General features: G+C 53.5%; 55 protein-coding genes and 2 pseudogenes (2 of these 57 only partly in view). 32 read left to right on the plus strand and 25 right to left on the minus strand.

Going from position 1 to position 56,344, the window contains the following annotated elements:
* From AWJ19_RS28085 to AWJ19_RS28105, 4 genes are all read left to right on the plus strand, one after another.
* Nucleotides 1-11 carry the final stretch of a class I SAM-dependent methyltransferase gene (locus tag AWJ19_RS28085; RefSeq protein WP_068728493.1) on the plus strand. Its footprint begins 796 nt before the window's first position, so the window shows 11 of its 807 coding nt (coding positions 797-807); the start codon falls outside the window, past its left edge; it ends in the stop codon at nt 9-11.
* Nucleotides 12-179: 168 nt separating this feature from the next.
* The gene (locus AWJ19_RS28090; RefSeq protein WP_068728494.1) at nt 180-383 is read left to right on the plus strand and encodes a hypothetical protein; all 204 of its coding nucleotides are present in this window, start codon (nt 180-182) and stop codon (nt 381-383) included.
* A gap of 74 nt (nt 384-457) precedes the next feature.
* On the plus strand, nt 458-1,162 hold the full coding sequence (locus tag AWJ19_RS28095) for an SseB family protein (RefSeq protein ID WP_068728495.1): 705 nt from the start codon (nt 458-460) through the stop codon (nt 1,160-1,162).
* 883 nt (nt 1,163-2,045) lie between these two features.
* Complete coding sequence (locus AWJ19_RS28105; RefSeq protein WP_068728497.1) at nt 2,046-2,624, plus strand: Crp/Fnr family transcriptional regulator; 579 nt, start codon at nt 2,046-2,048, stop codon at nt 2,622-2,624.
* A gap of 3 nt (nt 2,625-2,627) precedes the next feature.
* Here the strand turns inward: AWJ19_RS28105 and AWJ19_RS28110 are convergent, their stop codons facing one another.
* Genes AWJ19_RS28110 through AWJ19_RS28120 form a run of 3 tightly spaced genes read right to left on the minus strand, consistent with a single transcriptional unit; the run spans nt 2,628 to nt 6,768 of the window.
* Nucleotides 2,628-3,350 carry a DUF4386 domain-containing protein gene (locus tag AWJ19_RS28110; protein WP_068728498.1) on the minus strand — a complete coding sequence of 241 codons (723 nt, stop codon included), beginning with the start codon at nt 3,348-3,350 and terminating at the stop codon, nt 2,628-2,630.
* Nucleotides 3,351-3,406: 56 nt separating this feature from the next.
* Nucleotides 3,407-5,029, minus strand: coding sequence for a helix-turn-helix domain-containing protein (locus AWJ19_RS28115; RefSeq protein WP_068728499.1), 1,623 nt, complete (start codon nt 5,027-5,029; stop codon nt 3,407-3,409).
* Entirely contained in the window at nt 5,026-6,768 is a 1,743-nt protein-coding gene (locus AWJ19_RS28120; protein ID WP_068728500.1) for a histidine kinase, read from the minus strand. The genes AWJ19_RS28115 and AWJ19_RS28120 overlap by 4 nt, the downstream gene beginning before the upstream one ends.
* 324 nt (nt 6,769-7,092) lie before the next feature.
* On the opposite strand from AWJ19_RS28120, the gene AWJ19_RS28125 reads away from it, so the two are divergent.
* The 9 genes from AWJ19_RS28125 (at nt 7,093) to AWJ19_RS28165 (ending at nt 18,641) form a co-directional block, all read left to right on the plus strand.
* A complete protein-coding gene (locus tag AWJ19_RS28125) occupies nt 7,093-8,700 on the plus strand; it encodes an extracellular solute-binding protein (protein ID WP_068728501.1) in 1,608 nt (535 codons plus the stop codon).
* A 189-nt stretch (nt 8,701-8,889) separates the two neighbouring features.
* Entirely contained in the window at nt 8,890-9,837 is a 948-nt protein-coding gene (locus tag AWJ19_RS28130) for a LacI family DNA-binding transcriptional regulator (RefSeq protein WP_068728502.1), read from the plus strand.
* A gap of 527 nt (nt 9,838-10,364) precedes the next feature.
* Nucleotides 10,365-11,654, plus strand: a complete 1,290-nt coding sequence (locus AWJ19_RS28135; RefSeq protein ID WP_068728503.1) for an alpha-amylase family glycosyl hydrolase — start codon at nt 10,365-10,367, stop codon at nt 11,652-11,654.
* A 301-nt stretch (nt 11,655-11,955) separates the two neighbouring features.
* On the plus strand, nt 11,956-12,879 hold the full coding sequence (locus tag AWJ19_RS28140; protein WP_068728504.1) for an ABC transporter permease subunit: 924 nt from the start codon (nt 11,956-11,958) through the stop codon (nt 12,877-12,879).
* A 15-nt stretch (nt 12,880-12,894) separates the two neighbouring features.
* Nucleotides 12,895-13,818 carry a carbohydrate ABC transporter permease gene (locus AWJ19_RS28145; RefSeq protein ID WP_068728505.1) on the plus strand — a complete coding sequence of 308 codons (924 nt, stop codon included), beginning with the start codon at nt 12,895-12,897 and terminating at the stop codon, nt 13,816-13,818.
* A gap of 46 nt (nt 13,819-13,864) precedes the next feature.
* Nucleotides 13,865-16,402, plus strand: a complete 2,538-nt coding sequence (locus AWJ19_RS28150; RefSeq protein ID WP_241781923.1) for a TIM-barrel domain-containing protein — start codon at nt 13,865-13,867, stop codon at nt 16,400-16,402.
* Between the two features lie 241 nt (nt 16,403-16,643).
* Nucleotides 16,644-17,090 carry a GNAT family N-acetyltransferase gene (locus AWJ19_RS28155; RefSeq protein WP_082708174.1) on the plus strand — a complete coding sequence of 149 codons (447 nt, stop codon included), beginning with the start codon at nt 16,644-16,646 and terminating at the stop codon, nt 17,088-17,090.
* Nucleotides 17,091-17,218: 128 nt separating this feature from the next.
* Nucleotides 17,219-17,620 carry an RrF2 family transcriptional regulator gene (locus AWJ19_RS28160; RefSeq protein WP_039875398.1) on the plus strand — a complete coding sequence of 134 codons (402 nt, stop codon included), beginning with the start codon at nt 17,219-17,221 and terminating at the stop codon, nt 17,618-17,620.
* A 118-nt stretch (nt 17,621-17,738) separates the two neighbouring features.
* Nucleotides 17,739-18,641 (plus strand): class I SAM-dependent methyltransferase, encoded by a 903-nt coding sequence (locus AWJ19_RS28165; protein ID WP_068728506.1) that lies wholly within the window; start codon nt 17,739-17,741, stop codon nt 18,639-18,641.
* A gap of 103 nt (nt 18,642-18,744) precedes the next feature.
* On the opposite strand, the gene AWJ19_RS28170 is transcribed toward AWJ19_RS28165, so the two are convergent.
* A complete protein-coding gene (locus AWJ19_RS28170; protein WP_068728507.1) occupies nt 18,745-19,284 on the minus strand; it encodes a cupin domain-containing protein in 540 nt (179 codons plus the stop codon).
* Between AWJ19_RS28170 and AWJ19_RS35445 the strand changes: the two genes are divergently transcribed.
* Nucleotides 19,283-19,438: a hypothetical protein gene (locus tag AWJ19_RS35445; RefSeq protein WP_157890105.1), complete on the plus strand. Its 156-nt coding sequence runs from the start codon at nt 19,283-19,285 to the stop codon at nt 19,436-19,438. The genes AWJ19_RS28170 and AWJ19_RS35445 overlap by 2 nt on opposite strands.
* Nucleotides 19,439-19,476: 38 nt before the next feature.
* Here AWJ19_RS35445 and AWJ19_RS28175 read toward each other — a convergent pair whose 3' ends face one another.
* The 12 genes from AWJ19_RS28175 to AWJ19_RS28220 form a co-directional block, all read right to left on the minus strand.
* Nucleotides 19,477-21,099, minus strand: a complete 1,623-nt coding sequence (locus AWJ19_RS28175) for a DHA2 family efflux MFS transporter permease subunit (protein WP_068728508.1) — start codon at nt 21,097-21,099, stop codon at nt 19,477-19,479.
* Between the two features lie 23 nt (nt 21,100-21,122).
* Entirely contained in the window at nt 21,123-21,284 is a 162-nt protein-coding gene (locus tag AWJ19_RS35450) for a hypothetical protein (protein ID WP_157890106.1), read from the minus strand.
* Nucleotides 21,269-21,556 carry a MarR family transcriptional regulator gene (locus AWJ19_RS28180; RefSeq protein ID WP_082708175.1) on the minus strand — a complete coding sequence of 96 codons (288 nt, stop codon included), beginning with the start codon at nt 21,554-21,556 and terminating at the stop codon, nt 21,269-21,271. Before AWJ19_RS28180 ends, AWJ19_RS35450 begins: the two co-directional genes overlap by 16 nt.
* 245 nt (nt 21,557-21,801) lie before the next feature.
* Nucleotides 21,802-22,584 carry a hypothetical protein gene (locus AWJ19_RS37445; RefSeq protein ID WP_277815846.1) on the minus strand — a complete coding sequence of 261 codons (783 nt, stop codon included), beginning with the start codon at nt 22,582-22,584 and terminating at the stop codon, nt 21,802-21,804.
* Nucleotides 22,572-23,738: a nitrilase-related carbon-nitrogen hydrolase gene (locus tag AWJ19_RS37450; RefSeq protein ID WP_277815847.1), complete on the minus strand. Its 1,167-nt coding sequence runs from the start codon at nt 23,736-23,738 to the stop codon at nt 22,572-22,574. Before AWJ19_RS37450 ends, AWJ19_RS37445 begins: the two co-directional genes overlap by 13 nt.
* Before the next feature lie 207 nt (nt 23,739-23,945).
* Nucleotides 23,946-24,788 carry a sugar phosphate isomerase/epimerase gene (locus tag AWJ19_RS28190; protein WP_068728509.1) on the minus strand — a complete coding sequence of 281 codons (843 nt, stop codon included), beginning with the start codon at nt 24,786-24,788 and terminating at the stop codon, nt 23,946-23,948.
* Nucleotides 24,788-25,486, minus strand: coding sequence for a rhamnogalacturonan acetylesterase (locus AWJ19_RS36995; RefSeq protein WP_068728510.1), 699 nt, complete (start codon nt 25,484-25,486; stop codon nt 24,788-24,790). Before AWJ19_RS36995 ends, AWJ19_RS28190 begins: the two co-directional genes overlap by 1 nt.
* Before the next feature lies 1 nt (nt 25,487).
* Nucleotides 25,488-26,255, minus strand: a complete 768-nt coding sequence (locus AWJ19_RS37000) for an alpha/beta hydrolase (protein WP_068728511.1) — start codon at nt 26,253-26,255, stop codon at nt 25,488-25,490.
* A 17-nt stretch (nt 26,256-26,272) separates the two neighbouring features.
* Nucleotides 26,273-27,673, minus strand: coding sequence for a glucuronate isomerase (uxaC, locus tag AWJ19_RS28205; RefSeq protein WP_068728512.1), 1,401 nt, complete (start codon nt 27,671-27,673; stop codon nt 26,273-26,275).
* Between the two features lie 37 nt (nt 27,674-27,710).
* Entirely contained in the window at nt 27,711-29,198 is a 1,488-nt protein-coding gene (locus AWJ19_RS28210) for an altronate dehydratase family protein (protein WP_068728513.1), read from the minus strand.
* Nucleotides 29,199-29,542: 344 nt separating this feature from the next.
* The gene (locus tag AWJ19_RS28215; RefSeq protein ID WP_068728514.1) at nt 29,543-30,955 is read right to left on the minus strand and encodes a tagaturonate reductase; all 1,413 of its coding nucleotides are present in this window, start codon (nt 30,953-30,955) and stop codon (nt 29,543-29,545) included.
* Nucleotides 30,956-31,104: 149 nt separating this feature from the next.
* Nucleotides 31,105-32,100, minus strand: coding sequence for a LacI family DNA-binding transcriptional regulator (locus AWJ19_RS28220; RefSeq protein WP_068728515.1), 996 nt, complete (start codon nt 32,098-32,100; stop codon nt 31,105-31,107).
* A gap of 196 nt (nt 32,101-32,296) precedes the next feature.
* On the opposite strand from AWJ19_RS28220, the gene AWJ19_RS28225 reads away from it, so the two are divergent.
* Together AWJ19_RS28225 and AWJ19_RS37455 are read left to right on the plus strand one after the other, a co-directional pair.
* Nucleotides 32,297-33,250 (plus strand): pectinesterase family protein, encoded by a 954-nt coding sequence (locus AWJ19_RS28225; RefSeq protein WP_068728516.1) that lies wholly within the window; start codon nt 32,297-32,299, stop codon nt 33,248-33,250.
* Between the two features lie 376 nt (nt 33,251-33,626).
* Nucleotides 33,627-33,755: a hypothetical protein gene (locus AWJ19_RS37455; protein WP_277815848.1), complete on the plus strand. Its 129-nt coding sequence runs from the start codon at nt 33,627-33,629 to the stop codon at nt 33,753-33,755.
* Here AWJ19_RS37455 and AWJ19_RS28230 read toward each other — a convergent pair.
* The 3 genes from AWJ19_RS28230 to AWJ19_RS28235 are packed head-to-tail and all read right to left on the minus strand — an operon-like array spanning nt 33,752 to nt 37,171.
* Complete coding sequence (locus tag AWJ19_RS28230; RefSeq protein ID WP_082708176.1) at nt 33,752-34,810, minus strand: helix-turn-helix domain-containing protein; 1,059 nt, start codon at nt 34,808-34,810, stop codon at nt 33,752-33,754. The two genes, AWJ19_RS37455 and AWJ19_RS28230, sit on opposite strands and share 4 nt — an antisense overlap.
* Nucleotides 34,811-34,854: 44 nt before the next feature.
* The gene (locus AWJ19_RS34380; RefSeq protein WP_082708177.1) at nt 34,855-35,358 is read right to left on the minus strand and encodes a response regulator; all 504 of its coding nucleotides are present in this window, start codon (nt 35,356-35,358) and stop codon (nt 34,855-34,857) included.
* The gene (locus AWJ19_RS28235) at nt 35,336-37,171 is read right to left on the minus strand and encodes a sensor histidine kinase (protein WP_068728517.1); all 1,836 of its coding nucleotides are present in this window, start codon (nt 37,169-37,171) and stop codon (nt 35,336-35,338) included. Before AWJ19_RS28235 ends, AWJ19_RS34380 begins: the two co-directional genes overlap by 23 nt.
* Nucleotides 37,172-37,379: 208 nt before the next feature.
* On the opposite strand from AWJ19_RS28235, the gene AWJ19_RS28240 reads away from it, so the two are divergent.
* The 5 genes from AWJ19_RS28240 (at nt 37,380) to AWJ19_RS28260 (ending at nt 43,252) form a co-directional block, all read left to right on the plus strand.
* Nucleotides 37,380-38,648, plus strand: a complete 1,269-nt coding sequence (locus AWJ19_RS28240; RefSeq protein WP_068728518.1) for an extracellular solute-binding protein — start codon at nt 37,380-37,382, stop codon at nt 38,646-38,648.
* Between the two features lie 122 nt (nt 38,649-38,770).
* Nucleotides 38,771-39,646 (plus strand): sugar ABC transporter permease, encoded by an 876-nt coding sequence (locus AWJ19_RS28245; protein WP_068728519.1) that lies wholly within the window; start codon nt 38,771-38,773, stop codon nt 39,644-39,646.
* Nucleotides 39,647-39,659: 13 nt separating this feature from the next.
* Nucleotides 39,660-40,505: a carbohydrate ABC transporter permease gene (locus tag AWJ19_RS28250; protein ID WP_068728520.1), complete on the plus strand. Its 846-nt coding sequence runs from the start codon at nt 39,660-39,662 to the stop codon at nt 40,503-40,505.
* A 214-nt stretch (nt 40,506-40,719) separates the two neighbouring features.
* Complete coding sequence (locus AWJ19_RS28255) at nt 40,720-41,718, plus strand: glycoside hydrolase family 172 protein (RefSeq protein WP_082708178.1); 999 nt, start codon at nt 40,720-40,722, stop codon at nt 41,716-41,718.
* Nucleotides 41,719-41,944: 226 nt separating this feature from the next.
* Entirely contained in the window at nt 41,945-43,252 is a 1,308-nt protein-coding gene (locus AWJ19_RS28260; protein ID WP_241781924.1) for an ABC transporter substrate-binding protein, read from the plus strand.
* A 259-nt stretch (nt 43,253-43,511) separates the two neighbouring features.
* Here the strand turns inward: AWJ19_RS28260 and AWJ19_RS28265 are convergent, their stop codons facing one another.
* Nucleotides 43,512-43,730, minus strand: a complete 219-nt coding sequence (locus AWJ19_RS28265; protein ID WP_068728521.1) for a hypothetical protein — start codon at nt 43,728-43,730, stop codon at nt 43,512-43,514.
* A 130-nt stretch (nt 43,731-43,860) separates the two neighbouring features.
* On the opposite strand from AWJ19_RS28265, the gene AWJ19_RS28270 reads away from it, so the two are divergent.
* The 5 genes and pseudogenes from AWJ19_RS28270 (at nt 43,861) to AWJ19_RS28290 (ending at nt 47,401) form a co-directional block, all read left to right on the plus strand.
* Complete coding sequence (locus AWJ19_RS28270; protein WP_068728522.1) at nt 43,861-44,373, plus strand: N-acetyltransferase; 513 nt, start codon at nt 43,861-43,863, stop codon at nt 44,371-44,373.
* Nucleotides 44,374-44,437: 64 nt separating this feature from the next.
* Nucleotides 44,438-45,166 (plus strand): hypothetical protein, encoded by a 729-nt coding sequence (locus tag AWJ19_RS28275; protein ID WP_068728523.1) that lies wholly within the window; start codon nt 44,438-44,440, stop codon nt 45,164-45,166.
* A gap of 118 nt (nt 45,167-45,284) precedes the next feature.
* A pseudogene (locus AWJ19_RS28280) lies at nt 45,285-46,414 on the plus strand (hypothetical protein).
* A 46-nt stretch (nt 46,415-46,460) separates the two neighbouring features.
* Nucleotides 46,461-46,748: a hypothetical protein gene (locus AWJ19_RS28285; protein WP_128083718.1), complete on the plus strand. Its 288-nt coding sequence runs from the start codon at nt 46,461-46,463 to the stop codon at nt 46,746-46,748.
* A 239-nt stretch (nt 46,749-46,987) separates the two neighbouring features.
* Nucleotides 46,988-47,401, plus strand: coding sequence for a hypothetical protein (locus AWJ19_RS28290; RefSeq protein WP_068728525.1), 414 nt, complete (start codon nt 46,988-46,990; stop codon nt 47,399-47,401).
* A 110-nt stretch (nt 47,402-47,511) separates the two neighbouring features.
* Here the strand turns inward: AWJ19_RS28290 and AWJ19_RS28295 are convergent.
* From AWJ19_RS28295 to AWJ19_RS28305, 3 genes and pseudogenes are all read right to left on the minus strand, one after another.
* A pseudogene (locus tag AWJ19_RS28295) lies at nt 47,512-48,413 on the minus strand (manganese catalase family protein).
* Nucleotides 48,414-48,489: 76 nt separating this feature from the next.
* Nucleotides 48,490-49,839: a metallophosphoesterase gene (locus tag AWJ19_RS28300; protein ID WP_068728526.1), complete on the minus strand. Its 1,350-nt coding sequence runs from the start codon at nt 49,837-49,839 to the stop codon at nt 48,490-48,492.
* A gap of 52 nt (nt 49,840-49,891) precedes the next feature.
* Nucleotides 49,892-50,434: a hypothetical protein gene (locus AWJ19_RS28305; protein ID WP_068728527.1), complete on the minus strand. Its 543-nt coding sequence runs from the start codon at nt 50,432-50,434 to the stop codon at nt 49,892-49,894.
* Between the two features lie 168 nt (nt 50,435-50,602).
* Here AWJ19_RS28305 and AWJ19_RS28310 point away from each other — a divergent pair, with 168 nt between their 5' ends.
* From AWJ19_RS28310 to AWJ19_RS28325, 4 genes are all read left to right on the plus strand, one after another.
* Nucleotides 50,603-51,190, plus strand: a complete 588-nt coding sequence (locus AWJ19_RS28310; RefSeq protein ID WP_068728528.1) for a TetR/AcrR family transcriptional regulator — start codon at nt 50,603-50,605, stop codon at nt 51,188-51,190.
* Nucleotides 51,191-51,334: 144 nt separating this feature from the next.
* The gene (locus AWJ19_RS28315) at nt 51,335-52,003 is read left to right on the plus strand and encodes a ribonuclease H family protein (RefSeq protein ID WP_068728529.1); all 669 of its coding nucleotides are present in this window, start codon (nt 51,335-51,337) and stop codon (nt 52,001-52,003) included.
* Nucleotides 52,004-52,055: 52 nt separating this feature from the next.
* Complete coding sequence (ung, locus tag AWJ19_RS28320) at nt 52,056-52,724, plus strand: uracil-DNA glycosylase (RefSeq protein WP_068728530.1); 669 nt, start codon at nt 52,056-52,058, stop codon at nt 52,722-52,724.
* Between the two features lie 31 nt (nt 52,725-52,755).
* Nucleotides 52,756-53,160 carry a hypothetical protein gene (locus AWJ19_RS28325; protein WP_068728531.1) on the plus strand — a complete coding sequence of 135 codons (405 nt, stop codon included), beginning with the start codon at nt 52,756-52,758 and terminating at the stop codon, nt 53,158-53,160.
* A gap of 144 nt (nt 53,161-53,304) precedes the next feature.
* Here AWJ19_RS28325 and AWJ19_RS28330 read toward each other — a convergent pair whose 3' ends face one another.
* Nucleotides 53,305-54,405: an AI-2E family transporter gene (locus AWJ19_RS28330; protein ID WP_068728532.1), complete on the minus strand. Its 1,101-nt coding sequence runs from the start codon at nt 54,403-54,405 to the stop codon at nt 53,305-53,307.
* Between the two features lie 160 nt (nt 54,406-54,565).
* Between AWJ19_RS28330 and AWJ19_RS28335 the strand changes: the two genes are divergently transcribed.
* Nucleotides 54,566-55,039, plus strand: a complete 474-nt coding sequence (locus AWJ19_RS28335) for a general stress protein (protein ID WP_068728533.1) — start codon at nt 54,566-54,568, stop codon at nt 55,037-55,039.
* An 8-nt stretch (nt 55,040-55,047) separates the two neighbouring features.
* Here the strand turns inward: AWJ19_RS28335 and AWJ19_RS28340 are convergent, their stop codons facing one another.
* Nucleotides 55,048-55,335 (minus strand): hypothetical protein, encoded by a 288-nt coding sequence (locus tag AWJ19_RS28340; RefSeq protein WP_068728534.1) that lies wholly within the window; start codon nt 55,333-55,335, stop codon nt 55,048-55,050.
* 285 nt (nt 55,336-55,620) lie between these two features.
* Here AWJ19_RS28340 and AWJ19_RS28345 point away from each other — a divergent pair, with 285 nt between their 5' ends.
* Nucleotides 55,621-56,344, plus strand: the 5' portion of a protein-coding gene (locus tag AWJ19_RS28345) for a DeoR/GlpR family DNA-binding transcription regulator (protein WP_241781925.1). It continues 41 nt past the right edge of the window; only the first 724 of its 765 coding nucleotides appear in the window; the start codon lies at nt 55,621-55,623; its stop codon lies off the right edge, out of view.

Genomic DNA, 56,344 nt, shown 5'->3' on the forward strand with positions numbered 1-56,344 from the left:
TAACGAAATAGACAACCCGCATGGCGGCGGCGCTAATGACACTAACCTGTCCTGGCGGCCGCTGTTTTATTTTTTCCAATGTAACAACAATGTGAATGCTGCGTAAGCAGACTTTAGGGAGTGTATTAATAATATGATAAGACATAACCATATCCTGTAAATGAAACGGAGACCTGAAGATGAACAATGAACGGAACAACGGCGGGCTGGAAGGTAGTATTCATTCTGTGTCTGCGATGTCGATGAAAGCTGCCGAAGGACTTACAATTCAGGACCTGATCGGTTTGCTTCAATCTGCCCGCCAGTCGGCGGACGGCAAGGTTCCAGGGGCGGAACATCTGGATGAACAGAGGCTTTTGAGGCGATTAAAAATGCTGTCCTGAATGCGGAGAATTTATATATCGCCTATGATGTCCACACGAATTATCCCTATATTGGAGCGAATGATCAGGTATGGGTGTTCTCGGAGGAGAGATTCGCAGCGGAGGCGGCGGATTATTATCTGCAGCAGCTGATCCAGCTCGAAATGAAAAAGGTCGTCAGGGAGGATATTGGTAGAATGCTTGCTGAGCTTCATCTTTTGGGAATTCGTAACCTCCTTGTCGATAACGGACAGCTTACGGTTGTAGTTGCCAGAGACGAGCTTTTGCCGCCGCCGGATTGGAGCGAAACGCCGGAGATCCAGATTCCTGTAAGCAACCCGGGACTTCAGCATGCGATGCTGACTTTCTTCCAGGCCATGTACTCCCGTCAGCACTATGCAGGCAAAAGCCAGATTCTGCGGGCAGCGGAAGCCCGGATGCTGGATGAGCTCGTTCAGGCAAAGTTTCTGGTGCCGATGCAGATTAAAGAGGAACAGCCGTCAGCCCCCGATGAGCAGGGAAAGAAGACATTACAGCAGGGAACGGTTATCCAGTTTGCTTCGCTCGGCGTAGAGGACGGGGAGCCGTGGCTGCCGGTATTCACAGACTGGTCCGAATTTGAAAAAGGCTACGATAAAACCGTCTGGGGCGGCAATGTCGCGACGTATGGGGATATTGTGGCACTGTCTGCGAGCATGGGCGGTGCTGTAATCAACTTCCGCGGTATCGGCTTCCGGCTGGATGAGAAGAACAAGCTGATGGTTGCGGAGTATGTGCGGGAGCGTGATGGCGGGAGGTAGGAGGATAAGCTGATGAAGGAGATAGGAATAGTCCTTTTTTAACTCCTAGAGGCAATCTATTTACTCCGCACAGTGTATACACTTACAGACGATACCATCATAGTCCAGTCTATGTTCACAAAAAGGCAGATCGCTATTCACCAAATAAATAAGGTAGACGTGACTGACCGGCATATCTGCCTTTATCTGAATGATCAAAAAAGAGTGGAGCTCGATCCGTTTATCAGCAATCTGTCTTTGTTTTGAAGTCTGGTCCGGGAGTTGGCTTTACCGCATGGTAAGGGGAGGATGTAGATGTTAGTTATCATACTAAGAATATTAACAGGCTTATTTCTTGTAACAGCGGGTTTCTTGATCCTCCGGCAGAAGAGGATGAAGGTAAACACAAAAACGTTTAGCACTGTAAAGTCTAAAGAGTACACACAAGGAGCCCCGTTCGTATTATTTAAAGCTGCAGGCGGGGTAGTTATCGTCCTTGGACTGCTTATTTGGGTATTTGGCTTTCCGGAGTTTTTTATAACTTGAGGTTATTAACTCGGGTGCATCTATTTGCTGAACAAACTAAGTGGATAAACGACACCTAATCCTGGTCAGAAAGCCTGTTTGAACAATCTAGTTGGAAAAAGGCAACTTAATTTTACGGTTTTCTTGCCAGGAGGGGGTTTGGAGCTGAATTAAGTGACGTATTTCCACCTAATTATTAGAATGTGAGAAAAATAGTGAAATTAAGTGGCGAAAATCCACCTAATCAAATTGCATGCTGTGCACCAGAAGCTTGCGCCCCAGCAATACAGCCTAAAGAACGAATAAACGTTGAAAGAGGGCTCTTTTCACCCTAAAATAGCGTTAAGCACTTATAAAATGTCCGAAGAGGAAGACGCATATGAAAAACAGCCTGCTCAAGTATATGACGGCTTTGACTTCCCTCAGCGAAGCAGAACAACAGGCAATCTTAGACGAGATCGTGATCGGAGAATTTAAAAAGGGAGCCGTGCTTTTTAGACAGGGCGAAGCCACCAGTAACTGCTATTTTATTCTGAAGGGCTGCGTAAGGCAGTATGCGGTGGATGAAGCAGGACGGGAGGTTACCTCAAATTTTTATACGGAAGAAGAGGCCATCGTCAATTTTAATTACCACAAGTTAGAGAAATCCTCCGATTATACCCTGGTGTGCGTTGAGGATTGTGTGATGGTGATTGGCAGTCTGGATACGGAGCAGCAAATGTATGCCAGGTACAGTCAATTGGAAACAATGACCCGCAGAATGGTTGAAGCCAACTTTAGCCGGGTACAAGCGGATTTCGCTGCATTTATCGCTTCATCACCTGAAGAACGCTTCAAGGCGTTATGTATGAAGCGCCCTTCTTTAGTTGGCCGGGTCCCGCAGCATCAGTTGGCGAGTTATCTCGGCATGAGTCCGGAGTCACTGAGCAGAATAAAGAAAAGAATATCTTCCGGCTAATGTTTAGCCGGTTTTCGCCTGTGCTTTTCCTCCTCTAAACAGCAGCCATAGAGCAAAACCGAGTTCCCCGGCTGACATAGGAAGCATAAAGACCTTCTCAACCATTTCTCCGATTCCCTCATAATCAGGAAGCAAGAGCTTGCTTACATGAGTAAGAATATATCCGGCGGAAGCAATCAGCAGCAAAACAGCTGCCCATCCGGGCACGTTAACCGCCTGAAGCGCCAATATTCCCAATATCAGCAGATGTCCGCCAAAAACAATTAAACCAACCGACCACATGGCGTCAAATGCTTTTAAATGGAGCATGATTTGTACGCCCAATTGGGCTGGGGTATAACCCTGCGAATACTCCGTGCTGCTCGTCAGCAGCTGCACAAATATTAAATTCATTACCGCTGTTCCCAGAATAGCCGTGTATACCAGCCTGAGCCATGCACCGAGCAGGGACAAAGGCTGATTTACAGGCTTCAGGAAAAGATAACACGACCAGGCGACGATAATATCGAGGATCAGAATGATGATCCAGCCGGCAAGCTCTGCGCGGAAGAGATTTTTATGCGTCATCAGGTTTTGTAATGTGGCATTTGCATCCCCTTGGGTAAGAAGGGCTGAATGGGCATAGCCGTATGAAAAAGCGGCAACGAAAGCCATGATTAATAATCCTGTCCCCGATATCAAAGCCGCCGCCCGCTGATTCGTTATTCCCCTCACTGCATTACTCATGAAAAATCCCCCTTGCATTGTGATGAGTTCATCTTACACGGGGGGGATGTATTTGTTCATTGACTTAAGTTAAGCGGATGAATGTGCTGCTCCTTCTTATACTCATTCGGCGACAAACCGACCTCCTGCTTGAACAGCTTGGAGAAGTAGGAGTAGTTGGAATAGCCGGTTTTACTGGCAATGGTGTAGACGGACAGGTTGGTTGTTTCCAGCAGATGTCTGGCAGCGGCGATGCGCACCTGAATGACGTAGCTGCCGAGGGAGATGCCGGTTTCGCGCTTGAACAGCCGGGCCAGATAGTCCGGATTGAGGTAGACGATTTCCGCCAGATCGTTGCGGGTGAGGTCGTCCCCGTAGTGCTCATGGATGTACTGCTTGATCTCCTCGGCAATCGATTTGGGCTGGTCGGCGAAGTCGCGGTACTCCATGGCCGTGTTGACCAGGTACTTCAGGTATTCTTCCATATCTTCTATCGAGTGCAGGGAGTGTAGCAGCAGCTTGTCATTGGTTTTGCCGGCGTACAGCTTGTGGGCCTGAATGCCTTTTTGCTTGAGAAAAGAGTACACCAGCTGCACCATGTCCAGCCGGAACAGGCCGAGCACCGAAGTGTCCAGCGACTTGTAGCTTAGCATGGAGCGCAGATAGCGGATCGCCTCCTCCAGAAAAGCGGCCAGCCTGTTCTGGTTCAGCAGCTCTTCAAGCTGGGCCAGATCCGGCGGAGTATACGTGGACTTCGGCTGGCGCAGATCGTTCTCCACGAGATAGGTCTGGTTCCGGCATCTCGTCAGCTCCTCGTCCATATTCAGCAGCTGCTTCAGGATGCTGCCGACCTGCTGCAGCTCATCCGTCAGGCCAATAGTGCAGCAGGCGTCGCATTTCAGATAAGGCACCGCCTTTTGGATAAAAGAAGCTCCGGTTGCCTGCAGCAAGGCATTGTCCAGCGGCGGCTCGTTCCATTTGAGGATGGCGATCCAGTTGTACTCTTTTACTTCCAGAATGCTTTGAACCGTGTAGCCGGGATGCTGCAGCAGCTCATACAGCACGTTCAGCAGCGCGAAATCGAACAGATCCTTCTCTTCCTTACCCATGCTGCCGTTGTGGGGGAAGACATTGAACAGGACAGGCTGAATGAGATCGCCCATCTGATAGGACAGATTCTGCTCCCCGATGGCGCGGATGATTTCCGCCTGCTTCACCGGCGAGGAAGTGCTGCTGCTGACCAGCTTCCGCCAGAAATGCTCCAGGTTTTTGGACTGGTTTTTCTCCCAGAAGTAACCCCCTATAATGGCCTCTTCATTGCTTTGCTGCTCCCTGGCGCGGGCAATGGCTTTCTGGATAATCAGCATCAGCTTGTCGAACTCAATCGGCTTCAGGAAATATTCAAAGCTCTGCAGCTCGATCGCCTTCTGGGCATAGTTGAAATCGGCATAATTGGTCAGAAGAATTGCCTGAATGCTGAGATTCTGTTCCCTGATCCAGGCCAGCAGCTCCAGGCCGCTGCCCTGCGGCATTTCAATGTCGGAGATCAGAATCTGCACGGGATGCTTCTCCAGAATCTCACGCGCCTGGGCCACATTGTTCGCGGTATACACCGTTTCGATGCCGAGCTGCGGCCAGTCGATTTTTTTCTGCAGGGCGGCAATTACGTAGTAATCGTCATCTACCAGCAAAATATTCATAGATCTAACTTCCTTTCTGCTGCAGGCTCCGGAAGATCGGGCAGGTGTAACGTGATGCATGCGCCGCTGCCGGGGATATTGGTGAAAGTAACATCGGCCAGATTGTAATAGAGATACTCCAGCCGTTTCAGTGTGTTCATAATGCCGATATGCGTACCCTTGGTCTGATCGAGCGGCTGTCCGCTTTGCAGCTTCTCCAGTACCTCCGGCGGAAACCCCGGCCCGTTATCCGACAGCTCAATCCGCGTACCGCTTATCTGCTCCTCCAGCTGACAGCGCTGCACAGTGAGCGTGATCTGCATTTCATTTTCCCGGGAGATGGCGTATTTGACGGAATTCTCAATAAAGGTCTGCAGGACAAGCGGCGGAATCTTTACAGTCCTAGCCTCCTCCGGCAGCTCGACCTGATAGCTGAAGGCGTCCCGGTAGCGCTGCTTCTGAATCTCCAGATACATCTGCACATGCTCAATCTCGCTCTCCAGCGGCACGAAGTTCTCCCCGTTCTGGAACAGGTAGCGGAAATACTTCGAGGTGGTCATCGCCATATCCTCAATTTCCTGATACATTTGAATTTGAGCCATGCTATAAATACTGGTCAGGCAATTCAGGAAAAAATGCGGCTTGATCTGCTGCTTCATATAATCCAGCTGAATCTGCTGCTTCTCCAGCTCCTGCTCGTACATGGCGATTTTAAACGTTTTGATCTGCTGGACGAGATCCTTGAACTGGGAATTGGCCTGCTCCAGCTCGATAATTTTGCTTCCCTTGTAGTCCGCCGGCTGGCTTTCTTCATTAATACGGGCCAGATTCTCGGAGAAGCTCTGGATCGGTCCAAGCACCCTCCGGTTAAAAAAGATCATAATGATCGACAGCGCTGAGATCACCATGAAGAACAGCAGAACGATCAGGAGCTGGGCGATCATGATTTTTTCAAAAGCCCCGAATTTGATCACCATGTCCGCGCTGAATGTTGTATTCAGAAACTCGCTGCTGATCGTGGTGCGCGGCTGCCGGAGCAGGGAGAAGCGGCCCTCACCCCGAACCGCCATGCCGCTGTTGGAGACGGGACTGGAGAGCACGGTGCCCTGGTCATCCACGAGCGAAGCATAGCCGCTCTGCCCCAGATTAATCTCACGCAGCGGGCGGATCAGATTGTCTGCGGAGATCAGTCCGATCAGATAGCGGTTGTAGTACGGGACAATGTTAATGACGTAATATTTGCCGTTTACAAGAATCGGCGTCCATTTGGAATAGAACTTTTCGTACACCTCCTTGTCATCAATAAAAGAGATGATCTGCCGCTTCAGCTCCAGATAGTCCGGATAGTTTACGCTGATCGGCGCACAGTTCAGGAAGTAGGACTGATTTTTTAAATAGTAGAAAAAATTATATTCCTGGCCGTAGTTCTTCTGCAGCTCGGTAAATTTCTTGTGCAGGTTCGCGTTGGACTTAAGGAACTCAATGCTGTTGATGCGGTAAGCGTTCATCGTGTTCAGCGTCTCGTCATTGGCCAGCGTCCAGCCCATATAGTGGTTCATGTAGGCAAAATCATGATTGATCCGGTTAATGTACAGCGCTGCCGTATCCTTGAGATAGCGGGTGGACTGCTGCCTGACGATAATAATGGAAGTAATGCTGATGATAAGATCCGCGATAAGGACAATGACGGCTATCAGGATCATAACCCTGACATAATGGCGGATGGGAAGCGGCTTGGGTGCGGCTGTTTTTTTGATCATGACTGGTTACGTACCGGGCCCTTTCTGCGCAATTTCAATGATGAATGCGTTTTATTTAGGTAACATCAACATTATAAAACCTTTGCCCGAAAAAAACATAAGAACAGGGAGGCGTTTTGCCGCAAAGTCCGGAAAGCGCTAACAAAGGTCTGGAAAGTGTTATGAATAGAAGGGCGGTTAGAGAGAGCCGTATACGAATAACAGGCAATTCTGTGCCGGAGGTCCGAATAACGGCCGCAAAGCGTCCGGAATGCCTATCTGCAAACCGCTATGATTAGACATGTAAAGCGAATATGCACACATAAGAAACGGGGGAGTTACACAATGGTCAAACAGGGTAAGAAGGCTTCGGCCAAAAAGCTGACGACCGGTCTCCTGGCAGCCGTAATGGTTGCCGGACTTGCGGGCTGCGGCGGAGGCGACGGGGAGAATAATGCTGCAAACAGTGATACAAGCAGCTTCAACAAGGAAGGCTTGCCGATTGTAAGCGAGCCGGTAACACTGAAGGTATTGACTGTGCGCTGGGGCAGCATGGGCGATACGTTCACGCAGAACCAGTGGCTGAAGGATCTGGAAACGAATACGAATGTAAAAATCGACTGGCAGGTCATGTCCTCCAACGACTGGGGCGAGCAGAAATCGATCATGCTGGCCAGCGGCACGCTGCCGGATGTGGTGATCGGGGATCAGACCTTCTCGGATTCCGATATCGTCAACAACCTGAGCTATTTCCGTCCGCTGGATAACTATATCGACCAGTATATGCCTAACCTCAAGGCTGCCATGGAAGAAACGCCGGATATGAAAAAGATCAGCACGTTCCCGGACGGTAAAATCTACTCTTTGCCGGCCAGACTGCCATCGCGTCCAAAAAGCTCGCGCCAGCCAGTCATTAACAAAACCTGGCTCGATAAGCTCGGCCTGAAGGTTCCTGAGACCATCGACGAGCTGTATAACGTAATGAAGGCGTTCAAGGAGCAGGACCCGAACGGCAACGGCAAGGCTGATGAGATTCCGTATATTGAAGTGAGCAACGACCTGATCAGCCCGTTCGGCATCGCCGACCTCAACAACAACAACATGCTGGTGAAGGACGGCAAAGCGGTATACTATCCGACCTCGGAGGAATACAAGGAAGGCCTGAAATGGGAAAATAAGCTGTACACTGAAGGCTTGCTCGACAAAGAGCTGTTCACCCAGGACGACACGATGAGATCCGCCAAGTTCCAGAACCCGGATGCTCCGGTTGTAGGCTTCTCCTACCAGTGGACACCGGATGCCGTATTCGGCAAATGGGGCGACCAGTACGTAACGATTCCGCCAATCGCCGGACCGGACGGCAAGCGCTACACGATCGGCAATCCGAACGGGATGAACCTGGCCCGCAACGAGTTCCTGATCACCTCCTCCTGCAAAACACCGGAAATCGCCGCACGCTGGGCAGACCAGTTCTACACCGATGAAGCGAGCATCCAGAACTTCTGGGGCGCAATCGGCACGGTTATTCAGAAAAATGATGACGGCACCTATACGCTGATGGACCCTCCAGCCGGAACCAGCGCCGATGCCTGGTACTGGGAGCAGTCGCTGCGTGACTTCGGTCCGAAATATGTCAGCCCGGACTTTGAGCAGAAGATCGTGCTGAGCACAGAATCCGGCGACGGTCTGAAGCTGCAGCTCGATAAGCTGGGCAGTGAGTATGTGACTGAGCCGTTCCCTAACGTAATGTACACCGCCGAGGAGTTCGAAGAGCTGCCGACTCTGACCACCGACATTGATTCCTATGTAAATACCATGCGCGCCCAATTCATCAGCAAGGGCAATATCGATGAGGGCTGGGACGCCTATGTGAAGCAGCTGAACGACATGGGGCTCGACAAGCTGCTCAAGATCCGTACCGAAGCCTACAGCCGTTATACCAGTGTAAAATAATCCGCTTGTTACCCGCCCTGCGCAATCCGTTGCGCGGGGCGGGATTGTCTTAGGGGAGGTGGCCGGCCGGCAACCCTTAATAGAACAGGCTTGCTGATTGAACACAGGAAAGAGTGACACAGCAGGAGTGCTCTTAAGGGCATGAAAGTTGAGAGAGTGGTGTTGGAGAGGAGGCTGATTGCAGTGTCTATGACAGTAACGATGAAAAAGGTGGCCCGCCGGGCAGGCGTCTCCGTGTCTACCGTCTCCAGGGTACTGGCAGGTCATGCCAATGTACGGGCTGAGACCTCCCGCAGGGTCCGGGAGACGATGGAGGAGCTCGGCTATACGCCGAATATTATCGCCCAGAACCTGGTCTCGCGGACGACCCGCTGCATCTGTGTCCTGCTGCCGGACACGGCAGAGATATGGCCGGCCAACCTCTACTGTATGGAGGTGATCCGGGGGATTGTGTCCGGCGCCGGTAAGCTGGGCTACGACATCCAGCTGGCCTCCGGCGATGGGGAACGGGAGGAGCTGCAGGCCGTCTCCCGGCTGCTGAAGGGCGGCCGGGCCGACGGTGCTATCCTGCTCTCAGGGCGCCGGAGCAGCACGGTTGTTGATTATCTGCAGCAGGAGGGCTATCCGTTTGTGCTGGTGGAGGATGAGCCGACGGCGGGCAGCGGGAGTGAGATGGCGGCGGATCTGCATGAAACGGATGCCGGGAGTGCAGGATGGACGAAAGTTGGCGGGGAAGGCGCTGGTGCTGATAGGTACAGTCTGGTTGGAGATGGCGGCAGTGCGAGTGAGGTAAGGCCTGGCTGGAAGGCAGCAGATAATAGAAGCAGCAGTCTGGTGGTAAATGGCGGTGGTGAGGCTGGGGCCGGGAGTGAGGTGGCTGCTGATCTGCATGGAACGGATGCCGGAATCGCCGGACAGACCGAGGTTGGTCGGGAAGCTGCAGGTGGCGAGGGTAGCAGCAGGCTGACAGCAGCAGCTTTTCCTGGCATGCCGGATGAAAGTGTTGCGCGGATGGGTGCCATGGCTTCGGAGCTGCTGATCGGGAGCATCCGGCGGCAGCATCAGCAGCAGTCTCCCGGAGGGGACACAAGCTGGATGGCCCAGTTTGTCCTGCGCCGGCCGGTTCTGAGACGATAATTACTCTGAAATGAGAGCGCGGTGGAATTTAGTTGGATTTTCGTCACTTAAATTCATCCTACTCTGCTGATCGGAACAATTAGATGGATAAACATCACCTAATTTAGTGTATTTACCCTTGGACAGGCGAAATGGGCATATTTAAGTGTCCTTTTTCCAACTAAATCACTAATATCGTTGTTTGGTGAAGAATTAAGTGACGAAAATCCACTTAATTCAATTTAACCCGCCCAAGGATTGGTTACTCAACACACGGTTACACAACAAACTCCCATGTAGCACCAAGCACTCATATAGCATCAAGACTCTCATACAGTACTAAGACTCTCATAAGTACTAAGACTCTCATAAGTACTAAAACTCTCATAAGCACTAAAACTCTCATATAGCACCAACACTCGACCATATAGCACCAAACGACCAAACAGCACCAAACTCCAAACAGCACCAAACAGCCATCTAGCTAACTTAGACATCCGACAGTCAGCTTCAAACCAATTTAACTTAGGAGCAGGAGTGTAACAGACATGGCAAAGCATACAGCAAAATCGCTGCGCAGCAGTGTTGTGTACTCGGTGTACGTCCGCAATCATAGTGAGGAAGGGAGCTTCCGCGCGGTGGAGCGAGATCTCGGGCGCATCCGCAGCCTGGGTGTGGACATTATCTGGCTGCTGCCGGTCCATCCGATCGGTATCGCAGAGCGCAAAGGCGGCTTAGGCAGCCCGTACGCCAATCAGGACTACCGGGAGATCAATCCGGAGCTGGGCACACTGGAGGACTTCAAGTCACTGGTCAGTGCGATCCATGAGCATGGAATGAAATGCATTATCGACGTGGTATATAACCATACCTCGCCGGATTCGGTGCTGGTCAAGGAGCATCCTGAATTTTTCTATAGAACGCCGGAAGGGAAGCTCGGCAATAAAGCCGGGGATTGGGCGGATATTGTGGACCTGGACTATAACTGCCCGGAGCTGTGGGACTACCAGATTGAGACGCTGAAAACGTGGGCGGGCCTCGTCGACGGCTTCCGCTGCGATGTTGCCCCGCTGCTGCCGCTGGCGTTCTGGGCGCGGGCCGTGAACGAAGTCCGCGAGGTCAACCCCGGCTGCCTGTGGCTGGCCGAATCCATCGAGCCGGACTTCATTATGCATCTGCGTTCGCTCGGCCTGACCGGGCTCAGCGATGCGGAAACGCTGCAGGCGTTTGATGCCTGCTATGACTACGATGTCTATCCGTATTACAGCGGTTATCTGGCCGGAGAGATTACGCTTGCCAGCTACGTCGAGAAAATTAACGCCCAAGAGTACCTGTACCCGGATAACTACGTTAAGCTAAGGTTTCTGGAGAATCATGACCGGCCGCGGGCCAAGGCCGTCATTCCGGATGAGCAGAGCCTGATCAACTGGACGGCCTTCCTTTATTTCCAGAAGGGCATGACGCTGATCTACGGCGGACAAGAGACGGCGAACACCGTTTGCCCTGACCTGTTCGACAAGGATACGATCAGCTGGGATACCGGGACCGACCTGTCGTGGCTGTTCGCTGCGCTGTATCCGGTCAAGCAGAAGGAGATCATGTCGGAGGGCATCTGCCATCTGCGCGCAATAGAGGAAGAAGGCATCGTAGTCGGAACGTACACTTGGGGGAGCAGGAAGCTGGCCGGTGTGTTCAGCCTAAAGGGCAGGAAAGCAGAGGTGGACACGGGTCTGCCGGACGGAAGCTACCATAACCTGATCGACGGCAGCGAGATAACGCTCACAGGCGGCGGCAAGCTGTTCTGTGCCGGCCGGCCTGTCATTATTGAGCAGGTGTAAGCCCGCGTAACATGCTGTAAGATATACCGCCGGAAGCAGATGCTGCCCGGCGGTTTTTTTGCATCCGCCAACACTCCAAATAAATACTAGCCTGCTGCCCGCCAAGCCGAAAGTCCGGATAACAGCAGCGAAAGTCCGCATTGCGCATACCGGCCCGCTGCCGGGGAATCCTTGCAGTCCGGAAGCTTTTATACAAATTATAAAAGTCCGGTTAACGCACCCATTAGGTCCGGCAGCCTCCGATACCTTAAAGATATACTTTAGGTACTTAAACAGATAAACACATTCAGGAGGGGATTTCATGAGATCCGGTCAAGCCAGTTCCGGGGGGACGTTCGGGGCGGTGAAAAGAAACTGGGGGCTGTATTTGCTGCTGCTGCCCGCGGTGGTGCTGTCACTGCTGTTTGCGTACAAACCGATGTACGGGATACTTATTGCTTTTAAGGATTACAGCCCGGCTTTGGGGATTACGGAGAGTCCTTGGGCGGGGTTCAAATATTTTGAGAAGTTTTTTAACTCCTATCAGTTCTCGAACACGATTAAGAATACGCTGATTATCAGCCTGTACAGTCTTGTAACCTTTCCGATTCCGATCATACTGGCACTGATGGTGAATCAGATGCGGCCGAACCGGTTCCGGCGCTTTTTCCAGACCGTCTCGTATATGCCGCATTTCATCTCTACCGTGGTTATGGTCGGGCTGATGGTCATTCTGCTGTCGCCAAGCACCGGTCTGGTCGGTAACCTGTTCAGCCTGTTCGGCAAAGAAGCACCTGATCTGCTCGGCTCCTCGTCGCTGTTCAGCAGCGTGTACGTCTGGTCGGATGTGTGGCAGCATGTCGGCTGGGACAGCATTATTTTTATCGCGGCATTGTCTGCAGTTGACCCAAGTCTGTATGAGGCTGCAACCGTGGATGGCGCGAGCCGCTGGCATAAGGTGCGTTATATCGATATTCCGATGCTCATGCCGACGGCGGTTACGCTGCTCATTCTGCGTGTCGGGGGGCTGCTTGGGGTTGGCTTTGAAAAAGTGTACCTGATGCAGAACGACCTCAACGCCACATCCAGCGAAATTCTGTCCACTTATGTATATAAAATCGGTCTGCTCAGCAGCCAGTACAGCTTCTCGTCGGCCGTCAACCTGTTCAACACCGTCATTAACTTCATTCTGCTGATTATCGTCAACCAGATTTCCAAGAAGATCAGCGAAAACAGCCTGTGGTAGAAGGAGGAGTTCACAATGGGAGTACTTACACCTGCAGTTAAAGAGTCAAAGGGGAAAATAAAAAACAACCGCTCCTCCGATACTGTGATGGAAGTTGTGCTGTACGTGATTGCGGTGCTGTTTCTGATTATTCTGATTTATCCGCTCTATTTTATCGTTATCGCTTCCTTCAGTGATCCTTCGGCGGTGGCCGGCGGCCAGGTCTGGCTGTTCCCGAAAGGATTCACACTCGACGGCTACAAGGAGCTGCTGCGCCATAGTAATATCTGGATCGGCTACCGCAATACCATCCTGTATACGATCGTCGGCACGCTTATTGGTCTTGTTGTTAATATCTCGGCAGCCTATGCGCTTTCGCGTAAAGATCTGAAGGGACGCAAATTCCTGTCGCTGTTCTTTATTTTTACGATGTTTTTTAACGGCGGACTGATTCCGACCTTTCTGACGGTCCGTGATTTTCATATGTATGACACGTTTCTGGTCATGGTGCTGCCGTTCTCGGTTGGCGTGTATAACATCATTGTTGCCCGCACGTTCTTCCAGACCAGTATTCCGGGCGATCTGTGGGAGGCGGCGCAGATTGACGGGTGCGGGAATCTCCGGTTTTTTACGGGGATTGTGCTGCCGCTGTCCAAGGCAATTATTGCCGTGCTGGGCTTGTGGATTGCCGTCGGCCACTGGAATTCCTATTTCAACGCCCTGATCTATCTCAAAAATCCAAATCTGCATCCGCTTCAGCTGATCTTACGCAACATCCTCATCACCAACCAGATGCAGTCCGGCATCGGGTCCGGCGAGGCGGCGCAGCTGGCTTTGCGGCTGGCTAATATGATGCGGTACTCCGTCATTATTGTGGCTACGGTTCCAATTATGTGCGTGTATCCGTTCATCCAAAAATACTTTAACCAGGGGGTTATGATCGGCGCGGTGAAGGAGTAGTTCTTACCAGTGCGTCGGTTTTAGCCGGAAATGAGGTCATATTGTTATGGAAAATATTATGCAGGAGCAGCGTCCGCTGCCTGAGCATCTGAAGCTGGCGGTGCGGCCTGTGGCCCGTCCTGAAGCGATAATTGAAGGAGAAGACTTCCGGATCACTGTTCTGACTCCGCAGCTGCTTCGCCTGGAATACCATCCTGCCGGAAGGTTCGAGGACCAGGCGACCCAGACTGTGCTGAACCGGGATTTTCCGGTGCCGGAGTTCCGGCTGATTGATCACGGCAACAGGCTGGAGATTATTACGAAGCGGCTGCATTTGAGCTATGACAAGCAGCCGTTCTCCCGCTACGGGCTTAATGTACGTGTGCGTAACAGTTCAGGCCACCTGATGGGGGTCTGGCATTACGGCGACACACCGCAGAATCTTGGCGGCACGGCCCGGACGCTGGATAATGCGGACGGGGCGATCCCGCTGGAGCCGGGTCTGATGTCACGCGGCGGCTATACAGTAGTAGACGACAGCCGCTCGCTGCTGCTGGAGGCGGATGGTCAGGTTACGCCGCGTGAGGGCGGCGGGCTGGATTTGTATTTTTTCGGGTACGGGCATGACTATCTGGAATGCCTGAAGGATTTTTACCGGCTCAGCGGCCCGGCGCCGCTCCTGCCGCGCTATGCGCTCGGCAACTGGTGGAGCCGCTATTATCCTTACAGCGCAGATGAGTATCTGGCGCTGATGGATCTGTTTGAACAGGAGCAAATCCCCTTCTCCGTCGCGGTGATTGATATGGATTGGCACCTGGTCGATGTCGATCCGCAGTACGGCAGCGGCTGGACGGGCTATACATGGAACCGCAGGCTTTTCCCGGACCCGCAGCAGTTCCTGGCCAGGCTGCATGAGCGGGGCCTGCATGTAACGCTGAATGTTCATCCGGCAGACGGCGTGCGTGCCTTCGAGGACCCTTATCTGGCGATTGCCGCGGAGCTTGGACTGGACCCGGAGAAGGGCGATGCGGTGGAATTTGATATTACCGATCCGAAATTTCTGCAGGCCTATTTCAAATATCTGCACCATCCGCTGGAAGAAGAAGGCGTCGACTTCTGGTGGATCGACTGGCAGCAGGGCGGTGTCACCCGGGTGCCGGGGCTGGATCCGCTGTGGATGCTGAACCACTATCACTATCTGGACAGCGGGCGGCGCGGGAACAGACCGCTGACGTTCTCGCGTTATGCGGGGCTGGGCAGCCACCGTTATCCCGTAGGCTTCTCCGGTGACACCATCGTCACCTGGGAGTCGCTCGCATTCCAGCCGTACTTTACGGCGAGCGCGGCGAATGCTGGGTACGGCTGGTGGAGCCACGACATCGGCGGCCATATGCAGGGCTATCTCGACGATGAGCTGGTGATGCGCTGGGTGCAGTTCGGCGTGTTCTCGCCGGTGCTGCGGCTGCACAGCTCAGCCAGCCCGTTCAACAGCAAGGAGCCGTGGCGGTTTAACCCGGTTGCGGAAGCGGCGATGAAGGAAGCGCTGCGCCTGCGGCACCGGCTGATTCCCTACCTGTACACGATGAACCGCTACGCGAGCGTGGACGGGCTGCCGCTGGTCCGGCCGCTGTACTATCATCATCCGGAGCAGCCGGAGGCTTATGGGGTGCCGAATCAGTACTACTTCGGCACAGAGCTGATGGCCTGCCCGGTCACTTCACCGGTAGAGCGCCGGACAGGTATGGCGGAATTTACCGCGTGGCTGCCGGAGGGCCGCTGGTATGACTTTTTTAGCGGCCGGAGGTATGACGGCGGCCGCAGCATGTCGTTGTACCGGAATCTGGATAGTATTCCGGTGCTGGCGAAGGCAGGGGCGATTGTTCCGCTGGCTGACCTCAGCGGATACACTTCGTCCACGGCGAACCCGCGGGAGCTGGAGGTTAAGGTGTTCGCCGGAGCAGACGGCCGCTTTCACCTGTGGGAGGATACGGAGGAAGCGGCGGGGGCGGTGGACGTTGGGGGTATGTGGCAGCGCCGGGAGGACGGTGGAGTTGCGTCGGGAAACGGAGAGAGCGTTGAGTCTGCAGTGGATGGCATGAAGCACAATACGGCTGCATCGCAGGAACGGGAGGAGAGCTGGTGCGTTACGGAGATGGCTCTAAGCTGGGCGGATACCGCCAGCTTTACGATTCATCCGGCCAGCGGCAACCTGGCTGCCCTGCCTCCGCTGCGCAGCTGGAAGCTCTGCTTTACCGGCGTGGCCGAAACGCAGGTGAAAGTGCTGGCCGGCGGTGCGGAGACGGCAGCGGAAACGGCGTATGACCATTCCACACATACTCTTACGGTAACGATCCCGGAGACTGCGGTATCCACCGCAATTACGGTTGAACTCGGCGGCGCGCGCCTTGCGGCTAACCGGATTGAAGAGGACGTATTCGCCCTGCTGAACCGGGCACAGATTGAGTTCCAGCTGAAGGAGCAGATCTACGGGCTGGTGCGATCCTCCGCCACAGCGGCATCAGCGCTGGCTTCCCTGGCTGCACTCAAGCTGGAGCAGCCGCTGTTCGGGGCGCTGTGTGAGATTTTGACGGCGGGCTTAGGCTGACCGAGCATTACAGATAATAACAGCACTCAGCTTTGTGCGTATGCATTTCTTTTATCGGAGCCGGAATAGTTGTACAATTTGCAGTTACATCCGGGAGGTCAGTCCTCGCGCGATGTAACTGCATTTTGTGCGAATACACTTTTTTTATAACCGTTCTCTCCAGCTTAATTCGTTAATTATTAGGATATTATTAGGTTGTCCGATTATCGGAGAAGGTGATCTGAATGCTGGAGGAATGGGTATGTCTATCGAATTAATACCGGTAACTATTGAGAATTGGTATGATTGCACCCGATTAAAAGTAAAGCAGGAACAAACCGGTGTTTTTCCAGCCCCTGTCGTTTATTGGATAGCAGAGTCCAAATTCGTTCATGACTATGAGCTTCGCGTAATCTGTTTTGAGGCTTTGCCTGTAGGTTTTCTTGTTTATTGCCGAACACCTGACGCAGACGGTAACCATTGGATACCCGCACTCATGATCGATGAGAAGCATCAGGGAAACGGTTTTGCCAAAAAAGCAATGCGAGCATTGATTGAACATATGCGTCACCTTGGATGTCAGAGGCTAATGATCGGGCACAGACCCGATAATCACACTGCAGGGCATCTGTATGAGTCTCTGGGTTTTCATAGAGTAAGCGATGAAATCATTGAAGGTGAAGTGATAAGGCTGCTGGAGCTTAACTAAACCATATCCGCAGCAGGCCGTAATGATAAAATATTTGCAATCAGCCTTTTAAAAAGCATAGAAGAAGCTTGCATTCCTTTCCCATAAAAGCTATTATAGACTCATTAAGTCTGTAATAGAGGTGGAACATGAAATACTCCAAAGCGACGAACTATGCGCTGCATACGATGCTCTTTCTGGTGGCTGCTTCCCCTGATAAGCCTGTGGGCGTGCAGCAGCTGGCTGAACGGCAGCATGTATCGCCGACGTATCTGTCGAAGATTCTGACCAAGCTGGTGAAGGCGGGGCTGATCCAGTCTGTATCCGGTGCGAACGGCGGGTATCAGCTTAAGCAGAAGAAGGATGATATTTCTTTTCTTGATGTGATCCATGCGATTGAAGGGACAGCTTCGCTGTTCGACTGCACGCTGAATCACTCCAGTGAATGCCTGATCCAGCAGGTGATGGTGGAGGCAGAGAACCGGATGGAAGACTATCTGCAGAATAAGAAGCTCTCTGAGCTTGCTGCAAAAGTAACGGTGGATTTATAAGCGCCGTTATTTTTATGGCTTGATTATAGATATAAGAAGTCTATTAAGTCTTTTGTATAATCAGCAGTGTGTTATAGGTATTATCAGCAGTTTACTAAATGAAAAGGGATGATAAGGCATGAATAATCATTTATTTGATGCACAGGTATGGGAGCAGGCATGGAAGGAGGACCCGAAATCCTACATTAATTTGACAAGGAAGGCTGGAGTGGACCCTACCCGTTCATTCGATTCAAAAGCGGCTGCGTTCAATGAAGAGGTGTTCAGTGAAGGCGGCAGACAGCGGGCAGAGCGGATTATCGGCTGGATGGAAGGGCAGGGCGTTGATTTTAACGGATTGACGGTGCTGGATGTCGGTGCGGCTTCGGGCGGGTTCAGTGTGCCGTTTGCCGAGCGCGGAGCGAAGGTAACCGCTGTTGAGCCTAACGCGCTGCTGGCCGATTTGTTTGAAGGCAATAAAGCCCGTGTCAGCCCGGGAAAAGCGGAAATCAACCTGGTACGCGAAGCTTTCGAGGATATTGATCTGGCGGCCAGGGGCTGGGAGCAGGCGTTTGATCTTGTATTTGTCTCGATGTGTCCGGCTGTGTCGGACTGGGCAGGCGCGGAGCGTGTGATCAGCTGTGCAACACAGTACTGTTATATCAGCACTTCAGCCGGCTCCAGGCGGCATAGTCTGCTGAATGAGGTGCTGCCGCAGATTACCGGGGAGACGGCGGCACTTGGCGAAGCCTCCGAAATGGCCTATCTGCTGAATCTGCTCTATCTGAAGGATTATGCATATGAGTCCATTGTGACCAAGGAAATGAAGAGTACAGAATACACTGTAGAAGAGGCGATTGACGAGGTGCTACAGTTGCTTAAACACCACCGGCTGGCAGACCGCGGGGATACCCGGAAAATCGTTTCCGATTATTTGCGAGCTGCGTATCCGGATGGAAAGGTGACTGTGCAGCAGGGCGGCCGTTTCGGCAAGGTGCTGATCCGGCTGCGGGATGAGAATATGTACAGCAGAACTAGATAAGCTACATGTAAAAGAGCTTTGCCGTAGGATTCGGGCAAAGCTCTTTTTTAATTCCCGAAAAACGAAGTACTGAGGTTAAGATTGGTCCGCTGCCGCATCGCATTTAGCCGCCGCTTGCATCCCATGCCTCCAGCAGCGGACCGGCCTTGCCGTAGACCGGATCACTGTCCGGCAGCGGAACCTTGGCGATCTCGGGCAGCGCCGCTGCGAGATCCTCCGCGGTAGCCCGGCGGGTGTTGTAATCCACCCCGCCGGGATAAGCGCCGGCGACGCGGAAGCCGGCGGAGCTGTGCAGCAGCTTGTGCGCCGTGCCGGCCGGCAGCACCAGCACATCTCCGGCCGATACCTCAAGCGTCCGGCCGGCATCCCCGCCTAGCTGCAGGCTGGCGCTGCCGGACATCACACCCAGCACCTCATGCGCGTTGCTATGGTAATGATGGTAGCTGAACACGCCGTCCTGCCAGCTGTTCAGCCAGCCGTTGTCATTAAAGATCTGCTCGGTGCGTTCAGGATGGTCCTGCAGGGCACCTGTATACACAATGACCGGCAGCACCGGGTTATTCGGCAGCAGGCCGTCCTGCGGGAGCAGAAACGTCTCAATGGCTCCGTCCGGAAGCTGCCGGCCGTTATCAGCCTTTGACATGATTATCGCCTCCTGTTCTTCAGATGTCATTACCCTTTACAAGCTGCAGCGCAACGGATTGTTATCTTCGGTCCGGGAAGGGCGCCAGACCGGTCAGCCTGTGCCGCGCAGCACCGCAGCCGCAACAAAAAGCAGCAGCCAGTCACCGGAGTGATCAAGCTGCTGCCTTTTTATTCGAAAAGTCTTATTTTCTTATTCTACCGCCAATTTCTTGGTATCCATGGCTTCCGGTGCGGCTTCTCCTTCAGCAGGCGCTTTGTTCGTGGAACGCAGCGGCAGCTCTTTCAGGAAGAACACGAGCACGAAGGCAAGACACAGGACGATGGTTCCTGTCAGGAATACAGTGGACAGGGTCTGGCCCAGTGCATCACGGATGCTGTCAATCATCTGTACGAAGATTGGCTGAACATCAGCAGGCAGGCTGGCTTGCGTCTGCTCCAGCAGCGGTTTGTTCATCAGCGCCTGCGGATTGGCAAATGCGGTCATCTGCTGGGCAACCGTCGGATCAAGCTTGCTGAAGTCGGCCGCCGACGATGAGGTCAGCGCTTCTTTTAGATGCTTGGTCAGATTGTTCGACATTACAGTACCCATTACCGCGATACCGATTGTACCGCCAAGGTTACGGAACAGCTGAGTGGAGGCCGTTACTGCGCCAAGCTCGGTGTGGGATACGGCATTCTGGGTAGCCAGTGAGAAGACAGGCATCCCGAGCCCGAGGCCCAGACCGAATACGATCATACTAAGCACAGCCATCGGCACGTTATGCATGATTACCATAATGCCCATACCGGCAACCATAATCGGTACACCGATCAGGGCGAAGCGTTTGTATTTTCCCTTTTTGGCAATCATCTGGCCGGTCAGGGCGCTGGCTATTACCATTACGATGGACATCGGCATAGTCACATAACCTGCATACGTCGCGGAAATTCCAAGTACACCCTGTACAAAGAAGGACAGGTAGATCATCGCGCCCATCATACCGAAGTTCATCAGGAAGCCGATCAGGTTGGAGATCGTAACTACACTGTTTTTGAACAGGTGAAGCGGCAGGATCGGGTTTTTGGCTTTGGTCTCAACAAAGATAAAGATAATTGCTGATACTACAGTGGCAGCCAGCAGGCCGAGAATCTGGGCAGAGCCCCAGTCATATTCAGTACCCGCCCAGGAAAAAGCAAGCAGCAGCGGTACAATGGTTGTTGTCATAAACAGGGAGCCAAGGTAGTCGATGCTGGTCGACGCTCCGCGTTGTGCTTTTGGAAACAGGGCCAGGATCATGCCGAATGCGACCACACCAAGCGGGAGGAAGATCCAGAACAGCCAGTGCCAGTCGAGATGGTCAATCAGATAACCGCCGAGTGTCGGTCCAAGTACGCTGGAGAAGCCGAAGACTGCGGTCATCAGGCCCATCCACTTGCCGCGCTCACGCGGAGGGAACAGGTCGCCTACAGCGGTAAAAGCTGAAGACTGGATGATACCGGCGCCAATACCTTGAATACCACGGTAAGTGATGAACTGGAAGACGTTATCGGAGGTACCTGTTAAAAAGGCGCCGACCATAAAGAGCAGAATACCGACCAGCAGGAACGGCTTGCGCCCGAACATGTCAGAGAGTTTGCCGACGAGCACGGTGGCAATCGTCGAGGTCAGCAGGTAAATATTAATGGTCCAGGTATAGTAGTCCATACCGTCAAGAATGGAGATGATGCGCGGCATAGCCGTGCTGGTAATCGTCTGGTTGATCGCGGCAAACAGCATTGCTGCCATAATGGCGATCATAATGGATAGCTTGCGCTTATCTGTTAAATTTTCCATAGTTGGTTTCTTCACCGTCTCTTTTATTTTTTGTCTAATTCCTTAATTAATATCCCGAAAATTCTTCTCAAATGCTCCATATCTTCTTCAGGCAAAATGCTGAAATAAGAATGCATAACCTCACCAAGCTTCGCCTGCGTTGCCTTGATTAAGGCTATTCCTTCGGCGGTCAGCGTGATTTGCATGGCCCGGCGTCTCCGGCGGCCCGCTCCTTCTGAATATAACCTTGAATAAGCAGCTGATCCGTAATTCCGGTAACGGCGGCAGGTGTCAAATCAAGCGCAGCGGCCAGCTGGGAGACCATCATCGGACCTTCCCTGGACAGGGTTTGCAGCGCCTTGGACTGGGTCTGGGTGATTGGAAAGCCTTGTTTGTTCCATTGCTGACCCAGCCCCTTCAGAAAAGTCTTAAAAAGGATGGGGAGTTCGAAATACCTGTCACGCTCCTGATCTGTCAATCCTTCACCTCCCGGACAATCATTTGAAAATACATAAACGGTTTACTAAATTAAAGATTTAATAATTAATCAAGAAATAATTAATCAATAAATAATTAACAACTTAATTATTAAAGCATGAAACAATATATCATCTCTGCAAAAATACGTCAAGAGCCAAACTAATTTTTTGGAGCACACAAAAAAGCTGTACCCGCACCAGCCTGGACTGATGAGAATACAGCTATTATTTAACCTGCCTGAGATTATAATTCGTCCACTTCACGCAGCCAGAGTGCGGCAGAAGCATCACTTGGCATCCGCCAGTCGCCGCGCGGCGAGAGGCTCACGGTACCGACCTTAGGCCCGTCCGGCAGACAGGAGCGCTTGAACTGCTGGGTGAAGAAGCGGGAGATGAACACCTTCAGCCAGGCCTTGAGCTGCTCTTTAGGGTAAGCTTCACCGAAGGCCTGCTGGGCCAGATAGAGCATTTTGCCCGGAGCAGCACCTGTCCGCAGCATATAGTAGAGGAAGAAGTCATGGACAATGTAGGGTCCAAGGATATTTTCGGTCAGCTGCACAATCTCTCCGGTGGCCGACGGCGGCAGGAGCTCAGGGCTGATGCCTGTCTCAATAATACTGTAGAGGAATTTGTTCACCGTCTCATCCGCCTCATGATCGGCATACCAGGCGACCACATACTGGATCAGCGTTTTCGGAATACCGGAGTTCACGCTGTACATCGACATATGGTCACCGTTATACGTACACCATCCAAGGGCAAGCTCGGACAGGTCGCCGGTACCGATGACGATGCCGCCGTTCTTATTGGCCAGATCCATCAGAATCTGCGTGCGCTCACGGGCCTGCACATTCTCATAGGTTAAGTCATGAACATCCTTGTCATGGCCGATATCTTCAAAATGCTGCAGGCAGGCCGCCTTGATGTCAACGACCATCATCGAAGCTCCGAGCGCCTTGATCAGGCCTACCGCATTATCGTAGGTCCGGTTTGTTGTGCCGAAGCCGGGCATCGTTACGGCCAGCACATCGCTTGCCGGACGCCCAGGCGCTCCATTGCACGTACAGCAACGAGCAGGGCCAGCGTGGAATCAAGCCCGCCGGAGATGCCGATGACCGCCTGCTTCGTTCCGATGTGACGGATGCGCTTCATCAGGCCGGAGGTCTGAATCGACAGGATTTCCCGGCAGCGCTCATCCCGCTGCTGCGGATTGCCGGGAACAAATGGGTTGACGGCAATCTTGCGGATCAGCGGACGGTCCTCCTGCTGCGCAGCCGGATCGCTGAACAGGATCTCGCGGTAGTTGCGGCCGCCCTTGCCGGCCCGGAATGTGCCCATAACGGAACGCGAATACTGCAGTCTTGGTACATCAATATCGGCAATGATGAGCTGGCTCTCATGGCTGAACCGTTCCGATTCGGCCAGCGTCTGACCGTTCTCGGCGATCAGCGAATGGCCGCCGAAGACGACATCTGTCGAGGACTCACCGGTATTGCTTCCGGCGTAGACATAAGCTGCCACACAGGAAGCGGACTGGCCGGAGACCAGCTGGCGCCGGTAATCGGCTTTGCCGACCAGCTCGTTGCTGGCGGACGGGTTGAACAGGAGCAGGGCGCCGGCCTGGGCCAGCAGGCTGCTCGGGGGAACCGGTACCCAGAGATCCTCGCAGATTTCTACGCCGAACGACAGATTGCCGTCACTTTCACTGGCAAAAATCAGATCATTGCCGATCGGCACTGTAACACCGCCCAGACGGAGCTCTGTAACCTCCAGCTCCTCGGCGGCTGCGAACCAGCGCGGCTCATAGAATTCGCTGTAGCCCGGCAGGCAGGTCTTCGGCACAATGCCGAGAATCTTGCCCTGCTGAAGGACAGCAGCGCAGTTGAACAGCCGGCCTTTGATGGCAACAGGCAATCCGGCGATAACGATCAGGCTGAGGCCGGCTGTTGCAGCTGTAATTTCATGCAGGGCTGCGATGGCTTCAGTCTGCAGCTTGGGCTGCAGGAACAAGTCTGCACAGGTATACCCTGTAATAGATAGCTCTGGAAGCACCAGGTATTCGACCTGCTGTGCATGAGCCTGTTTGATTACTTCAATAATCTGTGCTGCATTAAACCTGCAGTCTGCGACGCGAAGCTCGGGGGAAGCTGCGGCGACCCGGGCAAATCCGAATTTGTGCATGATTTCACCTATCCTTTGTATGAATGAAGCTGTCTAACCTAATTGTACCCATGATCCTGAGTAACTAACATATGTAAGGGGAGCGGAGCTCCATCGTCTATTTTACATGAAAATTCCTTGGGAGCACATAACAGCACAACTGCTCACGCCAAAAAAAGCACCCGCATGCTGCGGATGCTTACAAGACACTGTCGGGACGGCGAAAGCCTAAACTTCATTATACAGCCGGTGCAGAAGATCCACACTATCCTGTAAAAAGGGCTCCGTTGTGCTCTCCAGCAGTCCCTGGATATGAGGGCGTTTGTATTTCATGTACTGCAGAATAGGCGCAAAATGCAGCTGTCCCTGGCCGACAGGAACGATAACGATTTTGCCGTCCTCAACAGTGAAATCCTTGAGATGGATAACTGCAATCCGGTCGCCAAGCAGCTCCAGCGCCTCTGCAATAACAGCCTCCTGCTGGCGGTAATTATCCGGTGACATCAGGTTGGCGCAGTCCAGAATAATCTGCAGATTATTCGACGGAACCAGCTCGAGCAGCCGCTTCGCCAGCCTGGCGCTATGCAGCGGATGATTCTGGCCTGCTTCAATGCCTACGGTGACGCCGAACCGTTCAGCTTCCGCCACCATCCACTTTACTGACGCAACCACTTCCTGAAAGGCCTCCTCGGTAAAATTGTCCGGCGTATAGCCACTCCCGACGCTGCCCGTTTCTGTGCCGACCAGACTGGCCCCGAAGTCACGGGCCAGACGCAGATGTGTGCTGAAATCCTGCAGCGCCTGCTGCCGTTTGCCGGGATCAGGGTCAATGATGTTGACATAGCAGCCGAGCACGGCAATTTTGATGCCCGACTGGCGGAAGCTTTCCCCGTAATATACAGCCGTTCCTGGACTGAGCGAGGACAGGGAAGGGACACTGGCCGGGAATGATTTGCGCACGGCAAGCTGAATGTGGCTGAACCGGTAGTGCTTCAGCTTCGCGATCAGCTCCGGCAGGGAATGGCCGGGGAAATCATGAGCTCGGATACCGAGATGCAGCGGTATGTTCATTATCGGGCTGCCTCCTTATGCAGGTAAGGATGCAGCTCTGCAAGGGCTGTACACTGCCGGATGGCTACGGCCACAAGCGCAGCGATCCGCTTGGCGCCCTCGGAGCTGAAGTGCGTGTCATCCGTCACACCGTCCGGATAGTTAGGGTGCTGCCCCGGCGGCAGGTGCATCAGCAGATGCTGCGATCCCTGGATGCCAAGCTTGCGGTACAGCTGCTGGGAAGCAGCAAAAATATCAAGCAGCGGTGTCCCCGTCTCCTCAGCGACGGCGCGCATAGCCGCCGGGTAAGCGCCTACGGCCAGCGGATCGGGTTCACCGTCCGCTGTGAACCGGCGGCGGCTGACAGAGGTCAGCAGCACCGGATTGCCGCCGCGGCTGCGCGCGGACTCGATGTAGAGCCGCAGATTGTGCCTGTATTCGTTATCTGGATCAGTATAACGTAACGGGTCCTCCTGCTTTTCATCATTATGCCCGAACTGGATCAGCAGGTAATCGCCCGGCTGGAAATCCCGTTCGATGTCGGCCAGACGGCCTTCCGTAAGAAAGGATTTGGTGCTCCGTCCGTTGATCGCACGGTTATCAATAATGACTTCAGGGCTGAAGTGGGTCTGGAGATATTCGCCCCAGCCGGCCATCGGTTTGGCTTCCGCACCCTTCAGGGCGGCAGTAGAGTCACCGGCAATATAAAGTGTCGGCATATCAGAATTCCTCCTTCTTCGCTACAAAATGGTGTTTGCCCAGCCAGACCTCGCAGAGCTGCAGCCATTGCCGGCATTCAGCATTCCCGGCGGATAGTCCAAGCCCATGGCGTCCTTCTTCAAAGATATGCAGCTCGAACGGAATTCCTGCTTCCGACAGGGCGGAGGCAAATTTCAGGCTGTTTTCCACCGGAACACTGGCATCGTCGGCAGTTGTCCAGATGAAGGCGGGCGGACTATCCGAATTCACCTGCCGGTCAGTCGAATGGGCGGTAACCTCTGCTTCAGCCGGATTTGAACCCAGCATGTTCGTACGGCTGCCCATGTGGGCAAAGGGCTCCTCGAACGTAATGACCGGATAACCCAGAATCAGCAGGTCGGGTTTACGGGCGGGGGCTGCGGTGACTGCAGTTATGGCAGCGAGATGGCCGCCCGCCGAGAAACCGGTGAGGCCGACCTGTCCTGGCCGGACACTCCAATTCTTGGGCGCTTCCCGCACCCATGCCAAGGCGTCCTCGACATCTTTGATAAGTGAAGCCGGTTCGATGTCCTGTGTCCGGTATTTCAGCACTCCGGCATGAATGCCAAGGCTATTCAGCCATAAGGCAACAGGCTCGCCCTCATGCTGAGCCAGATGATGATAGCCTCCGCCGGGCAGAACGAGGATAAACGGTCGCGCCTCCTGAACCGGCAGGGGATAAAGGGAAAGGATGGAGGCGCCGGAATTCTCCGGCACAGCTCCATCCCCGTCAAGACATACATGCAGCATGCTTGCTCCCCCTACCCTTATTCCGCAGCCGGGAAGCCAAAGTATCCGGCAGCATTGTTGTAGGAGATATCCTGAACCAGCTGCCCTAGCAGCGCTGTATCATCCGGTGCTTCGCCGCGCTCTACCAGCTCGCCGAGCAGTCCGCACAGCACTCGGCGGAAATACTCGTGGCGGGTATAGGAGAGGAAGCTGCGGGAGTCGGTCAGCATGCCGACAAAGTTGCCCAGCAGGCTGTTGTCAGCCAGCAGGGTGAGCTGCTCGCGCATACCGTTTCTGGTATCGTTGTACCACCAGCCGGAGCCGAGCTGCATTTTGCCGGCGGTGTCCTTTTGATAACAGCCCATCAGCGCCAGCAGTGCCGGATAGTCCTTCGCATTCAGTGAATAGAGAATGGTCTTCGGCAGACCAGAGCTGCATTCCGCGCGGTCAAGCAGACTGGACAGGCTTTCGGTGATAGACAGATCATTAATGCCGTCATAGCCGGTATCGGGACCGAGCTTCTGGAACATAGGCGTATTGTTGTTCCGGTAGGCGTGAATATGCAGCTGCATCGTCCAGCCTTTATCATGATAGAAGCCGATGAGCTTTGTGAGCAGCTCCGTACGGTAGAGTGTGATCTCTTCGGCTGACAGCTCGGCACCCTCCAGGCGCTTTGCGAAGATAGCTTGTGCGTCAGCATCCGAACCCGCCCGGTAGCGGAGGACATCGAGGGCATGGTCGGACAGGCGGCAGCCACTTTCATGGAAGAAATCCACGCGGTTCTTCAGTGCTTCAAGCAGCTCAGCATAGCTGGTTACCGGCAGTCCGGCAGCCTTTTCCAGTGCAGCAATCCACACCGGAAAGCCCGGAGCATCAATGTTCAGCGCCTTGTCGGGGCGGAAGGTAGGGAACACGCTGAAATCCTTCTCGTTTTCTTTCAGCAGCTGGTGATATTCCAGCGAATCGGCCGGATCATCGGTGGTACAGATAGTCTTGACCCGGGAGCTGCGGATCAGTCCGCGGCGGGTGAATTCCGGCTGCGCCAGCTTGCGGTTAACCTCCTCCCAGATCGCCGGCGCTGTCTGCTCGTTCAGCGGTTCATTGACGCCGAAGAAGCGGCGCAGCTCCAGGTGGGTCCAGCTGTAAAGCGGGTTGCCTACCGCCTTCGGCAGCGTTCTGGCCCAGGCCAGGAATTTGTCGTAATCCGATGCATCGCCGGTAATATGTGATTCCGGTATGCCGTTCGCGCGCATCAGCCGCCATTTGTAATGGTCGCCGTACAGCCAGGCTGCAGTCAGGTTCTTGAACGGCTGGTCTTCGTAGATTTCACGCGGATCAAGATGACAGTGGTAGTCGATGATCGGCATCTTGGCTGCATATTCATGAAAGAGCTGCCGTGCAGGTTCGGTGGTCAATAAAAAATCGTCGTTTAAAAACATGATGACGCTCCCTTTATAAGAAATTTAGGATAAGAGATTATAGCGTAACCCCGGTCTTGAAAATAGCCAACTCGCGCACTTCGTTTTGCTCATTGCGTGTTTTCTGGCCGCTTGCCACGGCAATGATGTAGGAAATGAACTCCTCCAGCACTTCGGCCATCGGCACTTCCAGCAGAGGACCTGCGTTGAAGTCCATCCAGTGGCCTTTTTTGGCGAACAGCTCATTGTTGGTTGCAACTTTAACCGTAGGCACGAAGCTGCCGAACGGTGTACCGCGTCCGGTGGTGAACAGCACCAGCTGGCAGTCGGAAGCAGCAAGAGCAGAAGCGGCCACCAGATCGTTGCCCGGAGCCTGCAGCAGGCTGAGGCCTTTTTTGCGCAGCTTTACGCCATAATCCAGCACGTCAACGACAGGAGAAGTACCGGCTTTTTGGGTGCAGCCGAGTGATTTGTCCTCCAGTGTACTGATGCCGCCTGCTTTGTTGCCCGGCGAAGGATTCTCATATACCGGCTCTCCGTAGGACAGGAAATATTGTTTGAAATTGTTGATCAGGGAGACGATATCCTCGTAGACCTGGCGGCTTTCGGCACGGGCCATCAGCATTTTCTCTGCACCGAACATTTCCGGCACTTCAGTCAGTACCGAGGTGCCGCCCTGGGAAATGATGAAATCGGAGAATGCTCCCAGCAGAGGGTTGGCCGTAATGCCGGAGAAGCCGTCGGACCCGCCGCATTTCAGGCCGATGTTCAGCTCGCTGAGCGGAACCGGCTCACGCTTATCATCCTTTGCTGCATCATACAGCTCTTCAAGCAGCGCCAGTCCGGCTTCAAGCTCATTGCCGACCTCCTGGGCCACCAGGAACTTGACCCGGCTCTCATCATAATCGCCGAGAATACTGCGGAATTCGGAGACGATGTTGTTCTCGCAGCCAAGGCCGAAGACGAGCACACCGCCGGCATTCGGATGATTTACGGCATCCAGCAGGATGCTACGTGTCATGCGGTGGTCATCACCAAGCTGGGAGCAGCCGTAAGGGTGCTTCAGCACGGTGAGGTTGTCGAAGCCACCTAGGTCCGGGTGCTCCGCCTTGAACTCAGACAGCATCTGTTCGGCGATGCCGTTCACGCAGCCGACAGTCGGGATGATGAACAGGTCGTTGCGGATGCCGACCTTGCCGTTCGCGCGGCGGTAGCCCTGGAAGGTCAGGTCGCGTTTCGGATAGGTGACCGGATGAAGGTCTGGCACATATTCATATTCCTCTTCGCCGACCAGATTGGTCTTAATGTTATGCGTGTGAATCCAGTCGCCTGCTGCGATAGGGGCAATCGCGTGCCCGATTGGATAGCCGTATTTGGTGATGACGTCATTTTCGTTAAAATCGGTCAGGGCGATCTTATGTCCCTGGGGAATATCCTGGCCTGCCTGAACGGTCAGCCCGTCGATTTCAAGCTGCTCACCGGCGGTAACCGGACGCAGGGCTACAGCGACTGTATCGCGGGGATTCATTTTCATTAATCGTTTCATGCTGTCTGTCCCTCCTAAAAAAGTTGTTATGATCTCAAGCAGGAGGTATCCTGCCTTATTCTGATTCTTACGGACCGTAGAGCCCTTATTGAACTTGAAAGTGTATATTCCGATGGCTAACGGACCTCAATGCGCTTATTTCTTCATTTGTTGCCTGAAGGTGGAGAAATGACCGCCAATAAAGGCGCTGGTGTCCGTTAGCCTCATAATAAATGAACGTTAGGAACAATAAGAGCATCTCAGTCCGTTAGATGGGGTTTAAGCTTCTGGTTCAGCCAAACCTTTGGTTAATGAGGTATCAAAAGTACATTCAAATCCCGGTTATTTTTAATTCCAGTATTCTATTAGTTCACAGCCTGCTGCAGCACCGCACGGCTGTCGGTGTGGTCAAGCTCCTGCAGCTTCGCGGCAACGCCTTCTGCAAGTCCTGGAACCTGTGTCAGATCCTGGCCCCACAGGCTTTCATCAGCAAGGATCGTCTGCACGAAGCTGTCCGGATTGCTCCAGGCTTTGTCGAAGGCTTCCAGTACCTCAGCACCGTCTTGTCTGGCCACGCGGTCACCGCGGTAGCTGAGCAGCAGAGCGGCAAAAGCCAGTGTCATCAGCTCAGGCAGCTGGCCGCGCTCCTGACGGTAGCGGAGCAGCACCGGCAGCAGCCGGGACTTGAACTTGGAGATGCTGTTCAGTGAGATGGAGGCAAGCTCATGACGGACGAATGGATTTCTGAACCGCTCCAGTACAGCAGCGGAGTAGGAGGACAGCTCCTCGGCAGGCAGGTCGAGCATCGGGATCAGCTCATCGTTCATCAGCTCCTGCACGAAGCGGAAGAAGGTCTCGTCGTTCATTACATCCTCGACGGTTTCCAGACCGGCCATCATAGCCAGCGGAACCATTGCTGTATGCGGGCCGTTCAGCAGGTGAACCTTGCGCTCGCGGTACGGGGTCATATCGTCAGTGACGACTACGTTAAGTCCGGCCTGGGCGAGCGGCAGCTTCTCGGCCAGCCATGCCGGGCCTTCAATAACCCAGAACAGGAACGGCTCGGCGGTAACGATCAGATTGTCTTTGTAGCCCAGCTCCTCTTCCAGCTGGGCAGCCTTGTCACGCGGATAACCAGGCACGATCCGGTCAACCAGACTGCAGCAGAAGGTGTTTTCTTCCACAAGCCATTTATTGAAATCCTCGCCCAGCTGCCATTCTGCAGCGTACTGCTGCACGATTTGCAGCAGCTTCTCGCCGTTGCGGTCAATCAGCTCGCAGGGAATAATGATGAAGCCCTTTTTGCCCAGCTCAAAGCGTTTGTGGAGCAGTGCGGTCAGCTTGGCCGGAAAGCTCTTCGGAGGTGTATCCTTCAGACTGTCGCCGGCGCTGTAGGCAATGCCTGCTTCAGTTGTATTGGAAGTGATGAATTCCAGAGCGTCATCCTCAGCCAGCGCCAGATAGGCAGCGTAATCATCATAAAGGTTGATCACCCGGCTGACGCTCGTGATGATCTCCCGGGAGTTCACCGTCTGCTCCTGCATAATCCCGTTTAACAGCACGGTGTAGAGGTTATCCTGCTCAGCCATCAGTCCGCCGAGCCCCTGGCCGATCGGCTGAACGAGCACGGCGCTGCCGTTAAACAGCCCCTGGTTGTTCATCTGCTGCAGCTGCCAGTCTACAAAGGCGCGCATAAAGTTGCCTTCGCCGAACTGGATCATCCGTTCAGGATAGACGGGCAGGCCGGGCTGGGTGGTTCTGGATAGGCGGGTTGTCATGGTTTTCAACGTCTCCTTTAAATTTAAATAGATAAAGTTTAATTAATGCACACGTGAACATTTTTATCAGGAAGAAACGGATTCACCCTGCTGAATGAGAGGGGATCCGATTCTGCAAGAACAGAGATTGGCAGTTAAGCAGATGAGCCTCAGCGGTCTGCCACCGTATCGCGTACAACCAGCGACGTCTTGACAAACAGCTGCTGGGGCTTGGTGTCCGGCTGCAGCAGCAGCTGGATCAGCATCTTCGTGCCAAGCTCACTGATATCCGCAATCGGCTTGCGTACAGTGGTCAGGGCAGGATTCGTGTAACGCGCAAACATAATATCATCGAACCCGAGCAGGGAAATCTGCTGCGGAACGCTGATCTTATGGGCATAGCAGGCATTCATGGCCCCGATGGCCATATCGTCATTGGAGCAGAAGACGGCGCTTGGTGGCTCCGGAAGGCTGAGCAGCCGGGACATGGCGGCATAACCGCTCTCAATGCTGTAATCGCCCTGCACGAAATAATCTGAATTAAGCGGAATGCGGTGTGCGATCAGACTGTCCATAAAGCCCTGCTTGCGCTCGGTCGAGGACTTGAAGCCGGGTTTGCCTTCAATAATAGCAAGCTCCCGGTGCCCTTGGGATACCACGTAGTCGATGGCTTCCCTGACACCTTCCCGGTCATTAGCCACCACGTTCATAATGCCGGGATCCTCCAGCTGGCGGTTCAGCACGACAAGCGGGATGCCGATGGTTTTGACATGGTAAATAAAAGCATTATCCTCATCGCTCTGACTCATGACGAGAATACCGTCAAAGCGCTGCGGCTGAATGTTGCCGAAATTACGTACCCCGTCAATCCCGTGGACGGTCAGATTGTAGTTCTCGTCCAGCGCATGGCTGATACCCTTGATGGCATCCACCAGGAAGCTTGACGAGGTTCCCTGATCAATACTGGAGAAGAACAGCCCAATGGTGAAGGAACGTTTGGTAACGAGGCTCTTCGCATTGTAATTTGGCACATAGTTCATCTCGGCGGCAATCCGTTCAATCTTGTCGCGGGTGACTTTCTTGATCAGCGGGCTGCCGTTCAGCGCTCTGGACACCGTAGTATGGGAGACGCCTGCAACGCGTGCAATGTCTTTGATTGTTATCATAAGCTCTCCCCGGAAAAAATGAATTGTTAACGATTCCAGTGTATTCCTCAAACCCTGCCAAGTCAAGGAAATATTAAAATGCACACGTTAAAATTTTTGTTGGCACAATGATTAAGAAAGCGCTATAATCAACTTGTTTGTTTTCCGGGTATGAATGGAATTAATCCAGATTGAACAAAAAGGGGAGGATATGACCATGTGGGTAGGAAAAGAGGCCTTTTGCGATTACCGGACAATCCAGGAGGCAGTGGATGAACTTGAGCGCCGGCCCTCTCAGAAGCATGAGACACTGTATATTCTGTCAGGAGTATATGAAGAGGCGGTGCGGATCTACCGTTCGGATCTGACCATTGCCGGGATCGGTGAAGTTGTCATTACGAATAACCGTTACGCCCGGCAGCCCGATGAGACCGGGGAAGAGCAGGGGACGTTTGCCACACCGACCCTGTTCCTGAACGGCAGCAGGCTGGTTATCGAAAATCTGACTGTAGCCAATACCGCCGGACAGGGTCCGGAGATCGGCCAGGCACTGGCCTTGTATGCCCATTGTGATGAGACGGTGTTCCGTAATTGTACTTTCAAGGGGCATCAGGACACGATTTTTACCGGTCCGCTGCCTGCAGCGAACAAGCATGGCGGCCCCTTTGGCGGTATTCCGCTGCGCGAGCGCCATGAACAGTGCCGCCAGCTGTACTCCCGCTGCTATATTGAAGGGACGGTGGATTTTATTTTTGGCGGGGCAACCGCCTATTTCGAGCAATGTGAAATCCGCAGCCTGCGTTCCGCCCATGATGGCGTCGGTTATGTAACGGCAGCATCTACGCCTGAGAACCAGACATACGGCTATGTATTTGAGGAGTGTCTGCTGACAGCCGGTGATGATGTCTCGGGCATCTATCTGGGGCGGCCATGGCGCAGCTATGCGGCAACGGCTTTTGTGAATTGCCGTTTGGGTGCACATATTCACCCTGCCGGCTGGGATAACTGGGGCAACGTGGCCAATGAAGCCACTGTCCGTTACAGCGAATATGCAGCGTCAGGCCTTAGTGAGCTGCGGGGACAGCGTGCACCGTGGGCCTATGTGGCAGGGGCACGAGATGGTGCCCCGGATAAAGCGCAGGTCTTTGCCGGTACGGAGTTCTGGAGATGAGTGCACTAAGCAGGCCGGACACTGTGGAATCGAGGATTTTCCGGAGCGCGGTGCAGCAGGCATGCCTGATTATGAAGAGCTGTTTATGAGCCTGAAACCGTCCGTTTGTGCAGCCAAGAAAGCTTAGCCGACTCTGACACAGAGAGCGGAAAGATTTGAACATTAGCAGCGATCTTGCCGTCGACCTTCGCAAACCATGTAGTATCCGGATCATTCGTCCCGCCGGCGGAGGGCGGCAGCATCCAGGCACTGCATATGCATCGGTATACGCGTATTGCGGATAGCAGGGATACGTAAGTAAAACCCCCGGCCGAAGGTCCGAGGGTTTTACTTCGCCACTGGTTAAAGACCGATCCGAAATTAGGAGGGCCTGAACATGGCGAACGGAAAAGGCTTGCTGGAATGGACCCTGGTGGCCGAATTCCTGATTCCGGGGTGGGGGAACAAATCGTCATTGGTTCCCGCCGCCGCAAAGCTTTCGCGGCAAAGCCCACGGTCTCTCTAAGCTTCCGTATCCTTGCGCCATTCCCTCGGCGTCATTCCCGTCAGCTTGCTGAAGATTTTGCTGAAGTAGCGTCCGTCCTGATAGCCGACCATCTCGGCGACGGAGGAGATTTTATGCTGTCCGCCGGCGAGCAGCAGCTTGGCGTTGTCGATGCGGACCCGCTCCAGATATTCCGAGATGTTCTCGTTAAACACCTGCTTGAAGCGGCGGGAAACATATTCGCGGCTTAGAAAAAACTCGCCTGCTATTTCCTGCAGTGTGAGGTTATCCATGTAATGAAGGTCGATATACCGCTTAATTTCATAAATGGCGTTGTTCTCCTGCAGCCGGGAATCCTTCAGTATGTCCGCGATTTCCGCGAAGGCTTCAGTCCATTCCCTCCGCCATTCTTCAAGAGATAACCGACCGTTCTCATCCAGAGGAAACAGCCCGGGAGATGAAGAAGGTACAGGCTCGCCGGCAGCCGGCGCTTTGTCCTGAAGCAGCCGGGTTCTCAGCAGCCCGTATTCGTACCGCCAGTATTTCAGGTCCTCCCAGGTGACGGCAGGCAGCCGTCCGACCGCCTGAATCCAGTTGGACACCGCACGCCCGATTTGGGAGGCCTCCCCCCGGTGGACCGCCGTCGTGATCTGGCTGGCGTAATCGGCCAGCACGGTTCTCGGGGCAGGCGGCAAGGAGGAGGGCTCGCCGAAATGATAGATCAACGGCGAATCGTCCAGAAACGAGATGCCGCGGGCGGTTTGGAGCGTCTGCTGGAAGCCGGTGTGAACGCCCTGCGGAAAGGACACCCAGCTACTGCAGGCGAAGCGGAAACGCGCCCCGAGCACTTTGAACAGGGCTTCATTCATGGCTTTCAGCTTCGCGTCCGTCTGCCCGAGCTCCCTGGTCAGCAGCAGGACAAGCCCGTAATTGGGGTCCGTATGTTTAAAGGCATAGCCGCTGCGGGACGAGCCGATCACCTCGTTGCAAATATTGCCCATCAGAAAATGCAGCAGGTCGGGATTGCGCCCGAATTTGCCCAGCACGGCGCGCGGAAGCGGATCGGTCAGCAGCATGACGATCCGACATTCCGCCGCCGCGGACCATCCAAACGCAGCGCTCAGCTCGTCCGCGGCTCCCGGATGAGGCCGGGCCGGGAGACGAGGGATGAGAGCGTTTTATCCCAGTACATGGGCAGCGTTTTGTTGATCTCTACATCCTTTTGAATGTTGAGGCTGCGCGCTTCCTCGTCCTTGCGCCAGGCCTCTGCAGCATGGCCGAGCGCTTCGAGCAGCTCGCTGCGGCTGATCGGCTTCAGCAGGTAGTCCATCCCCCCGTGCTTGATTGTATTGCGGATATAAGCGTAGTCGTCATAGCCGCTGATCACGATCCTTTTGGAGGATGGGGCCTTGTCCTCGATCCACTGGAGCAGCGCCATACCGTCCACATTGGGCATTTTCATATCGGTAAAGATGATTTCCGGCCGCTCGCGCTCGATCAGCGCCATGGCCGATTCCCCGTCGCAAGCCTCCAAAACGTCCGTAATGTTATACTCCTCCCAGGCCACAAGAAGCCGGATTGAATCCCTTACGTCAGCTTCATCATCCACGATCAGCACTTTCATGGTGAACCGCTCCTTCCGTCAAAGGGATGCCGAGGTGCACGGAGAAGCCGCGAGGCTTCGCATGCCCGATCGTTACAGCTGCTTTATCGTTATAGAACAGGCGCAGCCTGGAGATGACATTGATTAATCCGATGCTGCCGCCTTCCGTGCCGCCCGGATTTCCATGGGCGATCCAACGCTGCAGCTCCTGCAGGCGCTCCGGGGTTACGCCTGGGCCATTGTCGGTGACCGTGATGCCGAGCATCCCGCCGCCATCCGCTACCGAAATGGAGATTACAGCCTGCTCCGCCGATTCAAAGCCGTGCTTGAAGCAGTTCTCGACAATCGGCTGGAGAATCATTTTAGGAATGGAGGTGCTCAAGTCGGGGTCACCGACGATTTCAATGCTGTAACGGAGCCTGTCCTTGAACCGCTGCTGCTGCAGTTCCAGGTAAGCCTGCACATGGGCGATCTCCTTGGAGAGCGGAACCACGGGCTCATCCGTGTTCATGTTGTAGCGCATCATGAGGCCGAGGGAAGAGGTGAGCTCATAGATCCGGGGTACCTTGTGATGCAGGGCGACGGAGCCGATAGACTGCAGCGTATTAAAAATAAAATGCGGATTAATTTGCGCCTGAAGCGCTTTTAGCTGATTATCCTTGTTGGCCAGCTCCAGCCTCAGCTCCCGCATAATCAGATTATCGATCGTATCGACCATGTTCTTGATCGCGCTCCCCAGCACGCCGACTTCGTCGCTGCGTTCCTGGGCGTCGAACTGGAGCTTTCCGAGCTTGATTTTGCGGATCGATTCGGTCAGCCGCTTGATCGGGGCTGTTACCATTACTGAGACGAACAGCGCAGCGGCAATCGCAATGAACAGAAAGGTCAGCAGCACGAGCATATTGATGCGCAGCACGCTCGAGGCGTTGCTGTACAGGTAGCTGTCGGGAATCTGCTTGGCGACAATCCAGATGCGGCCGATCAGCTCGAATTTCTCGAACACGACGATGCCGTTATAGCCGTCGTCCCCGCTCCAGTCGAAATATCCGGCGCCGGCGAAGCTGTAACGGGCATGCCGCAGCCAGGCGTGATCGGGTTTGGTGCCGAGCTCTTCTTCTCTGGAGGTGTAGATGGCGGTTCCGGTGTCGTCCAGCAGATAAATATTCTCCTCACCTTTTTCGTAGAGCATGTTCATGATGCTGCGGAATCCGTCCAGCTTGAAGTCGACCGACAGTACGCCGACCCGCTCCTTGAGCGGGGCCCGGTATACCGGGCGGTGAATCGTAAAGACAGTGTTGGAGGGACTGTAAGGGAATTCCTCCATGCCGTAGTTGTGGGAGGGGTGAGGCGGTTCCAGAAAGGGATCATTTTTGTCGAGAGGCTGTACGAAATGCCCCGTTAATCCCTCGCCTCCAGGCCCCCGCTTGAGATACCCGTCGATAAGCAGCCACGATTGGTCCGCCAGATCGGAATAAAGGTAAACCTGCTGTATATCCTTAGCGGATTGCTCAATGGCGTGCAGCCCGGAATAAATGTTGTTCTCGATCATAAAATCACTCCGGCCCTCAACTAAAATGTTATACAGGCTGTTCGTCATCCGGATGTTGTTATACGCATAAAGGGAGATGTTGTTCATCCCGTTCAGCTGTCCTATCAGACTGGTAGTTCCCTGGCGGATTGTATTGGAATTTTCGCGGATAGCGTCTTCCTTTAAAGAATGTTTGGTATAAAAATAGGAAATCAGGATCGAAGCCGCAATCGGCAGGAGAATGGCGGCCATCAGAAAGACGCTCAGCTTGTAGCGGATGCTGCTCCGAAAGCTCCGGTATCTCATGATCGGTCCCCTCCGTTTCCCGAATTGGTTAACAGTCTAGCATCGCTTCCGAGGCGGGTCAATAGGCTTCCTGACCGAAGCGTAAAAAGAAAGGGAGGTCACAATCTTACACATTTTTGGTCAACGCCGGCTGTATTCGCCCTCCCGGTGCGCTTAGTATACTGAGTGTGTAAAGCGCTTACACGAAAACACAAAGGGAGGTTATGGTATGAAAAAATGGTCGTCCATCTTTATGGCAGGCTCGTTATCGCTGGCGATGCTGGCCGCAGGGTGCTCGGGCGGCGGCACCAACGCCGGGAGCGCCGTGAATCCTACAGACACAGCGGGGTCCGGCGGCAAGGATGAGATTACGCTATATACCATTCAGTCCACGAACCCCAATTTCCAGGCCTGGCTGGACGAAGCTCAGGAGAAAAGCGGGGTCAAAATCAACTGGGTCGCCGCTCCGACCGATTCGGACACCCGTCAGCAGAAAGTTTCCACGATCCTTTCTTCCGGCGACAGCTCCGTGGACATTCTGGAGGTCAACGATGAAATGGCTACTTCCTTCAAGAACTCCGGCTGGCTGGAGCCGCTGCAGGACACGGTGCTGACCGGGGATATTATGGAGCAGCTGCCGCAAGGCTATATGAAGGATATGCTCACCTCCGCCAAAGGCGATGTGCTCGGCGTGCCAAGCTATACGGGCTATCTTGCGCTGTGGGTCGACCAGAAGAAGCTGGATGCGGCCGGAATGACCTCGATTGAGAACAAAGAGGATTTTATGAATTTCCTGAAGGCTACGACCAAGGACGGGCAGTACGGCTACGGCGGCTCCTGGGAAAAGACATACGTCTTTAATGAAATCGCAACCTTCGTCAATCTGTTTGGAGGCGATTACTACGACTGGACCAACGAGAACAGCCGCGAGGCGGTCAAATTTATGTATGACATGGCCAATACGTGGAAGGTAACGCCGGTCGACCAGATCGCGGATAAATACGAGCAAATGAACCAGAAATTTATCGACGGCAAATACGCCTCGGTATTCATGTGGGGAACAGGAACGGACTATAAGCAGGCGAACCGCTACGGTCCGGACCAGATCCATATGATCAATATGCCGGAATTCGCGAATCGCAGCATCTTTACCGACTCCTGGAGCTATGTTCTGAATTCGGCCTCCAAAAACAAAGAGGCAGCGATCAAGTTCCTTAAATACGCGGCCAGCGAGGACGGTGAGCTGAACGGCTGGAAGAACTTCGACCGTTATCCGGCCAGAGCCGATGTTGCGGCCAATGAAGCGGTGACCGGCGACATCAAGGAGATTTATACCGAGATTCAGGCTACCAACGAGGTGCGCGGCCGTCCGATGCTGCCACAGACGATGGAGTTCATCTCCGAAATGGGCACGCTGTTCCAGAACTATATCCAGGACAAAATTACTTTGGATGAATTCTGCACAAAAGCGCAGGAGGCGGTTGAGCGCTACCGGTAAATCATCCATGATTCACATCCAGCCTCAAAGGTTTCGCCGAAACGGGGGATCAGGCGGACGGTGCTCCTAAGCCCCGCCCCTTTTCTTCCGGCGGCTATGCCGCAGGAAAGGAGCGTTCTCGCATGTACGCCAGCCGAAAATATTTGGCGATAGCCTGGATTCTTGTGCTGCCGGCGCTGATCATCCGGGTATTCACAACCATTTATCCCATTATCGAGACGTTCCGCATCAGTTTGTATGAAGTCAAGCTGCTGCAGGGCATCCGTGAGTTTGTAGGTTTCGATAATTTTATTCAACTGTTTCAGGACTCCAAAGTCATCACGTCCATGGGATTCACCGTCATTTTTGTCGTCGGCTCCATGCTCGGACATATCGTGCTTGGTATTGCGCTGGCGCTGATTCTAAATATGAAGTTCGCAGGGCAAAAAATACTCCGGACAATTGTGCTGCTTCCCTGGGCCATGCCGATGGTTGTCATTGCCATGGCGTCCAAGTGGGCATTCAACAACGATTACGGTCTCATTAACGACTTTGTCCGGTGGTTTAACCCTGATTTTAATCTCGATTGGCTGATCCACACCAATACGGCGCGTTTTGCCGTCATTGCCGTCGACCTGTGGAAAGACCTTCCGTTCTTCGCGATTCTGGTGCTGGCGGGGCTGCAGTTCATTTCTGCGGAAATGTACGAAGCGGCCAAGATTGACGGCGCCGGTCCGATCCGGTCGTTCTTTGGCATTACGCTGCCGATGCTGTCCCGGAATATTTTGGTGCTGAGCATATTCTTCACGATGTGGCGGATCACCTCCTTTGATATCGTTTATGCGATGACAAGCGGCGGACCGGGGGAAAGCACCGCGCTGATCGCCTACCGGGTAACGACCGAGGCGTTTACCAATCTCAATACCGGCTACGCCGCTTCGATCGCGGTCGTGCTGTTTGTCGTTATGGCTCTGCTCAGCTGGCTCAGCATGTCCGCGGCCAAACGCGTAGATTACTAAGGAGCGATGTACGATGACGAACCAAAATCCGAGACCGCTGCCGCTGACCCTGTTCATGTGGGGATTGGCCCTGATCGTCGCTTTCCTGATCCTATTTCCGCTCTGGTGGATTTTTATTTCCTCCATCACGCCGTCCGGCGAGCTGTTTTCCACACCAATCAAATACTGGCCGGACCATCCGACGCTTGCGAGCTACCGTTATCTGATCGAAAACGTCGGGCTGCTTCCTAAAATATGGGACACCGCAATTATAGTCGGGTTGTCCATCCTGATCGGGATGGTCGTTTCCGTCATGGCCGCCTTCAGCTTTGCACGGTTCCGTACCCGGGGCCTTGCGCTCGCCATAGGCTTCCTGCTGGCGTCAATGCTTATTCCGGATGTTGTCACGGCCCGGCCGCTGTACGATTTTCTGCGCAGCGTGCATCTTTACGATACGTATACGGGACTCATTATTCTGTATATCAGCGGCATTCTTCCGTTTACGATTCTGATCCTGCAAAACTATCTGAACGATGTTCCGGTTTCCATCGAGGAGTCGGCCGCCATCGACGGCTGCGGTTTTTTTCAGTCACTGATTTACGTTACCGTTCCGTTGCTCAGACCTGCGCTTGCGACCGTCTGTATCGTTAACTTTATTACCTGCCTCAACAACTTCTTTACGCCGCTGTTCTACTCCAACGGTATCTCGGTGCTGTCCACGGCCATCACACAGCTGCCTCTAAGGGATAATATGTACGCCGTGCCGTGGGATCTGGTCAGCGCGATGGGATGGATCATTATTTTGCCGATTATCCTCTTCGTGGCCATCTTCCAGAGACAGATCATGGAGGGAATTATGGCTGGCGGAGTTAAGGGCTGATTTCAGGCATGAGGCACTGTTCATGGGAATAAAAGCATTGCGGCTGGTGATCCGAGAAGGGGCATTGTTGAAAAAAAGCTGATTACGAGAGGAGCATATCTATTATGGTTGAACATCCGTTTTTAGGAGGGCTGTCGGCGCTTCCCCTGATCAAATCCGGCCGAGCCGGGCCGTTAACGCAGAGAACCCGAAAGGGGAAAAAGGCAAAGGCGGCATGGCGGCCAGCCACCTCGGGCCGTCCCGCAAAGGCTCGCCCTGTATCCGGGACGTGGCGCCGGGCGCAACCGCCGTGCTGGCCGATATCGACGGTCCCGGGATCATCGAACATATCTGGATTACCGTCACCGACCAAACCGAAGCGGGCACTTTTGTATTAAGGGACCTTGTACTGCGCATGTACTGGGATGAGGAAACCGAGCCTTCCGTCGAAAGTCCGCTTGGGGATTTCTTCTGCAACGGCTTCGGGAGAGGCTGCACCGTCAATTCCCAAGCGATCGTCGTGAATCCGACACGCGGCTTTAACTGCTACTTTCCGATGCCGTTCCGGCGCAAAGCGAGAATAGAAATCGAGAATCAGCATGAAGCGGCGATTCCGGCGCTTTTTTATCAGATCGATTACTGCCTGCACGATGAGCTGCCTGAGCAGACCGCCTATTTCCACGCCCAGTGGAGACGGCAGCGGATCACGGACAAGGCGGAGGATTACGTCATTCTGGACAACGTGAAGGGCCGCGGACAGTATGTAGGAACCTATATGGCGCTGACCACGCTGGAGCGGTACTGGTGGGGAGAGGGCGAGATCAAGATGTACATCGACGGGGACGACGAATATCCGACGATCTGTGGTACGGGGACAGAGGATTATTTCGGGGGCGCCTGGAGCTTTGCGACGCAAAGGGACGGAAAGACGGTAGAGAACACCTACTGCACGCCTTACATGGGGTATCCGTATTACTCCAGCCATGACCAGGACGTCCACAACTTGTACCATAACGACGATGCCCCGCCAATGCGCGGGTTCTACCGGTGGCATATACTGGATCCGATCCGGTTTCATGAGGACCTTAAAGTGGCCATTCAGCAGATCGGAGTCTATAAAAAAGGCTTGTTCGAACGACAGGACGATGTGGCCTCAGTCGCGTACTGGTATCAGACGGAGCCGCATCAGCCGTACGGGCCGCTGGCACAGAAGGAAGAGCGCTGGCCAAGATAAAGGGGAGTCGGCATGCTTATGCCGATGGGGGCAACGTGCCGGCTTATGTCCGGGAGACATGAGCGCCGCTGCCCCCTTTTTTTTGTTGTCTGCCCTGCGGATGAACGCTGCCAATGCAGCCAGCCCCGTTTGCTACCGGGAATTTATTTCACGTTTCTTCCCGGAGGTATGGCGCTTATACTGGACATATATAATGCCATCTTGCTGACGAAGGGATAGCGATACGATGATGCCCAAGCGGTTTATATTGACCATTATAGCGCTCCTGCTCCTTGCAGCGGCCGCTGCAGCGTGCGGCGGGAATAACGGAGTTGTGGAAGAGTACGATACGGGGAGAACCGTAACGGGCAATTCCGCGCGGACTCTGAAGATTTTTAATTTCAAAGTCGAAATGGCGGAGCAGCTGAGCGCGCTCACACGGCGGTACCAGGAGGAGACGGGCGTGCGGATCGAGCTTGATACCTGCGGCGGGGGCTGCGATTACAGCGCGGAGCTGAAGACGAGGTTTAATTCCGGCGACAAGCCCGATCTGTTCTTCGTAGCCGGCTTTACCGACCTGGACCTCTGGCAGGAGTATCTGGAGGATCTGACCGGCGAGCCGTGGGCGGACGATATACAGGAGCTGGCCAGACCCGCCATTACGAAGGACGGACGGGTCTACGGGATGCCGCTGGCCATGGAAGGCTGGGGTTTTATTTACAACAAGGAGCTGTTCCGCAAGGCGGGGATCGAATCCAAGCCAGTTACGCTGAGCGGACTGCGGGATGCGGCGCAGCGGCTGGAGGCGGCCGGCATCCGGCCGTTCGAGAACGGCTACGCGGAGTGGTGGGTGCTTGGCAATCATTTGCTGAACACCGCTTTTGCCCTGCAGCCCGCTCCGGCGGATTATATAGAACGGGTCAGCAGCGGCAACGCCAAGTTCACCGGCAACACCGCGTTTGAGGCCTGGCTCGATTTGATCGACCTTACCCTGGAGTACGGCCAGGAGACGCCGCTGCAGACTGACTATTATACCCAGATAGCGCATTTTGCAGACGGGCAGGCGGCAATGATGCAGCAGGGAAGCTGGACGCAGCTGCAGCTGGACAAGCTGGCTCCGGATTTGGACATCGGCTTCCTGCCGATGCCGGTGAACGATAATGCGGAGGAGATGGACAAGCTCCAGATCGGCGTCGCGAATTACTGGGTTGTGCTTAAAAATTCGCGAATGAAGGAGGAGGCCAAGGCTTTTTTGCGCTGGCTGGCGAGCTCGGAGGCCGGCCGGAGATTTATCGTGGACGAGGCCAGGCTAATTCCTGCGCTTAAGAGCATTCCGGCTGCGGATGGCAGATTAGGGCCGCTTGCGGAGGATATCATCGCTTATATGGAGGCCGGGAGGACGCTTCCCTGGCTATGGCAGCGTTATCCCGGATATGAGGCAACTACCTCGCAGATGAGCGTGCAGATGCAGGCTTATATCGGGGAGCAGATCGGGCGGGAGAGGCTGTTGGAGGAATTTCAGCGAATTTGGGATTCGAACAGGAGTAATAAATAATGGCTGATCAGTACACAATGCAGGATCCGACAACCCGATATCCGAAGGCGGGCCCGGAATATAAGCAGCAGCAGACGTAGGGCGGGGCGGCTGTGCACAAACAACCAAAAAAGCGGACGCATGCTTAGTGTGCGTCCGCTTTTTTTTGCCGATTGGAGGAGTGGTTCTTCTTCATCTGATCAATCAGCGCCTGAGTCTCTTCTTCCTGTGGAAGAAGCAGGGAATTAAACTCAGCCAGAGAAATAGTAATATTTAAGTCCTATGCCCGGTTATGCTGAAATTTGGTTATTCCCCGGTCATAATGCGACACTGTGCCGTCAAAGCGTTTGACCCGCACATAATCCTCGGAGAATTTTTCAATTATGCCGTAGCCGACCAGAGAGTACATCCCGTCAGGGTCAAGCTGCAGTGCGGACACAAAGGTCTGTGACATGGCGGCAACAAAAAAATCAATGTTTTTGACAAGCGGCTTTGGCATCGTCCAGGCCCTCCGTATACTTTTCGCTCCAAAAGCGTTTCAACTATTTTACGACAGCAAACGCGTTTTGAAAACAGGTTTAATTTGCAAAACTGATGAAAACAGTTCATTAGCAGAAGGAGGAGTATATATGCTGATTAGAACCGAAAAGGCTGAGGATTACGGGCAGGTGTTCCGGCTGAATGAGCTGGCGTTCGGAAACCGTGAGGATGAGGCTAAGCTGGTTGAAAGGATCAGGGCTTCAGTAGAGTTCATCCCGGAGCTGTCTATTGTGGCTGAAATGAAGGGCACCGTGGTCGGCCATATTCTCCTGAGCGGAGCCAAGGTGCTGGGAGAAACGCATGAGCATCCGGTGATTGTACTGGCGCCGATTGCGGTGCATCCGGATTATCAGAAGCAGGGCATCGGCGGGCTGCTGATTGAAGAGGGGAAAAGACGTGCGGCAAGCCTGGGATTCGGCGCTATTTTGCTGATTGGACATCCGTCTTACTATCCACGGTTCGGTTTTGTGCCTGCTGGTGTGCACGGGCTGGAGCTGCTGCAGTTCCCTGTGCCTGCGGAGGTGTTTCAGGTTTGCGGGCTGAGGGAAGGAGCGCTTGAGCAGCTTCAGGGGGAGCTGAAGTATCCGGCAGCATTTTTTTAAAATCTAACCAGATAGGCTTTATATGGAATTCTACAATCCATGTTTTACGGGAGGGGACTTGAATATGTGTGCAGATTTTGCTGCAAGGTTTGATGCAACTCCGGACACTCCGTTAAGCTTCGGCTTTAAAATCCAGTGGTACGCTATCCGCACTGCGGATACGGCAGAGGTTGCTGAAGCTTTTCAGCTGGACCAGCCGCAGCCGGCAAACTGGCAGACGGGGCTGACAGCCGCATTTCAGGGATACTATTTCATCTCGCCGCCGCTTGCAGGCTGGACCCTTGCTGTAAATGCATTTATGCCGGATCTGGGTGCTGCGGGGGCAGACAATCCGCTCGAGACGATAAAACGGCTCAGCAGCCGGTTTGGCGAGGCTTGTTATTTTGGTTCACACCGTGTTGTCGATTATTATGCCTGGGCCAAGGCTGTGAACGGAGAGCTGATCCGCGCCTACAGCTATGTGGGAGAATCCGATGAGGTCCTTGTTGACGAAGGGGCGCCCACAGCGGAGGAGAGGGATAATGGGCTGATTTTTGCCGGAGCTGATGATGAGTATGAGTATGTTGATGAGTATGATGATAACGACGATGATACCGATTCCGGTGAAGATGATTCGGGAGACGGTGCAGACGGTGAGGAAGAATATGATGAGGAGTCTTATGTTTATGTGCCCGGTGAAGATGACGTGATCAGTATTGCCGGACTCTGGACGATTTCTCCGTTCCTTGAGGATGAAGACTATGGGCGCGGGACCGGTATCGCGGGTTTGCCAAAACGGCAGAATAACGGATGAACAGAGAATAACCGTATAAATAGCCCGGAGTCAAAATCAAACCTGACACCAAGCTGTCCAGTATGCCATGCTATGCTTTCATAACCGGGATTTCAACAACTATTGGAGGGTACGAGACATGGCGGAGCCGTTAAAGGCAATGTACAATGAAGGATTTCTGCGGAGCTTCGGCAGGATACTGCGTGGAGCTTATGACGTATTTGATATAGAAGGCTTTGTCGCTGAGGTGATGAGGGAGCCGTGGGAAGAGCTGGAGCTGAAAGCCCGGATGCGGCGGATTACGGAGACACTGGGAACTTATCTGCGGCCGGCTATGAGAAGGCTCTGGCTGTCCTGTATGCGGTAGACAAGGATTGCACAGGTTTCCCGTACCTGATCTTCCCCGATTTCGTTGAGGTATACGGGCAGGCCGAGGAGCATTGGGCGCTGTCGGTGGCTGCGCTGGAACGGTTTACACAGGGGGCGAGTGCCGAGTTTGCCGTCAGGCCTTTTCTGCTGCGCGACCCGCAGCGGATGATGGAGCAAATGCTCGTCTGGTCTCGGCACAGCAATGAGCATGTGCGCCGGCTTGCCAGCGAAGGCTGCCGTCCGCGTCTGCCGTGGGGGCAGGCGCTGCCGGTATTCAAACGTGACCCTTCCCCCGTGCTGCCGGTGCTGGAGCAGCTGAAAGACGATCCTTCGCTGTATGTGCGCAAAAGTGTGGCCAACAACCTGAATGATATTGCCAAGGATCATCCGGATGTCGTAATCGGCATTGCCCGCCGCTGGATGGGCTCAAGCACCCGCACCGACTGGATCGTGCGGCATGGCTGCCGCTCGCTGATCCGCAAAGCAAACCCGGAGATTATGGCTCTTTTCGGGTATGCAGGGGAGGAGGAGAGCGCGCCGCTAGTGGCTGCAGCCGCCTTGACTGTCGATCCGGCCGTTTTGCGGATTGGCGAGAGCTGTGTGCTGAGCTATGAGCTAAGAGTGCGGGAGGGGGAACCGGTGCGGGTCCGGGTGGAATACGGCATCGATTTTGTGAAGGCCGGCGGCAAAACCTCCCGCAAGCTGTTCCTGCTCTCCGACAAAACGGTTCCGGGAGGAGCAAGGCTGTCTGCCGTCCGGACACACCGCTGGGCAGACCTGACCACCCGCCGCCACTATCCGGGCGGACACCGGATTGCGCTGCTGGTGAACGGCAGGGAGGCTGCCTCCACAGAGCTTATCCTTGAAGCTGCGGTGCCGGAAGAGGGGCCGCTGGAATAAGGGCAAAAATGTCTCTGATTCGAGCAGATGCAGCCAGATCGCCAAAATGAGAGGCAAAAATGCTCTTGATTTGTTCGAAAACAGCCAGATCGCCAAAATGAGAGGCAAAAATGCTCTTGATTTGTTCGAAAACAGCCGGATAGCCGAAATGAGAGACAAAAATGCCTCTGATTCGGGCAGAAGCAGCCGTTTTGCAGAAATGAGAGGCAAAAATACCCTTGATCCGAAACGGACAAGCTTCACTTTTCCTCCATCAGCAACATTATCAGGAATTAGCCGTTTAGTAAGAATAAGGGTAATAACCGGTAACCAGTTACAGAAGGAGTGGAAATAATGCGCCTGCTACTACCAGTCGCTGCCCTGCTGTTACTTTTAGTCCTGACAGGCTGCGCAGAAAATAATAGTCCAAGTGCTGAAAGAGGGGCAGCAAACGCTATAAGTAACGCACCCGCCGCACCCCGCTCATCCAATATGCCAAATGCAACCACCAAATCTGGCACATCCCCCACACCTAATGCACCCGAATCATCCATCCCCCCCCACACCTCCGTTACCGGACAGATGCCGGAAACCATGCCGGCGGATTTTGCATTCTCTGTGCGCTTTGGGATTACGGGTAAAAATGAGATTAACACCTTTAACGGTACGGTGACCAAGGATCTGGTGACTAAGGGAACGGCACAGGCAGAGCTGGTTTTGACAGACAGTGAACTGGCGGATATTTATGCCCGTTTACGCACAATCGACATTTACAGGGAGCTCAAGCTGGAGCCGGATATGAAGAATTGCGAGATGACCCCTTTTGGTGAGGAACACTGGCAGATCAGGCTGGACGGAGAGGAGCGGTCATTTTATTGGGATGAAGAAAACTGCGAAATAACTGCAGATGCTGAGCAGCTGAAGGAGCTGCGGAGTTATATTTTTGAGCTGGTCAAAAGCAAGCCGGCTTACCTGGAGCTTCCGGAAGCAGTCGGCGGCTACGAATAAGCCGGATGAAAATGGCAAACACGACCAAATAGGGCGGCCTGCTCAGGCAGGCGCCCTATTACTGTCCAATAATCATTTATATCAAGCTCAGATCCGCCGGTTAATAAAAGCTAGTCCGTAATATTGCCGGCCATCTTGAGCCGTTTCGCAATCTCTTTGAATTCCTCTGCGGAGATGCCCGGCGCGAATTCTTCTTGAAGTTCAGGAGATTCAGGAATAGGAACGCCTGCAGGTGCGCCTTCAATCACTTCGAGCGGAAGACCGTCTTCAGGATGTGTCCCCTTCCAGATCTGGCCGATCGAGCTGAAGTCCTTGTCGCTCCAGGTGTACAGCTTGGTATGCACGCCTTTTTCCTCGTATTTTTTGGCTTCAGTGAACAGTTTATTGCTCAGAGACGGTACCGGTACAGCTTGGTCACGTTTACGCCTGTGGCAATCTCCAGCGCCTTGGCATAAGCCACGACATGGACGCCGCCGCGTACAAGCAGGAAGCCTACAACCGCGCGGGCAGCCGGATGATCGGTCATTTCATAGACCTTCATCTTATGGGTTCTGGCCCCGCATTCAAGGAAGAAGTTATGCAGCAGATCCTCGACCAGATTGCCGCTGTTGAACACATTGGCCCCGGTCCACGGATTGCCCATGGAATCGAACGGCATGGCACCCTGCGCTCCGGCCAGGAAATGGTAGGACAAGCGGGCATCCTTTACTGATTCAAGGGGATTAGAGTCCGGCTTTTTATAATCGGTTGAGCCTCTGAGACATTTGTTTACGGCATGGGAGACCAGCTCAACATGCCCGAGCTCTTCAGCGGTAATGCTCATCACCAGGTCATAGAACGGCTTCAGCTTGTCCTTGGAACGGAAGTTAAAAGACTGGTAGAGATAGTTGTTGAGCGTGGACATCTCACCGAATTTGCCGCCTAGCAGCTCTTGCACGGCAGCAGCCGCATTCGGGTCGGGCTTCTCGACATCGGGAATCTCAATCATAATTTCATCCATCCGTTTGAACATGGGATTGTTGTCCTCCTTGGGCTTGCAGGATTAGAGTGCTCGCCCTAAATTAAACGCAATCCGCCTCGTTCAAACGTTACCACTGAGGAAACTTTGTAACAAAATGGTTATTATCCTTAAGCTCCAGCTCCGACATGCGTTGCACGTAGCTCTTAAGGCCGCTGTACGGTGCCGTTTGCCACAGCCTGAAACCTTCCGACGAGGTAACAGCAGCAATATCCTTGTCAGCAGTTCCTGAAAAATATATCTCATTCAGCCGTCCCACAACATCTGCCATAGCCTCCAGCTGTTCCTGCTTATAACCGTCATAGCTGCTGTCAGCGGTCAGCCTGGCATAGCTTCTGTCCGCCGACAGCTTCCGGAATGCCTCTTCGCTGTAGGCACTGAAGTTCACCAGGTTGGGGTCAGTGCTGCCTGCCGATTTGGCCCAGAGCTCTACGTTCAGCTTCGCGGTATTGTAGTCTAATGTCCTCGATGCAGGTGAGTAATCCAGAATCCCGTACTGGTGCGGGTAGACAGACAAGGCGCTATTGGCAACGTCATAGATGCCTTTATCACTTTTGCGGATATCCTGGAAATGAATATGTCCGCTGAAGACCGTTGTAATCCCGTTACGGATCAGGGCCGCAGCAGCCTGCTCGTTGTTGTTAAGTGTAAAGCCCTCCTGGAGAAATTCACTGTGATCCAGCAGGCTGTGGTGCATAACCGCCACAATCTGCGCACCGTTCTTGGCAGCCAGTTCACCGCAGCGGTCGATCCAGCGCAGAGTGGAGCCGGTAAGCTGGCCGTCAAGCTGCGGATGCCCCAGCTTTTTATTGCTGCTGTATTGGCTGGTATCCAGCATTAGAAGCCAGAGATCCTCTGAAGGGGCTGCCAGGTAACTAAGAGAGTCATTGTCCCTCAGCAGAGCTTCCCCATAACCGAATTCGCTGTAAATGCTGCGGAAGTTTTTTGGAGTGACGGAATCCGTCCGGATCTGCCGTTCCCCCTCAAAGCGTCTTGCCCAAGGGTTCATCACATCATGATTGCCAGGAATCACATAAATCCGCGTTCCGGTTCGCTGCTCAATTGCCCGCAAATGCCCGGCAAGATCCTGATGGCTGGCTTTTTCCCCGTTATTGGTCAGGTCTCCGCTGATTATGACTGCCGCGGGGCGCCGGATTCCTATATCTAAGTCTAGAGCTTCCAGCATTTCATCACTATAGTTCAGCTGCTTGCCGTCCCCGGCAGCCAGAAAGCTGCGGAAAGCAGGCCCATTATCGGTCAGCCTGGGGGAAAGATAATGAATATCTGTAGTAGTAAGGAGTCTGAGGTTCTGGCCGGACTGAATCCGGAGCACCTGCTGCTCAGTCCTCTGCCCGCTGCATGAGGATAGCAGAAGAAGCAGGGAGAATAGAAGGATTACGTTATACTGCCGGACAGACATTTGATGCACCTCATTTCATATGGAACCGTTAACCGGAATTTAGTCCTACTTATTATTTTACTTTTGTTGATCCGCTCACCATTCCCTGGTCACCCAGTTTGAACGTAGACAGGTACTGCTTGTTCGCAAAATAGATATTCCCTCTGACAGTAGCGCTGATTATAGTGAACCCGTCAGCCTCGACATAGACATCTCCAATATAAATGCCGCCTTCGAGCCGGGTATTCTCACTTTTAACCGTCAACTTGGGAGCAGTCAAAGTGAAGGAATTGGTGATGCTCTGGTCCTCGTCCTGCGTGTAGAGGGCGATTTTGCGGGCAGGCCCGCCGTTATGGACGAATTGTCCGTCAACAACAAGCTCATCGGTAAAGGTAAGATCACGCAGCGCCGCCGCAATCCAGGTGCCGTCCTTGCTGAGTGCATATCTGAAGGCCGACTCGTTATCGACAATGGAAGCCGTTGTGACAGCATCTGCTGTCACGGCTGCGTTTGTACTGCCAGCCGTGTTGTCCACCGCATTGCTGCTGCCTGAATCCGAACACCCCATCAGCAGGGTTAAAGCGAGTACAGCCATTCCAAAAGTAATCTTGTTCATCTGACTAAGCCTCCTGATTGTGTAATAAAGAGTAGGTTGGTGGCGGATAGCTTTAAAATTAATATAGAACGTTTGGTGCGGAATCGAAGTGATTAAACTCACTCTATCCCACAATATTTACCGATCGTTCTATAAATGATAAAATAAGGCCAGAAAGGAGCATGATACATGGCCAGAAGTAAAGAATTTGACGTGGACAACGTTCTTGGCAAAGCGATGACGATTTTTTGGCAGCAGGGCTATGAGAAGACCTCTATGCAGGATCTTGTAACGGGCATGGGCATACATAAGCGCAGCATGTACGATACATTTGGAGACAAGCATACCTTATATATGAAAGTAATGGAGCGATATACGGATACGGTTTCCGGTAAATTGGAGAGCAAGGTAGAAGGGCTGCCTTCCGCCAAGGAAGCCATCCGGCTGCTATTCGAAGCTGTTGCGTTCAAGAAAGGCCCCGAGCCTAAAGGATGCCTGCTTGTGAATACCGCGGTGGAGCTTGCTAATCATGACCCTGAGGCGGCAGCCAAGGTAACGGAAGCCTTTCTGAACACCGAGCAGCTGCTTGAACGCCTGCTTCGGCAGGGTCAGGAAAGCGGTGAGCTTCCGTGCAGCTTTGACCCTGCTGACATGGCCGCCTATCTGCATAATGCACTTGTGGGCCTGCGGGTGCTGGTCAAAACGGACCCGGAAGCCGGGCGGCTGCAGACGATCATCAATATTACACTCAAACCGCTGGATTCATTACCGGTATAGTATGGGCGTGCCGGGTGCCGATTATCCGGTTATCCGCTATTTCCTGAAGGCTCAGCAGCTGTTTCCGGTACGGGCTTCTATCCGGGCAGAGTTTGGATTACAATATTCTTCTGATGAATTTTGGTTGCAGGAGGAGCAGCGAACATGGCAAAACAGAAATTTTATGTGGTCTGGGAGGGCAAGCAGCCGGGTGTGTACGCGACCTGGGCGGAATGTCAGGCCCAGACCGATCATTACACCGGAGCCAAATACAAATCTTATGAGTCAAAGTCCGCCGCGGATGCAGCTTTCAAAGCAGGCTGGAAAGGCAACTGGGGAAGCGGAGCTTCTGGGTCCGGTACGGCAAAAAGTAAACCGTCAGGCTCTTGGAGCCGCAGTACAGCTTCAAGCGCGCCGGAAACGATGGAAATTGATTATGACAGCATCTCGGTAGATGTCGGCACAAGGGGCAACCCGGGACCGGTGGAATACAAGGGCGTGGATACGCAGACCGGGGATATTATCTTCTCCTGCGGGCCGATCCGTAAAGGGACGAACAACCTGGGTGAATTTCTGGCTATTGTACATGCGCTGGCCCTTCTGAAGAAAGAGGGCAGCAGCAAAACGGTTTACAGTGATTCCGTCAATGCGATGAAATGGGTCAAGCAGAAGAAGGTGGCGACCACCCTGGCGCGCGATGCCTCTACAGAGGAGATCTGGACGCTGATTGACAGGGCTGAGCACTGGCTGCGGACAAACACCTATAATAACAAAGTCCTGAAGTGGCAGACAAAGGAATGGGGAGAGATCAAAGCGGATTACGGCCGGAAATAGGGTAATACAGAGTACGGTCTAAATCACAGCAGGAATCGGAAGGGGAACCGGAATGTTCGGAAACGATTGGGATGAAGTGCTGCAGGAGGAAATTCAGAAGCCTTATTTTCAGGAATTGCGTTATGCGTTAGCGGCAGAGTATAAACAGCATTCAGTCTATCCGCCCAAGGAGCTGCTGTTTTCGGCACTCAAGCTGACGCCATACAGTAAGACACGGGTCGTTATATTGGGACAGGACCCCTATCATGGCGCGGGACAGGCCCACGGGCTGAGCTTTTCGGTAAAGCCTGGTGTACGCATACCGCCATCGCTGCGCAATATTTATCAGGAGCTGCATGAGGATACCGGCTCGCCTGTTCCAAATCACGGCTCACTGCTGCATTGGGCAGAGGAGGGTGTGCTGATGCTTAACGCCGTGCTCACTGTCCGGGAAGGCCAGCCTAATTCACACAAAGGATTGGGCTGGGAGACATTTACGGACGCGATTATGGAGAAGCTGAATGAACGGACAGAACCGATGGTGTTTATACTGTGGGGCAGCCATGCCCAGCAAAAGGGAGCCTATATTGACCGGGACCGCCATAAGGTTATCCAGTCTCCGCATCCAAGCCCGTTCTCGGCACACCGCGGATTTTTGGGCAGCAGGCCATTTTCACAGGCGAATCAATATCTGGAATCTCACGGTTTGAAAGGAATAGACTGGTCCATACCGAATCTATAGGTAGCAGGGGCATAGTGAAGGGGTGAGAGCAATGAAGCATTGGGTAGGCAGACCGGTCATCATGTATTGCGGCGAGGCACCTTATACGATCATGAAGGGCGTGCTGCGCAAATGGGACCCTCAGGCTTCGCTGGCCGTCATCGGCCATCAGGAAATTGCTGTGCCTTTTCGTGACATTGTGTACATTAAGGCGCTCGCTCCCAAGGAGCGGGCATTGCCCCCGGTTCTTCACTCCGTCGGCTATGTCATGAGAGAGCGCCAGCAGTTTGACAACGCTGTCTATTTTAAATCGGCGGTTACCGTCTGGAAAGGCGACCAGTTGGTTGCCTTCAATACAGTCATCGTCTCGCACACCAAGGGTGCGGTTACTCTGCAGGACGGACAGAATCTGATGAAGGGCACGCATATCTTTGTGGTCCGCTCCCTTCGGGGATAACCAGCTTTCTGACAGCCTTTAGTGAGCCGCACCGGCGTGCACAAGCAGCAGCAAACACAAAGAGCAGCAAACACAAAGAGCAGCAAACACAAAGAGCAGCATTCTCCTGTAACGGGGGACGCTGCTCTTGTGTTATTTTTACGGCTACATCTGCTCGTCTTTGGGCAGCTGGATCTCCTCGACCCGCTCTGCCACGATAATCTCGTAAATGCGCATAAAAATGATTTTGGCAATCATATAGACCGGCAGGGCAATCAGCACACCGATAATTCCATAGAAATCTCCGCCTACCAGCACAATGACAACTGTAGTCAGCGGGTGCACATCAAGCGATTTGCCGTAAATAATCGGAGAGAGCACATTATCCTGAATCTGCTGGGCGACCAGAATAATGACAAGCGACCAGATCGCCATGGAAGGGGATTCGATGAATCCGACGATAAGGACCGGTATGGAAGCAAGCAGTGATCCGACATAGGGAATGAAGTTAAGCGGAATGGAGATCACAGCAAGCAGCAGTGAATAAGGCAGCCCGATAAACAGGAAGCCGATGTACAGCATAATCCCGAGCACCACATTTAAAATAACCCTGGTGACAATGAAGCCGCTGAGCGCACTGTCAATATCGCTGAGCATATCCTGGCCTTCCTTGCGGTATTTACGCGGGAACAGCCCCAGCAGGATAGGTGACAGCTTATGCCCGTCTTTCAGCATGTAATACAGAATAATCGGCAGGGTGGCTATAACCACTACAATACTGGAAACGACACCGATCAGATTGGACATGGAATTGGTCATCCACGTGATCGTGTTGCTTACATATTCCGAGATTTTATCGGACAGGTCCGTGTTGCCCTGGAAAAACCGTGACAGTGACGGATCATTCCGCAGCTGGTTGAACTGATTCTGCATTCCCTCGACAAGGTAAGGCATGTTATCAATGAAGTTCTGGAACTGCTCACGCAGTGTCGGCCAGATCAGAATCCAGAACAGGACGAACAGGCCGGCGAAGACGAGATAGATCAGCAGGATGGACAATGCACGGTTTAGCTTATGCTTTTCCAGAAATCTGACGAGCGGGCGCAGCAGATAATACATGAATCCTGAGAGCATCATCGGCACCAGCAGCAGATTGATAATGGAGAGCAGCGGCGTGAACAGGAACATCACCTTGGAGCCCAGATAAAGAATTAATAGAAAGGCAATAATGGACAGGCTTGTCCGAAAATATTTGCTTTGCAGCATAGCAGCACCCCCGTAATCTTGACTATGTACAGCTCTACCCGATTCTATCTTTATAACCGAAACGCAAGAGATTGATTCAGCCTGATAGAGTGCAATTAGCCTTGGCCCGGTTTAAGCGTGAAAAGAGCAGGTTAATACGCATTAACAGGAGGGGATGCACATGACTACGCTGGTTATTGGGATATTCGGGCATCCGAGCGATGCCGTGCTGGCAATCGAAGACTTGAAGGATAAGGGTATAAAGGCGAAGCATATCTCAGCTGTAACGAAGCAAAAGAGTATTCTTGAGCGGATCAGCCACGACACGGGAATTGGAAAAATGGAGAGCGGAGCCGGCAATGCAGGCTTGTTCGGGACAGCCCGGGAGGTGGGGGTCGGCCTGGATATGATCAACGACACCGCTGTATCTGCCGGACCGGCGGCACGCAAGCTGGCCGGAGCCGACCTTGAGGGCGATGGTCTTGCCGTCAGCCTGATCGGGATAGGAATACCGGAGGCGGATGCCCTTAAATATGCAGAGCATGCCGAAAATGAGCGTATCATCGTTATTGTAGACATTGAAGAGAATCAGAGCAGGCAGGCAAGCGAAATAATGGAGCGGCATCATGCTATCCCATTAGCCTCCGCTGAATAAACCTGCAGCTACCGGCGCGGCAGACGGGATTTCCGTTTTGCCGCTTTTTTGCGTGATTGGATGAACAGAGCGGGCTCTATATCCACCTGCCCGCCGGTTTCCTTCGTAACCTGCTTAGCCTTGACGAGTGCCAAAAAAGCAAAGAATTCTCCGAGAGCAGCCAGTCCGGCAGCAATAATCTCATAGTCATCAGCAGTCAGTTCCGCAGACTCAACAGGATTTCCCGGACTGCCGGAACCATTGCTGATTTTATTATTGCCGCCGCTGCTGCCATAACCGTTACTGTTATTGGCCATCCCTGTTCACCCGCTTTTTCGCCATATGTATTATAAATATGTCGCTGCCTCCCGGTAGGAAATAGGCAATCGGGAGGTTTTTTCTCATGACTTGTTTTTTCATAAATGAGCAGAAAAAATCACTTTACATCTTATGAAAACGCTGTTAATATCATAAATGAGCACAAACGATCAATAATGAGCAACAATCGTCAGTTGAATGATCATAAAGCGTAAGCAAATATACAGATACTGCATAGCAGGCGGACTACATGCTTACGCTATGCGTACAGGGAGTTGACTGCTGTGCTGTTTGAAGAGGAAAGAAAACGGAGTATTGTACAGTTCGTTGAGCAGCGTACAAGGGCATCGGTGCAGGAGCTCAGCCTCCAGCTCGGCGTCTCTGAATCGACAATCCGGCGGGATCTGAAGGAGCTGGAGGAAGCAAGGCTGCTGAAGCGTACGCATGGCGGGGCGGTATCCCTGCAGAGCGTTAACTTTGAGGCTGCCTTTCCGGACAAGGCAGACCGTCTTCTGGACGAGAAGCAGCGGATTGCCGCCAAGGCAGTCCAGATGATCCAGGAGGGCGATGCCATACTGCTTGACGGAGGAACGACAACACTGCAGATAGCCAAGGCGCTAAAGGGCTTTTCAAATCTGAAGGTGATTACCAATTCGATTATGGCCCTGAATGAGCTTAGGGATTGCCGGAATATCGAAGTGTCGATTACAGGCGGGATGCTGCGGCCGGATACGATGGCCTTTGTCGGTCCGATGACGGAACGGTCGCTGGAGATGGTGCGGGTGGATAAAGCCTTTCTCGGAACGAACGGGCTTGACCTCCAGGAGGGAATTACGACTCCGAATATGCTGGAGGCGGCTACGAAGCGCAAAATGATCGCTGTCGCCAAACAGTCTATTCTGCTGGCAGACCACAGCAAGATCGGCCAGGTCTCCTTCTGCAAGGTGGCTGATCTGCAGGAAATCGACCACTGCATCCTAGATTCCGCAGTGCAAGGCAGCTTCACCC

It is taken from the genome of Paenibacillus sp. DMB5, assembly GCF_001517085.1.
In the GTDB taxonomy this organism is placed as follows: Bacteria; Bacillota; Bacilli; order Paenibacillales; family Paenibacillaceae; genus Paenibacillus_AQ.

Coding starts and splice junctions, on each gene's coding strand:
- AWJ19_RS28150 (WP_241781923.1), top strand. CDS start 13,865: ATGGAAAATATTATGCAGGAGCAGCGTCCGCTGCCTGAGCATCTGAAG.
- AWJ19_RS28090 (WP_068728494.1), top strand. CDS start 180: ATGAACAATGAACGGAACAACGGCGGGCTGGAAGGTAGTATTCATTCT.
- AWJ19_RS28255 (WP_082708178.1), top strand. CDS start 40,720: ATGGCGGCCAGCCACCTCGGGCCGTCCCGCAAAGGCTCGCCCTGTATC.
- AWJ19_RS37450 (WP_277815847.1), bottom strand. CDS start 23,738: ATGCACAAATTCGGATTTGCCCGGGTCGCCGCAGCTTCCCCCGAGCTT.
- AWJ19_RS28335 (WP_068728533.1), top strand. CDS start 54,566: ATGACTACGCTGGTTATTGGGATATTCGGGCATCCGAGCGATGCCGTG.
- AWJ19_RS28175 (WP_068728508.1), bottom strand. CDS start 21,099: ATGGAAAATTTAACAGATAAGCGCAAGCTATCCATTATGATCGCCATT.
- AWJ19_RS28340 (WP_068728534.1), bottom strand. CDS start 55,335: ATGGCCAATAACAGTAACGGTTATGGCAGCAGCGGCGGCAATAATAAA.
- AWJ19_RS28165 (WP_068728506.1), top strand. CDS start 17,739: ATGAATAATCATTTATTTGATGCACAGGTATGGGAGCAGGCATGGAAG.
- AWJ19_RS28210 (WP_068728513.1), bottom strand. CDS start 29,198: ATGAAACGATTAATGAAAATGAATCCCCGCGATACAGTCGCTGTAGCC.
- AWJ19_RS28325 (WP_068728531.1), top strand. CDS start 52,756: ATGAAGCATTGGGTAGGCAGACCGGTCATCATGTATTGCGGCGAGGCA.
- AWJ19_RS28245 (WP_068728519.1), top strand. CDS start 38,771: ATGTACGCCAGCCGAAAATATTTGGCGATAGCCTGGATTCTTGTGCTG.
- AWJ19_RS28215 (WP_068728514.1), bottom strand. CDS start 30,955: ATGACAACCCGCCTATCCAGAACCACCCAGCCCGGCCTGCCCGTCTAT.
- AWJ19_RS28260 (WP_241781924.1), top strand. CDS start 41,945: ATGATGCCCAAGCGGTTTATATTGACCATTATAGCGCTCCTGCTCCTT.
- uxaC (WP_068728512.1), bottom strand. CDS start 27,673: ATGTTTTTAAACGACGATTTTTTATTGACCACCGAACCTGCACGGCAG.
- ung (WP_068728530.1), top strand. CDS start 52,056: ATGTTCGGAAACGATTGGGATGAAGTGCTGCAGGAGGAAATTCAGAAG.
- AWJ19_RS28330 (WP_068728532.1), bottom strand. CDS start 54,405: ATGCTGCAAAGCAAATATTTTCGGACAAGCCTGTCCATTATTGCCTTT.
- AWJ19_RS28240 (WP_068728518.1), top strand. CDS start 37,380: ATGAAAAAATGGTCGTCCATCTTTATGGCAGGCTCGTTATCGCTGGCG.
- AWJ19_RS35445 (WP_157890105.1), top strand. CDS start 19,283: ATGATTATCGCCTCCTGTTCTTCAGATGTCATTACCCTTTACAAGCTG.
- AWJ19_RS28130 (WP_068728502.1), top strand. CDS start 8,890: ATGACAGTAACGATGAAAAAGGTGGCCCGCCGGGCAGGCGTCTCCGTG.
- AWJ19_RS28105 (WP_068728497.1), top strand. CDS start 2,046: ATGAAAAACAGCCTGCTCAAGTATATGACGGCTTTGACTTCCCTCAGC.
- AWJ19_RS28145 (WP_068728505.1), top strand. CDS start 12,895: ATGGGAGTACTTACACCTGCAGTTAAAGAGTCAAAGGGGAAAATAAAA.
- AWJ19_RS28270 (WP_068728522.1), top strand. CDS start 43,861: ATGCTGATTAGAACCGAAAAGGCTGAGGATTACGGGCAGGTGTTCCGG.
- AWJ19_RS28135 (WP_068728503.1), top strand. CDS start 10,365: ATGGCAAAGCATACAGCAAAATCGCTGCGCAGCAGTGTTGTGTACTCG.
- AWJ19_RS28155 (WP_082708174.1), top strand. CDS start 16,644: ATGTCTATCGAATTAATACCGGTAACTATTGAGAATTGGTATGATTGC.
- AWJ19_RS28115 (WP_068728499.1), bottom strand. CDS start 5,029: ATGAATATTTTGCTGGTAGATGACGATTACTACGTAATTGCCGCCCTG.
- AWJ19_RS28290 (WP_068728525.1), top strand. CDS start 46,988: ATGCCGGCGGATTTTGCATTCTCTGTGCGCTTTGGGATTACGGGTAAA.
- AWJ19_RS28285 (WP_128083718.1), top strand. CDS start 46,461: ATGAGAGGCAAAAATGCTCTTGATTTGTTCGAAAACAGCCAGATCGCC.
- AWJ19_RS28125 (WP_068728501.1), top strand. CDS start 7,093: ATGGTCAAACAGGGTAAGAAGGCTTCGGCCAAAAAGCTGACGACCGGT.
- AWJ19_RS28140 (WP_068728504.1), top strand. CDS start 11,956: ATGAGATCCGGTCAAGCCAGTTCCGGGGGGACGTTCGGGGCGGTGAAA.
- AWJ19_RS28250 (WP_068728520.1), top strand. CDS start 39,660: ATGACGAACCAAAATCCGAGACCGCTGCCGCTGACCCTGTTCATGTGG.
- AWJ19_RS28235 (WP_068728517.1), bottom strand. CDS start 37,171: ATGAGATACCGGAGCTTTCGGAGCAGCATCCGCTACAAGCTGAGCGTC.
- AWJ19_RS37455 (WP_277815848.1), top strand. CDS start 33,627: ATGGCGAACGGAAAAGGCTTGCTGGAATGGACCCTGGTGGCCGAATTC.
- AWJ19_RS28275 (WP_068728523.1), top strand. CDS start 44,438: ATGTGTGCAGATTTTGCTGCAAGGTTTGATGCAACTCCGGACACTCCG.
- AWJ19_RS28300 (WP_068728526.1), bottom strand. CDS start 49,839: ATGTCTGTCCGGCAGTATAACGTAATCCTTCTATTCTCCCTGCTTCTT.
- AWJ19_RS28170 (WP_068728507.1), bottom strand. CDS start 19,284: ATGTCAAAGGCTGATAACGGCCGGCAGCTTCCGGACGGAGCCATTGAG.
- AWJ19_RS34380 (WP_082708177.1), bottom strand. CDS start 35,358: ATGAAAGTGCTGATCGTGGATGATGAAGCTGACGTAAGGGATTCAATC.
- AWJ19_RS36995 (WP_068728510.1), bottom strand. CDS start 25,486: ATGCCGACACTTTATATTGCCGGTGACTCTACTGCCGCCCTGAAGGGT.
- AWJ19_RS28315 (WP_068728529.1), top strand. CDS start 51,335: ATGGCAAAACAGAAATTTTATGTGGTCTGGGAGGGCAAGCAGCCGGGT.
- AWJ19_RS37000 (WP_068728511.1), bottom strand. CDS start 26,255: ATGCTGCATGTATGTCTTGACGGGGATGGAGCTGTGCCGGAGAATTCC.
- AWJ19_RS28310 (WP_068728528.1), top strand. CDS start 50,603: ATGGCCAGAAGTAAAGAATTTGACGTGGACAACGTTCTTGGCAAAGCG.
- AWJ19_RS28160 (WP_039875398.1), top strand. CDS start 17,219: ATGAAATACTCCAAAGCGACGAACTATGCGCTGCATACGATGCTCTTT.
- AWJ19_RS28230 (WP_082708176.1), bottom strand. CDS start 34,810: ATGCTGCTGACCGATCCGCTTCCGCGCGCCGTGCTGGGCAAATTCGGG.
- AWJ19_RS28110 (WP_068728498.1), bottom strand. CDS start 3,350: ATGAGTAATGCAGTGAGGGGAATAACGAATCAGCGGGCGGCGGCTTTG.
- AWJ19_RS28120 (WP_068728500.1), bottom strand. CDS start 6,768: ATGATCAAAAAAACAGCCGCACCCAAGCCGCTTCCCATCCGCCATTAT.
- AWJ19_RS28225 (WP_068728516.1), top strand. CDS start 32,297: ATGTGGGTAGGAAAAGAGGCCTTTTGCGATTACCGGACAATCCAGGAG.
- AWJ19_RS28220 (WP_068728515.1), bottom strand. CDS start 32,100: ATGATAACAATCAAAGACATTGCACGCGTTGCAGGCGTCTCCCATACT.
- AWJ19_RS28305 (WP_068728527.1), bottom strand. CDS start 50,434: ATGAACAAGATTACTTTTGGAATGGCTGTACTCGCTTTAACCCTGCTG.
- AWJ19_RS28265 (WP_068728521.1), bottom strand. CDS start 43,730: ATGCCAAAGCCGCTTGTCAAAAACATTGATTTTTTTGTTGCCGCCATG.
- AWJ19_RS35450 (WP_157890106.1), bottom strand. CDS start 21,284: ATGCAAATCACGCTGACCGCCGAAGGAATAGCCTTAATCAAGGCAACG.
- AWJ19_RS28190 (WP_068728509.1), bottom strand. CDS start 24,788: ATGAACATACCGCTGCATCTCGGTATCCGAGCTCATGATTTCCCCGGC.